The 54075-nt window shown below is 54.4% G+C and carries 67 protein-coding genes, 1 other RNA gene and 4 pseudogenes (1 of these 72 only partly in view); 17 read left to right on the top strand and 55 right to left on the bottom strand.

Annotation, left to right across the window (positions count from 1 at the left end; translation table 11 throughout):
* From BRO54_RS04640 to BRO54_RS04630, 3 genes are all read left to right on the top strand, one after another.
* On the top strand, positions 1 to 1013 hold the 3' portion of the coding sequence (locus BRO54_RS04640) for a Ger(x)C family spore germination protein (RefSeq protein WP_015374756.1). 139 nt of this gene lie to the left of the window's left edge; the window shows 1013 of its 1152 coding nt (coding positions 140–1152); the start codon falls outside the window, past its left edge; it ends in the stop codon at positions 1011 to 1013.
* Positions 1014 to 1074: 61 nt separating this feature from the next.
* Positions 1075 to 2271: an MFS transporter gene (locus BRO54_RS04635; RefSeq protein ID WP_015374754.1), complete on the top strand. Its 1197-nt coding sequence runs from the start codon at positions 1075 to 1077 to the stop codon at positions 2269 to 2271.
* 142 nt (positions 2272 to 2413) lie between these two features.
* Positions 2414 to 3706: a sensor histidine kinase gene (locus tag BRO54_RS04630; RefSeq protein ID WP_074043247.1), complete on the top strand. Its 1293-nt coding sequence runs from the start codon at positions 2414 to 2416 to the stop codon at positions 3704 to 3706.
* A gap of 56 nt (positions 3707 to 3762) precedes the next feature.
* Here the strand turns inward: BRO54_RS04630 and BRO54_RS04625 are convergent, their stop codons facing one another.
* Entirely contained in the window at positions 3763 to 3969 is a 207-nt protein-coding gene (locus BRO54_RS04625) for a DUF6501 family protein (RefSeq protein WP_074043246.1), read from the bottom strand.
* 171 nt (positions 3970 to 4140) lie between these two features.
* On the opposite strand from BRO54_RS04625, the gene BRO54_RS04620 reads away from it, so the two are divergent.
* Together BRO54_RS04620 and BRO54_RS20020 are read left to right on the top strand one after the other, a co-directional pair.
* On the top strand, positions 4141 to 4914 hold the full coding sequence (locus BRO54_RS04620) for an SDR family NAD(P)-dependent oxidoreductase (RefSeq protein WP_074043245.1): 774 nt from the start codon (positions 4141 to 4143) through the stop codon (positions 4912 to 4914).
* A gap of 66 nt (positions 4915 to 4980) precedes the next feature.
* Entirely contained in the window at positions 4981 to 5157 is a 177-nt protein-coding gene (locus tag BRO54_RS20020; RefSeq protein ID WP_013523694.1) for a hypothetical protein, read from the top strand.
* 182 nt (positions 5158 to 5339) lie between these two features.
* Here the strand turns inward: BRO54_RS20020 and BRO54_RS04615 are convergent.
* The 14 genes and pseudogenes from BRO54_RS04615 to BRO54_RS04550 all read right to left on the bottom strand — a co-directional run bounded on the left by BRO54_RS04615 (position 5340) and on the right by BRO54_RS04550 (position 18036).
* A pseudogene (locus BRO54_RS04615) lies at positions 5340 to 5534 on the bottom strand (NETI motif-containing protein).
* Between the two features lie 224 nt (positions 5535 to 5758).
* A complete protein-coding gene (locus tag BRO54_RS04610; RefSeq protein WP_074043244.1) occupies positions 5759 to 5908 on the bottom strand; it encodes a DUF2639 domain-containing protein in 150 nt (49 codons plus the stop codon).
* A gap of 159 nt (positions 5909 to 6067) precedes the next feature.
* Positions 6068 to 7780 (bottom strand): DHA2 family efflux MFS transporter permease subunit, encoded by a 1713-nt coding sequence (locus BRO54_RS04605; protein WP_074043243.1) that lies wholly within the window; start codon positions 7778 to 7780, stop codon positions 6068 to 6070.
* A 10-nt stretch (positions 7781 to 7790) separates the two neighbouring features.
* On the bottom strand, positions 7791 to 8429 hold the full coding sequence (locus BRO54_RS04600; protein ID WP_074043242.1) for an HlyD family secretion protein: 639 nt from the start codon (positions 8427 to 8429) through the stop codon (positions 7791 to 7793).
* A gap of 3 nt (positions 8430 to 8432) precedes the next feature.
* Complete coding sequence (locus tag BRO54_RS04595) at positions 8433 to 8873, bottom strand: MarR family winged helix-turn-helix transcriptional regulator (protein WP_033025304.1); 441 nt, start codon at positions 8871 to 8873, stop codon at positions 8433 to 8435.
* 214 nt (positions 8874 to 9087) lie between these two features.
* Positions 9088 to 9276, bottom strand: a non-coding RNA gene (gene ssrS / locus BRO54_RS04590) — 6S RNA.
* Positions 9277 to 9339: 63 nt separating this feature from the next.
* Positions 9340 to 10893, bottom strand: a complete 1554-nt coding sequence (locus BRO54_RS04585) for an acyl-CoA carboxylase subunit beta (protein ID WP_074043241.1) — start codon at positions 10891 to 10893, stop codon at positions 9340 to 9342.
* A 167-nt stretch (positions 10894 to 11060) separates the two neighbouring features.
* Entirely contained in the window at positions 11061 to 11843 is a 783-nt protein-coding gene (locus BRO54_RS04580; RefSeq protein ID WP_074043240.1) for an enoyl-CoA hydratase, read from the bottom strand.
* Positions 11844 to 11856: 13 nt separating this feature from the next.
* Entirely contained in the window at positions 11857 to 12756 is a 900-nt protein-coding gene (locus BRO54_RS04575) for a hydroxymethylglutaryl-CoA lyase (protein ID WP_074043239.1), read from the bottom strand.
* Positions 12757 to 12771: 15 nt separating this feature from the next.
* Positions 12772 to 12984 (bottom strand): acetyl-CoA carboxylase biotin carboxyl carrier protein subunit, encoded by a 213-nt coding sequence (locus tag BRO54_RS04570; RefSeq protein ID WP_011231095.1) that lies wholly within the window; start codon positions 12982 to 12984, stop codon positions 12772 to 12774.
* Between the two features lie 26 nt (positions 12985 to 13010).
* Entirely contained in the window at positions 13011 to 14363 is a 1353-nt protein-coding gene (gene accC, locus BRO54_RS04565) for an acetyl-CoA carboxylase biotin carboxylase subunit (RefSeq protein WP_074043238.1), read from the bottom strand.
* A 71-nt stretch (positions 14364 to 14434) separates the two neighbouring features.
* Positions 14435 to 16069, bottom strand: a complete 1635-nt coding sequence (locus BRO54_RS04560; protein WP_074043237.1) for an AMP-binding protein — start codon at positions 16067 to 16069, stop codon at positions 14435 to 14437.
* Between the two features lie 59 nt (positions 16070 to 16128).
* Complete coding sequence (locus tag BRO54_RS04555) at positions 16129 to 17271, bottom strand: acyl-CoA dehydrogenase (protein WP_074043236.1); 1143 nt, start codon at positions 17269 to 17271, stop codon at positions 16129 to 16131.
* 138 nt (positions 17272 to 17409) lie between these two features.
* Positions 17410 to 18036, bottom strand: a complete 627-nt coding sequence (locus BRO54_RS04550; RefSeq protein ID WP_074043235.1) for a TetR/AcrR family transcriptional regulator — start codon at positions 18034 to 18036, stop codon at positions 17410 to 17412.
* Between the two features lie 194 nt (positions 18037 to 18230).
* On the opposite strand from BRO54_RS04550, the gene BRO54_RS04545 reads away from it, so the two are divergent.
* On the top strand, positions 18231 to 18479 hold the full coding sequence (locus tag BRO54_RS04545) for a hypothetical protein (RefSeq protein ID WP_013145420.1): 249 nt from the start codon (positions 18231 to 18233) through the stop codon (positions 18477 to 18479).
* A 6-nt stretch (positions 18480 to 18485) separates the two neighbouring features.
* A complete protein-coding gene (locus BRO54_RS20790) occupies positions 18486 to 18620 on the top strand; it encodes a hypothetical protein (RefSeq protein ID WP_013523686.1) in 135 nt (44 codons plus the stop codon).
* 54 nt (positions 18621 to 18674) lie between these two features.
* Here BRO54_RS20790 and BRO54_RS04540 read toward each other — a convergent pair whose 3' ends face one another.
* Positions 18675 to 19466: a GNAT family N-acetyltransferase gene (locus BRO54_RS04540; protein ID WP_074043234.1), complete on the bottom strand. Its 792-nt coding sequence runs from the start codon at positions 19464 to 19466 to the stop codon at positions 18675 to 18677.
* 166 nt (positions 19467 to 19632) lie between these two features.
* On the opposite strand from BRO54_RS04540, the gene BRO54_RS04535 reads away from it, so the two are divergent.
* A complete protein-coding gene (locus BRO54_RS04535; protein WP_074043263.1) occupies positions 19633 to 19890 on the top strand; it encodes a DUF6154 family protein in 258 nt (85 codons plus the stop codon).
* A 161-nt stretch (positions 19891 to 20051) separates the two neighbouring features.
* On the opposite strand, the gene ilvA is transcribed toward BRO54_RS04535, so the two are convergent.
* The gene (ilvA, locus tag BRO54_RS04530; protein ID WP_074043262.1) at positions 20052 to 21260 is read right to left on the bottom strand and encodes a threonine ammonia-lyase; all 1209 of its coding nucleotides are present in this window, start codon (positions 21258 to 21260) and stop codon (positions 20052 to 20054) included.
* 522 nt (positions 21261 to 21782) lie between these two features.
* On the opposite strand from ilvA, the gene BRO54_RS20190 reads away from it, so the two are divergent.
* The 3 genes from BRO54_RS20190 (at position 21783) to BRO54_RS04520 (ending at position 24697) form a co-directional block, all read left to right on the top strand.
* On the top strand, positions 21783 to 21953 hold the full coding sequence (locus tag BRO54_RS20190) for a threonyl/alanyl tRNA synthetase SAD (RefSeq protein WP_204378353.1): 171 nt from the start codon (positions 21783 to 21785) through the stop codon (positions 21951 to 21953).
* A 13-nt stretch (positions 21954 to 21966) separates the two neighbouring features.
* Positions 21967 to 23229 carry a two-component system sensor histidine kinase NtrB gene (locus tag BRO54_RS04525; RefSeq protein WP_074043233.1) on the top strand — a complete coding sequence of 421 codons (1263 nt, stop codon included), beginning with the start codon at positions 21967 to 21969 and terminating at the stop codon, positions 23227 to 23229.
* A gap of 100 nt (positions 23230 to 23329) precedes the next feature.
* Positions 23330 to 24697 (top strand): MATE family efflux transporter, encoded by a 1368-nt coding sequence (locus BRO54_RS04520; RefSeq protein ID WP_074043232.1) that lies wholly within the window; start codon positions 23330 to 23332, stop codon positions 24695 to 24697.
* Positions 24698 to 24828: 131 nt separating this feature from the next.
* On the opposite strand, the pseudogene BRO54_RS20415 reads toward BRO54_RS04520, so the two are convergent.
* The 9 genes and pseudogenes from BRO54_RS20415 to BRO54_RS04480 form a co-directional block, all read right to left on the bottom strand.
* Positions 24829 to 25044: pseudogene (locus BRO54_RS20415) on the bottom strand (transposase); the annotation flags it as partial.
* Positions 25045 to 25116: 72 nt separating this feature from the next.
* Positions 25117 to 25173, bottom strand: a pseudogene (locus tag BRO54_RS21040) (hypothetical protein); the annotation flags it as partial.
* 293 nt (positions 25174 to 25466) lie between these two features.
* Positions 25467 to 26360: a DUF1028 domain-containing protein gene (locus BRO54_RS04510; protein WP_074043231.1), complete on the bottom strand. Its 894-nt coding sequence runs from the start codon at positions 26358 to 26360 to the stop codon at positions 25467 to 25469.
* A 140-nt stretch (positions 26361 to 26500) separates the two neighbouring features.
* On the bottom strand, positions 26501 to 26638 hold the full coding sequence (locus BRO54_RS04505) for a YjcZ family sporulation protein (protein WP_013145428.1): 138 nt from the start codon (positions 26636 to 26638) through the stop codon (positions 26501 to 26503).
* Between the two features lie 33 nt (positions 26639 to 26671).
* Positions 26672 to 26770 carry a YjcZ family sporulation protein gene (locus BRO54_RS04500; RefSeq protein ID WP_013145429.1) on the bottom strand — a complete coding sequence of 33 codons (99 nt, stop codon included), beginning with the start codon at positions 26768 to 26770 and terminating at the stop codon, positions 26672 to 26674.
* A gap of 127 nt (positions 26771 to 26897) precedes the next feature.
* Positions 26898 to 27827, bottom strand: a complete 930-nt coding sequence (gene rarD, locus BRO54_RS04495) for an EamA family transporter RarD (protein WP_074043230.1) — start codon at positions 27825 to 27827, stop codon at positions 26898 to 26900.
* Between the two features lie 186 nt (positions 27828 to 28013).
* On the bottom strand, positions 28014 to 28118 hold the full coding sequence (locus BRO54_RS04490) for a YjcZ family sporulation protein (protein ID WP_013145431.1): 105 nt from the start codon (positions 28116 to 28118) through the stop codon (positions 28014 to 28016).
* Positions 28119 to 28315: 197 nt separating this feature from the next.
* A complete protein-coding gene (gene corA / locus BRO54_RS04485) occupies positions 28316 to 29272 on the bottom strand; it encodes a magnesium/cobalt transporter CorA (protein ID WP_074043229.1) in 957 nt (318 codons plus the stop codon).
* A gap of 139 nt (positions 29273 to 29411) precedes the next feature.
* A complete protein-coding gene (locus BRO54_RS04480; RefSeq protein WP_049775744.1) occupies positions 29412 to 30299 on the bottom strand; it encodes a cation diffusion facilitator family transporter in 888 nt (295 codons plus the stop codon).
* Positions 30300 to 30466: 167 nt separating this feature from the next.
* Here BRO54_RS04480 and BRO54_RS04475 point away from each other — a divergent pair, with 167 nt between their 5' ends.
* Positions 30467 to 31165, top strand: coding sequence for a class I SAM-dependent methyltransferase (locus BRO54_RS04475; protein WP_074043228.1), 699 nt, complete (start codon positions 30467 to 30469; stop codon positions 31163 to 31165).
* 38 nt (positions 31166 to 31203) lie between these two features.
* Here the strand turns inward: BRO54_RS04475 and BRO54_RS04470 are convergent, their stop codons facing one another.
* From BRO54_RS04470 to BRO54_RS04460, 3 genes are all read right to left on the bottom strand, one after another.
* Complete coding sequence (locus BRO54_RS04470; protein WP_074043227.1) at positions 31204 to 32022, bottom strand: M15 family metallopeptidase; 819 nt, start codon at positions 32020 to 32022, stop codon at positions 31204 to 31206.
* 49 nt (positions 32023 to 32071) lie between these two features.
* Positions 32072 to 32782 (bottom strand): purine-nucleoside phosphorylase, encoded by a 711-nt coding sequence (gene deoD / locus BRO54_RS04465; protein WP_013145436.1) that lies wholly within the window; start codon positions 32780 to 32782, stop codon positions 32072 to 32074.
* A gap of 516 nt (positions 32783 to 33298) precedes the next feature.
* Complete coding sequence (locus BRO54_RS04460; protein ID WP_074043226.1) at positions 33299 to 33706, bottom strand: hypothetical protein; 408 nt, start codon at positions 33704 to 33706, stop codon at positions 33299 to 33301.
* 127 nt (positions 33707 to 33833) lie between these two features.
* Between BRO54_RS04460 and BRO54_RS20010 the strand changes: the two genes are divergently transcribed.
* Positions 33834 to 33992, top strand: coding sequence for a hypothetical protein (locus BRO54_RS20010; RefSeq protein WP_167367373.1), 159 nt, complete (start codon positions 33834 to 33836; stop codon positions 33990 to 33992).
* A gap of 35 nt (positions 33993 to 34027) precedes the next feature.
* Here BRO54_RS20010 and BRO54_RS20005 read toward each other — a convergent pair whose 3' ends face one another.
* The 3 genes and pseudogenes from BRO54_RS20005 to BRO54_RS04455 all read right to left on the bottom strand — a co-directional run bounded on the left by BRO54_RS20005 (position 34028) and on the right by BRO54_RS04455 (position 34838).
* Entirely contained in the window at positions 34028 to 34192 is a 165-nt protein-coding gene (locus tag BRO54_RS20005) for a hypothetical protein (protein WP_167367372.1), read from the bottom strand.
* A gap of 106 nt (positions 34193 to 34298) precedes the next feature.
* Positions 34299 to 34409 (bottom strand): annotated as a pseudogene (locus BRO54_RS20410) (hypothetical protein); the annotation flags it as partial.
* A gap of 108 nt (positions 34410 to 34517) precedes the next feature.
* A complete protein-coding gene (locus BRO54_RS04455) occupies positions 34518 to 34838 on the bottom strand; it encodes a zinc ribbon domain-containing protein (protein WP_275651042.1) in 321 nt (106 codons plus the stop codon).
* Positions 34839 to 35156: 318 nt separating this feature from the next.
* On the opposite strand from BRO54_RS04455, the gene BRO54_RS04450 reads away from it, so the two are divergent.
* On the top strand, positions 35157 to 36278 hold the full coding sequence (locus tag BRO54_RS04450; protein ID WP_074043225.1) for a DUF2515 domain-containing protein: 1122 nt from the start codon (positions 35157 to 35159) through the stop codon (positions 36276 to 36278).
* An 11-nt stretch (positions 36279 to 36289) separates the two neighbouring features.
* On the opposite strand, the gene BRO54_RS04445 is transcribed toward BRO54_RS04450, so the two are convergent.
* Positions 36290 to 36469, bottom strand: coding sequence for a YozD family protein (locus BRO54_RS04445; RefSeq protein ID WP_011231069.1), 180 nt, complete (start codon positions 36467 to 36469; stop codon positions 36290 to 36292).
* Between the two features lie 130 nt (positions 36470 to 36599).
* Between BRO54_RS04445 and BRO54_RS20785 the strand changes: the two genes are divergently transcribed.
* Positions 36600 to 36722: a hypothetical protein gene (locus tag BRO54_RS20785; protein WP_268892789.1), complete on the top strand. Its 123-nt coding sequence runs from the start codon at positions 36600 to 36602 to the stop codon at positions 36720 to 36722.
* Here the strand turns inward: BRO54_RS20785 and BRO54_RS04440 are convergent.
* The 4 genes from BRO54_RS04440 to BRO54_RS04425 form a co-directional block, all read right to left on the bottom strand.
* Positions 36704 to 37348, bottom strand: coding sequence for a hypothetical protein (locus BRO54_RS04440; protein WP_074043224.1), 645 nt, complete (start codon positions 37346 to 37348; stop codon positions 36704 to 36706). The genes BRO54_RS20785 and BRO54_RS04440 overlap by 19 nt on opposite strands.
* 130 nt (positions 37349 to 37478) lie before the next feature.
* The gene (locus BRO54_RS04435; protein ID WP_033025324.1) at positions 37479 to 37697 is read right to left on the bottom strand and encodes a YozE family protein; all 219 of its coding nucleotides are present in this window, start codon (positions 37695 to 37697) and stop codon (positions 37479 to 37481) included.
* Positions 37698 to 38044: 347 nt separating this feature from the next.
* Positions 38045 to 39046, bottom strand: coding sequence for a biotin synthase BioB (gene bioB / locus BRO54_RS04430; RefSeq protein WP_011231066.1), 1002 nt, complete (start codon positions 39044 to 39046; stop codon positions 38045 to 38047).
* Between the two features lie 157 nt (positions 39047 to 39203).
* Positions 39204 to 40643, bottom strand: coding sequence for an NAD(P)/FAD-dependent oxidoreductase (locus BRO54_RS04425; RefSeq protein ID WP_033025279.1), 1440 nt, complete (start codon positions 40641 to 40643; stop codon positions 39204 to 39206).
* 178 nt (positions 40644 to 40821) lie between these two features.
* Here BRO54_RS04425 and BRO54_RS04420 point away from each other — a divergent pair, with 178 nt between their 5' ends.
* Positions 40822 to 41415, top strand: coding sequence for a DUF502 domain-containing protein (locus BRO54_RS04420; RefSeq protein WP_074043223.1), 594 nt, complete (start codon positions 40822 to 40824; stop codon positions 41413 to 41415).
* A gap of 44 nt (positions 41416 to 41459) precedes the next feature.
* Here BRO54_RS04420 and BRO54_RS04415 read toward each other — a convergent pair whose 3' ends face one another.
* The 3 genes from BRO54_RS04415 to BRO54_RS20000 all read right to left on the bottom strand — a co-directional run bounded on the left by BRO54_RS04415 (position 41460) and on the right by BRO54_RS20000 (position 42855).
* On the bottom strand, positions 41460 to 42398 hold the full coding sequence (locus tag BRO54_RS04415; protein ID WP_033025277.1) for a magnesium transporter CorA family protein: 939 nt from the start codon (positions 42396 to 42398) through the stop codon (positions 41460 to 41462).
* Positions 42399 to 42417: 19 nt separating this feature from the next.
* Complete coding sequence (locus BRO54_RS20780) at positions 42418 to 42552, bottom strand: hypothetical protein (protein WP_275651041.1); 135 nt, start codon at positions 42550 to 42552, stop codon at positions 42418 to 42420.
* A gap of 156 nt (positions 42553 to 42708) precedes the next feature.
* Entirely contained in the window at positions 42709 to 42855 is a 147-nt protein-coding gene (locus BRO54_RS20000) for a hypothetical protein (protein WP_013145445.1), read from the bottom strand.
* Between the two features lie 183 nt (positions 42856 to 43038).
* Between BRO54_RS20000 and BRO54_RS04410 the strand changes: the two genes are divergently transcribed.
* Positions 43039 to 43329: a HesB/YadR/YfhF family protein gene (locus BRO54_RS04410; RefSeq protein WP_033025275.1), complete on the top strand. Its 291-nt coding sequence runs from the start codon at positions 43039 to 43041 to the stop codon at positions 43327 to 43329.
* A 22-nt stretch (positions 43330 to 43351) separates the two neighbouring features.
* Here the strand turns inward: BRO54_RS04410 and BRO54_RS04405 are convergent, their stop codons facing one another.
* The 15 genes from BRO54_RS04405 to BRO54_RS04340 form a co-directional block, all read right to left on the bottom strand.
* Positions 43352 to 43771 carry a hotdog fold thioesterase gene (locus BRO54_RS04405; RefSeq protein WP_033025322.1) on the bottom strand — a complete coding sequence of 140 codons (420 nt, stop codon included), beginning with the start codon at positions 43769 to 43771 and terminating at the stop codon, positions 43352 to 43354.
* On the bottom strand, positions 43771 to 44085 hold the full coding sequence (locus BRO54_RS04400; RefSeq protein ID WP_033025274.1) for a hypothetical protein: 315 nt from the start codon (positions 44083 to 44085) through the stop codon (positions 43771 to 43773). Before BRO54_RS04400 ends, BRO54_RS04405 begins: the two co-directional genes overlap by 1 nt.
* Positions 44086 to 44099: 14 nt before the next feature.
* The gene (locus BRO54_RS04395) at positions 44100 to 44516 is read right to left on the bottom strand and encodes an acyl-CoA thioesterase (RefSeq protein WP_013145448.1); all 417 of its coding nucleotides are present in this window, start codon (positions 44514 to 44516) and stop codon (positions 44100 to 44102) included.
* A gap of 116 nt (positions 44517 to 44632) precedes the next feature.
* Positions 44633 to 44860 carry a small acid-soluble spore protein Tlp gene (gene tlp, locus BRO54_RS04390; protein ID WP_013145449.1) on the bottom strand — a complete coding sequence of 76 codons (228 nt, stop codon included), beginning with the start codon at positions 44858 to 44860 and terminating at the stop codon, positions 44633 to 44635.
* Positions 44861 to 44890: 30 nt separating this feature from the next.
* Positions 44891 to 45034, bottom strand: a complete 144-nt coding sequence (locus BRO54_RS04385; protein ID WP_011231056.1) for an acid-soluble spore protein N — start codon at positions 45032 to 45034, stop codon at positions 44891 to 44893.
* Between the two features lie 55 nt (positions 45035 to 45089).
* Complete coding sequence (locus BRO54_RS04380; RefSeq protein ID WP_011231055.1) at positions 45090 to 45221, bottom strand: FbpB family small basic protein; 132 nt, start codon at positions 45219 to 45221, stop codon at positions 45090 to 45092.
* A gap of 121 nt (positions 45222 to 45342) precedes the next feature.
* Positions 45343 to 45864 (bottom strand): TlpA family protein disulfide reductase, encoded by a 522-nt coding sequence (locus BRO54_RS04375; protein WP_074043222.1) that lies wholly within the window; start codon positions 45862 to 45864, stop codon positions 45343 to 45345.
* A 115-nt stretch (positions 45865 to 45979) separates the two neighbouring features.
* Positions 45980 to 46129, bottom strand: a complete 150-nt coding sequence (locus tag BRO54_RS19995; RefSeq protein ID WP_167367371.1) for a hypothetical protein — start codon at positions 46127 to 46129, stop codon at positions 45980 to 45982.
* 383 nt (positions 46130 to 46512) lie between these two features.
* Positions 46513 to 47361, bottom strand: coding sequence for a sulfurtransferase (locus tag BRO54_RS04370; RefSeq protein WP_074043221.1), 849 nt, complete (start codon positions 47359 to 47361; stop codon positions 46513 to 46515).
* 120 nt (positions 47362 to 47481) lie between these two features.
* The gene (locus BRO54_RS04365; protein WP_013145452.1) at positions 47482 to 47757 is read right to left on the bottom strand and encodes a YpbS family protein; all 276 of its coding nucleotides are present in this window, start codon (positions 47755 to 47757) and stop codon (positions 47482 to 47484) included.
* The gene (locus BRO54_RS04360) at positions 47754 to 47942 is read right to left on the bottom strand and encodes a hypothetical protein (protein ID WP_013145453.1); all 189 of its coding nucleotides are present in this window, start codon (positions 47940 to 47942) and stop codon (positions 47754 to 47756) included. The genes BRO54_RS04365 and BRO54_RS04360 overlap by 4 nt, the downstream gene beginning before the upstream one ends.
* On the bottom strand, positions 47942 to 51691 hold the full coding sequence (locus tag BRO54_RS04355) for a dynamin family protein (RefSeq protein ID WP_074043220.1): 3750 nt from the start codon (positions 51689 to 51691) through the stop codon (positions 47942 to 47944). The genes BRO54_RS04360 and BRO54_RS04355 overlap by 1 nt, the downstream gene beginning before the upstream one ends.
* 209 nt (positions 51692 to 51900) lie before the next feature.
* The gene (locus tag BRO54_RS04350; protein ID WP_074043261.1) at positions 51901 to 52491 is read right to left on the bottom strand and encodes an isoprenylcysteine carboxyl methyltransferase family protein; all 591 of its coding nucleotides are present in this window, start codon (positions 52489 to 52491) and stop codon (positions 51901 to 51903) included.
* Entirely contained in the window at positions 52488 to 53555 is a 1068-nt protein-coding gene (locus BRO54_RS04345; protein WP_074043219.1) for a type III polyketide synthase, read from the bottom strand. Before BRO54_RS04345 ends, BRO54_RS04350 begins: the two co-directional genes overlap by 4 nt.
* A 233-nt stretch (positions 53556 to 53788) precedes the next feature.
* Positions 53789 to 54075 (bottom strand): hypothetical protein (locus tag BRO54_RS04340; RefSeq protein ID WP_074043218.1); only part of this gene is annotated, 287 nt, incomplete at its 5' end.

Here is a 54075-nt window from a genome sequence, read left to right as displayed (position 1 = left end):
AACTCATTAACTTCAGCGGGCTCGCCAAAGTGGAAGCTGGCGGAACAAGAGAACAAGCGACCGTTTCAGTCGGCAAGGCGACGGGTGAAACGTTCGATCTCGCCGCCCATAACTTATATCGATCGATTCAACAAATGGTTTCTTGGGGGCATGTCAAAAGCCTTGTCTTTACGAAACGGGCGCTGCGGCCTGACGTCATTCGCAATGTCATCGATTTATTGAACCGTTATAACGAGATTCGCCATACGATTTGGGTATACGCAACAGACACATCGCTAGAAAAGTTGTTCCAGTCAACTCCATTGTTGCTTGCCTCTTCCTATTATTCATTTTTATCCAACCCAGAAGAGCTGTTCCGGCAAAGCTCATTTATTCGGCCCATTCGGCTGAACCGTTTTATCGCCCATATCGATGAGCCGGCCATGACCACTCGCCTTCCTTATTTGTCATTGGCAAAAAAAGAGTGGACGGAAGATAAAAAGAATAAACCGATGTTAGTTCTTAAAGGAGCCTGTTTTTTGCACAATTACAAGTTGCAAGGCTGCGCCCGCATATCCGAAGTCAAAGGGATTCGCTGGGTGGAACAAGACATCCGCCGCACTCCCCTCGCGCTTAAGAAAAAGGGAAAAACGGCGGCGACTCTCATTATTCGGGAACCGCATGCCGAATGGGCTATGAAGCGGGAAGGAGGCGCTGATCGTATCCAGTTGCGCGTTCGTGCTGTGGGAACCATCATCGAACAAAACGAACCGCTATCGTGGCCGCAACTTGTCCGTTTGTCTAAAGAAGCAATCGAGCAGGAAATCCGCGGCACGTATCAGTGGGGAGCGGCGCGCGGCATTGACACATTGAACATTTCGGATGTGTTGTATCGAAACAACCTTTCTGAATGGCGGCGGTTATCGGTAAACGGAACCGTTCCGCTCGATGACGGTATTCTCCCCTCCATCTCCGTCGACCTTGCGATCAGCGCTGGAGGCAAGGAAAAAATCAATTACCGCGCCGGCGATTGAAAAGACAAAAAAATAAAGTATAATTAGGAATATTAAGATATATTTTGAACGGGGGAGAACGATGAACACCCATACAGAACGAACGAGCGCCGTAGGCATAACCGTCTACCCGATTTTGTTCGCCATCAGCTTCAGCCACTTTTTGAACGATGCGATGCAGGCGGTCATCCCGGCGCTCTTCCCGATTTTGCGCTCGACGATGGAGCTGTCGTATACGCAAATCGGCTGGATCGCTTTTGCGTTGAACATGACGTCATCGATCATGCAGCCGGTCGTTGGCTTATGGACGGACCGAACGCCATCGCCGTACTTTTTGCCGCTCGGCATGGCGGCAAGTTTGCTCGGCATGGCCGGGCTCGCCTTGGCGCCGAATTTTCTCTTTGTCCTTCTGTCCGCGTTGCTTGTTGGGATCGGCTCGGCCGTCTTTCATCCAGAAGGGTCGCGCGTCGTCTATTTGGCCGCTGGAGCGCGGCGGGCGTTTGCGCAGTCGATTTATCAAGTCGGCGGCAACACAGGCAACGCCTTAGCCCCTCTTTTTACCGCCCTTATTTTCGTGCCGTTCGGCCAAAAAGGGGCGGCTTGGTTTACGCTCGCTGCCGCTCTTGGCATCACCGTGCTTTGGCGCGTCTCGCAATGGTACGGACATGAACTCGGCAGCCGACCGACGCCAAGCAAAGCGAAAAAAGCCGGGCAGCGAATCGATCACGGGCATTCGATCGTCTTTGCACTTGCGCTGCTCATCTTTGTCGTGTTCGCCCGCTCATGGTATTCGGCCGGCATCTCAAACTATTACCAGTTTTATCTGATGGAAACGACGCATATTTCCGTGCGCGAGGCGCAAGTGTACTTGTTCGCCTTTATGATCGCCGGCGCTATTGGAACGCTCGCCGGCGGGCCGATCGCTGACCGGTTCGGCAAACGGAACTTAATGATCTGGTCGACTGTTGGGACGGCGCCGTTTGCGCTCGCCCTGCCGCACGCGCCGCTTCCGCTCGCCTTGCCGTTGCTGCTTGTCGCCGGGTTTGTGCTGTCATTAAGCTTTGCGACGTTTGTCGTCTACGCCCAAGAGCTGCTTCCGAACCATGTCGGCATGGCGTCCGGGCTGATCGTCGGCCTGGCGTTTGGCATGGGGGCGCTTGGTGCGGTCGTGCTCGGCAAAATCGCCGACTTGTCGTCGCTCGGCACGTTGATGCTGCTTTGCAGCGTGCTGCCGCTCTTTGGAATCTTAGCCGTTTGGCTGCCGAAAGACCAGGCATAACAAAACGCACCGTGTCTTTCAACCAGGCAATGCGTGCTGTTGGACGTATAGAGCGCTATAAGCAACAAATCTATTTTTCTTTCAACCTTTTCCGAGTTATAATGGAAAACGATGATGTTCATTTAATTAGGAGATTTTTTGTATGGCGGGTTTATACATTAACCAGCACGTCCTAAACAACTTATTTTATATTTTAGTCACTATCTTTGCCTTTTCCTTTATTTATGACCATAGTCGAGCGATCCGGCAGCGCCCGCTCTATGGCCAGGCGCTGCTTGGGGCTTGTTTGGCGTTGGCGGCCGTTTTGTGCATGAAATTTCCGATTTACATTGATCCGCTGTGCGTCCATGATTTCCGGCAAATTCCGTTTTTGCTTGGGACATTGTATGGCGGCGGCGCGGTCGGGGCGGTGCTGTTTGTTGTCTTGATGCTGGCACGCACCGTTTTGTACGGATTTCAGCCGCTCACGTTGATCGTTTACGCCATCATGTTTGCCATAGCGGCGGCCGCTTCGCCGCTGTTTCGCAAGCTGCCGCGGCCAAGCAAGCTCGTTATGTCGCTTTGGCTGACGTTTTTGCTCGCAGTGCTTACGACGTTTGCGGCCATCATCGTCGCTGATTTTCCAGTGACAAGACCGTATATCGTGTATTTTCTTCTCATGCCGCCGTTTGTCATGATGTTCGCTGTCTATTTGATGGAGACGCTTCATGAGGCGCAGCTCGCTCGGGCAGAGCTGATGAAGATGGAAAAAATGCAGATCGTCAGCCAAATGGCAGCCAGCATTTCCCATGAAATCCGCAACCCGCTCACCGTCGTCAAAGGATTCATCCAGCTGCTGCAAACTGGTCGGCTGCCGCGCGAAACCGAAGAGCGGTACATTCGCATCGCCTTAGAGGAACTCGAGCGGGCGGAAGCCATCATCCGCGACTATTTGACGTTTGCCAAACCGGCGCCAAAAGAGACCGAGCCGATTGATGTCGCCACCCAGCTTCAGAAAGTGCTGCAAATGATTACGCCAATGGCGCATATGCATTCGATCCATGTATCCTCTTCCCTCGAACATGGCGTTGTCATCGGAAACGCACAATATTTCCAACAGTGTTTTCTCAACTTGTTGAAAAACAGCATTGAGGCAATGCCAAACGGCGGCACGCTCCATGTTGCGGCCGAGAACCGGGGAACATCAGTCGTCATCACCATTTCCGACAACGGCGTTGGCATGACGAAAGAACAAGTGCGCCGCTTCGGCGAGCCATACTTCAGCACAAAAGAAAAAGGCACCGGGCTTGGTGCGATGGTCGCCGTCAAAATCATCGAACAAATGGGAGGAACGTGGACGATCGAAAGCACCGTACAAAAAGGGACGACGTTGACGATCACGCTGCCGGCAAGCCGGGTGCGGCCGCCGACGGCGGAACAAAGCGCCGCCGGCTGATCGAAAAAACGGATGCCCTGTTTCGGACATCCGTTTTTTCTTGGCTATTGGCGCGATCACTTGACTTCCTCAAAATAATCTTTGTAAAACCCGCCGACTTTTCCGCTGTTGTCGATGACAAAATAAAACTCGTCCGTTTCGCTTTTCACTTCATATACTTTGCCCGGCGTCAACACATTGCTGACCATGTACTTTTCCGCGTTCGTGTGAACGCACTTTACTTTTTTGATCGTCGGCCGGGTCGCCCATGTGTAATGAATCATGGCGTCATCCCCTTATCTAGATGGTGTTCTCTTTTTTATTGTAGCGGGACGGCGCGCCGGCTGCAACTTGGAATTCCCGCTCCCTGCCAAACAGCGATGCCAATGATTGGCTGCAACAGGGGATCATGCTATCATGAGGATGTACCGACGATTCTGAAAGGGGAGATTTCGATGTTTTTGCCTTCGTTTCGCTTGGACGGAAAAACGGCGTTAGTGACGGGAGCCGGACGCGGCATCGGCCGGGCGATCGCGATCGGGTTCGCTGAAGCCGGGGCCGATGTGGCGCTCATCGCCCGCACGGAAGCTGATTTGCAAGAAACGGCAAGCCATATCGAACAGTTCGGCCGGAAAGCGTACATATATCCGCTTGATGTCACCGACCGGAAAGCCGTGCATGACGCCGTCGCCGATGTCAAACAACAAGCCGGATCACTTGATATCGTTGTCAACAACGCTGGCATGAACATCCGCACCCCGGCTTTGGATGTGACGGATCATGAGTGGGAAACGATTATGAACACCAACTTAAAGTCGGCGTTTCTCGTCTCACAAGAAGCCGGTCGCGTCATGAAAGAACAAAAGCAAGGCGGAAACATCATCAACATCGCTTCCGTCGCCGGCCATGTCGCCTTGCGCACCGGGGTTGTGTATGCGGCGACAAAAGCGGCGCTCATCCAAATGACGAAAGTGCTGGCGTTTGAGTGGGGGCGCTACGGTATACGCGTCAACGCGATCGGCCCATGGTATTTCCGGACGCCGCTCACCAAAACGCTGCTTGAGGACGAAGCGTATGTGAACGACATTTTGGCCGTCACGCCGCTCAAGCGGATTGGCGAGTTGCCTGAGCTCGTCGGCCCGGCTGTGTTCCTCGCCTCCGATGCGTCAAGCTATATAACCGGCCAAACGCTATTCGTCGATGGCGGCATGACGATCCACGGCTTTTGAGTAAAACACGCCTTGATGACGCACCCTATAAACGCAGCAGTCCATATCCACAAGGGGGTACCAACGATGGATGAGCAAGAAAGCAAACGGCAATTTCAAGACGATCTGGACCAATACCGAATGGACAACGTCATACACGCCCCGAAGCACTATGTGTACCAAGTCGGCTACGAAGCATCAAGCGGCAACCCGACCGGCGGCCATCGGGAGGCGAAAAAAACGCGCGAATGGCCGCACAGCTAGACCGGGAAGGAACTCCCTTTCCGGTTTTTTTGGCTGGCCGATCTCCCCGCTTTGTATAGGCGGCGATCGTTGGGAAAAGAACTTCCTTCGCAATTTTTTGATGAATTCTCTTGCCCCTATAACCAGAGCCCGTCGAATCTGCGGCCGCGCCTTCAGCCTAAGGTGGAGCCAACAACCGCCCGTTATGGCTCATCGCGCACCGCCTCAAATTCAATGATGCGCCCGCATGGCTCCACCATCGTTTCACCGTTTGTCTCCACTTCTCAGAAAATCGGCTGCTCGACGCGGCGGATGGGGCGGTAGCCTTCTTGTTTCATTCGCTCTAAACAGGCGGCAATCGTTTCTCCTTCCGCTACGGTAAATCGTTTTTTCTTCATCGCTTTTCTGGCTAAAGAGGCGCGCCCTCCCTCCTCCCACTCGAAATGTTGACATATCAAGGCTTCGCGGCCTTTCCTTATAACTATTGTACCCCAAAAAAGAAGAGGGTGTCCCAAAAGGATCGAGACACCCTTTCTTATTACCGTATATTAGGTATAAAACAATCATTAAGAAACAATATGTTGTGTTTTGTTAAGGAAAATTACCCTTTTGGGTCAGCCCCTCAGCATGTTTTCTGCACATATTTTCGGTACAGCCCGTACAGCTCCGTCGCCTTGTACGTTTCAATTTTTTTTCGTCTAACCGGATGGCGGGCAATGCCTGCCTTTTTCAACTCAGCGACGAGCCATCCTTTCGAGCCGAAATGCGCCATCGGCGTCCCCCTCCTTTTTCGTGCGGCTTGTCTTTATGTATATGCGCGCGCAAGTGAAGGGAGAACGCCCTGGGCACAGCTATTCGTGTTTGCCGCCATGCCCCTTTTCCACGCCGCTTCTTATCCACAACTCACGACAACCGCTTTTCATGTCTCTGCTTATGCCGACGGCGATTTATGTTTTTTTCCTTTTAAGAAAAACGCCATGATTAACGCGAGCACTGTCAAGCCAGTGGCGACGAAAAAGGCGTCGTTGATCCCTTCGACCGTCGATCGTTGCTGCACAAGTCCATACAACAGCTGAGCGATCGCCTCATCGCTTGGGATCGCCTGTTTCAATTGGCCGACAAGGCTCATGAACAACGGATTGTTTTCCGTCATTTCATTGCGGTAAGCTTCCACATGGAATTTCGCCCGATTGGACATGATCGTCACCAAGAACGCCGTTCCGAGCGAAGCCGCCACTTGACGGATCGTATTCGACATCGCCGTGCCGTGGCTGTACAGATGACGCGGCAAGGCGTTTAACCCTTCCGTCATGATGGGCATCCCGAGCATCGACATGCCGAACATCCGGAAAATGTAAAGCCAAATTAAATGGCTATACGGGGTGTCGAGTGTCAGCTTGCTGAACTCCCATGTCGTCACAGCGGTGATGATCAAGCCGACAATAGCGAGCATCCGCGCGCCGATGCGGTCAAACACCCAACCGGAGATCGGCGACATGATCGCCATGACGATCGCCCCCGGCAGCAACAGCAAACCGGCATCGAGCGGCGTAAAGCCACGCAAGTTTTGCAAATACACCGGAAGCAGCACCATGGCGGCAAACATCGCCATGTTAATGACCGAACCGATGACGGTCGCCAACGTAAACACCGGGTAGCGGAACACGCGGAAATTGAGCACCGGATGCTCCGAGCGGAGCGAACGCCATGTGAACATGATGAGGAACAAGGCGCCGATGACAAGCGAAACAACGACTTCCGTCTCGCCCCATCCTTTGCTTCCGGCCTCGCTGAAGCCATACAGAACGCCGCCAAACCCGATCGTTGAGTAGACCGCCCCTTGCACGTCCAGCACTGGATTGCCTTTACGCGGCGTATGTTTCAGCCAGACGGAGGCAAGCACAATGTCCACAATGGCGATCGGCAAAACGACGTAAAACAACAGCCGCCATGTATAATGTTCAACGATCCATCCGGACAGCGTCGGCCCGACCGCCGGCGCAAACATCATGGCGATTCCGACCGTCCCCATCGCCACCCCGCGGCGTTCCGGAGGGAAAATCGACAACATAATGACCATCATAAGCTGCATAATAATGCCGGCCCCGACCGCTTGCGTCAGCCGCCCTGCGAGCATGACGGCAAACGATGGAGCGATCGAGCAGACAAACGCGCCGATGGCAAAAAACGACATGCCCAATAAAAACAGCCGTTTCGCTGGAAACTTCGCGATTAAAAACGGACTGATCGGGATGAGCACCCCGTTGACGAGCATATATCCCGTGACGAGCCATTGGATTGTTGACGTTTCGACATTGAAATCTTTCATCATATGCGGCAAAGCGACGTTGATCAACGTTTGATTCAAAATAGCGACAAACGCACCAAGCATGACCGTCGCCACAACCTTGCCGCGGCTGCCGATATCCCCGAGGCCGCCTTGCCCGGCTGGAGCGGCCGGACGCCCATCCGTTCCTGTCGACGGCTCTTCTTTCGTTTCCGCCACCGGTCGAGCGTTGGCTTCCGCCGCTTCATCTGCCGCCTTCACCGCGGCTGAAGCCGGTTTGCGGCGGCGCAGCGCGATGTTGACCGCCGCCAAGACCAAAACGGCAAACACAATATAACCAATGACAAATGCTGTCATCCTCAATCACCTACTTATGGATGCGGACGGTGACGTTCATGCCCGGCACAAGTCCAGCTCCGCTGTAATTGTCAATGGAAATCGTGACTGGAATCACTTGGGTCACTTTCGTGTAGTTGCCGGTCGCATTGGAACTTGGCAGCAGGCTGAACGTATTCGCTGTCGCATTGCCAATCTTTTCGACTTTGCCGCTGAACTTGCGATCCGGATACGCATCGACATAAATATCGACGTCTTGCCCGACTTTCACGTCTTCAATATCCGTCTCTTCAATATTCGCCGTCACCCACAAATCGTTCAAATCAAACCCGCGGGCAAGCGGCATCCCCGCGGCGACAAACGAGTCCTTGACCGCGTTTTGCTGCACGATTGTCATCCGATGCGGCACTGTCACCGGCACCGTCGTTTTGCCGTCAAACACCTCGCCGATTTCTTCCCCGGCTGAGAAGGTTTTTCCCGTGTCGCCCCGCCAGGACGTCAGTTTTCCGGACAGCGGCGCAGCGACGGAGATGACCTGGCCGTCGATGCGGGCGTTGTCCGTTTTAATGTAGTTCGTTGCTTCATTCACATAGTAGTAGGCGGCAAAGCCTCCACCGACAAGCAAAATGAGCACAATGATGTTCAGCGCAACCAATCGTTTCACGTTCACCGTCTATTCCTCCCCGAGTAAAATCGCTTTGATTTTTTCATGAAGATGCAAAAACTGTTCAATCTCCTCTGGAGAGACGAGTTCTTGAATGCGACGAAGCCGCCGGCGCAGCACCGACTGCTCGCCAAACGCTTCCGACACCGTCTCTTTTCCTTTTTCCGTCAAACTCAAAATGACCGCGCGCCGATCTTGCTTCGACGGCTCACGGACAACAAGGCCGGCGCCGACGAGCCGGTCGACCGTGCCGCTGACGTTGCTGTTGCTTAAGTTTAATTTTTCCGCCAAGTCATTGAGGCGAATATGCTCTTTTTTCAACAGCGTATATAAGACGATCAGCTGCACCTCTGTCACCCCGACGCGGGCGGCGTCTTCACGGATGAGGCGATAAAGCGCCTTTTGCGTCCGGAAGACGGCGTACATGATGTCCCGGCTGATCCCTTCCATTCATCCCCCCTCCTTGCCTCATCTTTCTTGTTGGAATAGTTTCAATACGAATTATTCCTGAACGAAATATGATTATAACATGGAAACAGGGAAAATCAACTATATTGTTTCGTGTTTTTGACAAAACGTGCGCGACCAACATCAAAACCAAAAAAGGCGTCCAACTGGATGTCTTTTATCCAGTTGGACGCCCTTTGCCGTCTCTCATTCATGAATCCGCGCCGCGGTTGCCGTTGGCTGAATGCAGTTTCTCAACCACGCTCCACCAGGTGGGTGTTCGCAGAAGCGTTCCTGCCGTCCTCCATCACGAATATTGAGGCATGACATTCCCGCTTCAATGTAGAACTCCCTTTCTATTGCCATCGGTTGAAACTTCATTCTACAACGCACAACGCAGCAACGGATTGGTGATTATTATGATACATGATGTTCTGCTCCTTGGCAAGAGGGACAGCCATCCATTTTTTCAAACTGGATACACCCCATGCTTCCGCTCAGAAAAGACCATATACTTGGACATATAGGCCTCAAATCGGCGGATGAGCTCGTTGCGCAAGTCGTTCGGCGCGACGATCCCATCGATGACAAGCTCGGACGCCAGCCGGTAAATATCGATGTCGCGCCGATATTCCTCGCGTTTTTGCTCGACAAACGCCGCCCGCTCCTCTGGCGGCAGCTCGGCGATTTTGTTGGCGTAGACGGCGTTGACGGCCGCTTCCGGCCCCATGACGGCGATTTGCGCGTTCGGAAGCGCCAAGCAGCAATCTGGTTCAAACGCCGGCCCGGCCATCGCATACAATCCGGCGCCGTACGCTTTGCGAACGATGACCGAGATTTTCGGCACGGTCGCTTCCGACATGGCAGCGATCATTTTCGCCCCATGGCGGATGATGCCGGCCCGCTCGACTTTCGTGCCGATCATAAAGCCAGGGACGTCGGCCAAAAACAAAAGCGGGATATGGAACGCATCGCAAAGGGTGATGAATTTCGCTGCTTTATCGGCCGAGTCGTGGAACAATACGCCACCTTTGACGCGCGGCTGGTTGGCGATAATGCCGATTGGCTGGCCGGCAAGGCGCGCCAGTCCAGTAATGATTTCTGGCGCAAACAGTTTTTTGATTTCACAAAACGATCCTTCGTCAATGATCCGCTCAATCAAATCATACATGTTGAACGGCGCATTTTGGTTTTCCGGCAAAATGTCCTCGATCGTTTTGTCAAACGATTTCGGCGGCTTCGCCTCGACCACCGGCGGCTTTTCGCTGTAATTAGACGGAAAATACGACAAATAACGGCGCGCATAGGCAATCGCTTCTTCTTCGGTTTTCACGAGCACGTCGCCGCAGCCGGAGACGGTGCAATGCATGCGGGCGCCGCCCATCTCTTCGAGCGTCACTTTTTCCCCAATCACCATTTCCGCCATGCGCGGCGAGCCTAAGTACATCGAGGCATTGCCTTCGACCATGATGACGATATCGCAAAACGCCGGAATATAGGCGCCGCCGGCTGCTGATGGGCCGAACAATAAGCACACTTGCGGCACTTTGCCGGACAGCTTCACTTCATTGTAAAAAATGCGTCCCGCCCCGCGCCGGCCGGGAAACATTTCGATTTGATCGGTGATGCGGGCGCCAGCCGAGTCCACCAAATAAATGATCGGGCAACGCAATTTTTCCGCTGTCTCTTGAATGCGAATGATTTTTTCGACGGTGCGCGCTCCCCACGAGCCGGCTTTGACGGTCGAATCGTTCGCCATCACGCAGACGGTGCGGCCATTGATTTTGCCGATGCCGGTCACAACTCCATCAGCCGGCAAATCGCCCGCCAAACAGTTGGCAAACAGTCCGTCTTCCACTTCCAAGCCGTTATCAAGCAATAAGTTCAACCGCTCGCGAACAAATAACTTCCCTTGGGCGGCGTTTTTTTCATGATATTTTGGCGCCCCGCCTTTTTTGATGTCGGCCGCTCGCTTCTTGAGCTCCGCCACTAGCGTGTCTTGTTGATTGGCCGTTTCCTTCATCTCTTTGTTTCCCCTCCTTGTTTTGATGGATCTTGCTGTTCAATCCCGCGTGTTCGGCCGGAGCAAGGTTGGATGCCGTGTTTTATCGCTGCGAAAAGGCCGATGCGGCGCAAGCGCTCCGTGCGGCTTCCTCCTTCCAAACCGGCCCCCTCCTTGTCCAAGCGGGCTTACTCGCCTTTGTACACCGGCTTCCGCTTTTCTTTAAACGCCTGCAATCCTTCCAACCGGTCTTTCGTCGGAATGGTCGCCTCATAGGCGAGCTGTTCAATCGCCAGGCCGGTCTCCAAGTCGACGTTGAATACGCTTTGCACCGCCCGTTTCGCCTGGCGGACGGCAATCGGCGCGTTTTCGGCGATTTGTTGCGCTAGGCGAAGCGCACGCTCCATCAGCTCGGAGCGCGGCACCGCGTATTCGACAAGGCCGATTCGCTCCGCCTCTTTGGCGGTGATGCGCTTCGCGGCAAAAATCAGCTCTTTCGCTTTTCCGATGCCGACAAGGCGCGGCAGCCGCTGCGTCCCCCCCGCTCCCGGAATGATGCCAAGCGACGTTTCCGTCAGCCCAAGCTGGATATCGTCGGCAGCAAACCGGATGTCGCAAGCCAAGGCAAGCTCCAACCCACCGCCAAACGCCGAGCCGTTTAAAACGGCGATGACCGGCTGCGGCACTTTCTCGACCTCGTTGATCGTTTTGCTGATTAAGGCGACGGCTTGCCGCACTTCCGTTTCATTCATCCCCGCCCGCTCTTTCAAATCAGCGCCGGCGCAAAACACTTTGTCTCCTGCCCCGGTCAACATGACAACGCGCACGTCTTTCCGAAATTTGATCTCTTGAAAGAGCGCTCCAAGCTCGAAAAGAAGCGCTCTTGAAAGCGCGTTGGCCGCTTCCGGACGGTTTAATGTCACAATGGCAATGCCATTTTCTTGTGTTTCAAACGATACAAGTGTTCCCATGTTTTCTTCCCCCTTATGATAAAACCGTTTGCAAATAGCGGCTCGGAAGCGGGCGGCCAATTTTGTCGCGGATAAACAAAGCCGCTTTCGTCAGCTGCTCGACATCGATGCCGGTTTCAATCCCCATGCCGTGAAGCATATACACTAAATCATCGGTGGCGACGTTTCCCGACGCTCCGGGAGCGTACGGGCAGCCGCCGAGGCCGCCGAGCGAGCTGTCGAACGTCGTAATCCCCATTTCCATCGACACTAAAATATTGGCCAGCGCCGTCCCTCTCGTGTCATGGAAATGCATGGCGATCCGATCAGCCGGAAAACGGCGGAGCACGATTGCGAGCACCTCTTCGACTTGTTTGGGCGTCGCCACGCCGATCGTATCGCCGAGCGACAGTTCGTCAACCCCCATCGCCAACAACCGGTCCGCCACCATCAGCACTTGATCGACGGCGACAGGCCCTTCATACGGGCAGCCAAAGACGGTTGAAACGTAGCCGCGCACCGTTTTTCCTGCTTGTTTCGCCGTTTTCACGACCGCTTCAAGCACCGGAAATGTGGCGGCGATGGTTTTGTTAATATTTTTTTGATTGTGCGTTTCGCTCGCTGACATGAAGACGCCGACTTCATCCACCCCGGCGCCAAGCGCCCGCTCAAGCCCCTTTTCGTTGGGGACGAGCGCCGCATACGTGACGCCGGCTTTTCGGCGAATACCCGCTGCCACTTCAACGGCGTCCGCAAGCTGCGGAATCCATTTCGGATGGACGAAGGAAGTCACCTCAATGTACGACAGCCCCGTTTCTGACAATAGGTTGATCCAAGCGATTTTATCGGCGGTCGCGATCGGCGTTGCTTCGTTTTGCAGGCCGTCGCGCGGGCCGACTTCTTTGATCGTCACCTTCGCCGGCCATCGGCTCATGCTCTGCTCCCCCTTTTACTCAATCTCGACAAGCACGTCGCCTTCGTTCACGAAATCTCCTTCCTGCACGTGGATGTGCTTCACGACGCCAGACGTTTCCGCGGCAATCGGAATCTCCATTTTCATCGATTCCAAAATGACGACATCTTGCCCTTCTTCCACACGGTCACCGACGGCGACGACAATTTTCCATACACTTCCTGCCATCGTTGCGGTTATTTGATTCATCGTTTCTTCCCCCATTCATTTCTGCTTCATTTCGTTTTTATTGGTTTCCAATGTTTCGAAAGGAAATCGGTCGTCGTATCCCCCGCTTGAAACGCCGGATGGGACAACACGGCCTCAAGCAGCGGAATGTTCGTTTTAATCCCTTCGACGCGATAGTCCCGAAGCGCTGCGAGCAAGCGTTCAATCGCCGTTTGCCGATCCGGCCCTTTCGCGATCAACTTCGCGATCATCGGATCATAAAACGGCGTGACCGTGATGCCGCTTTGAACCGCCGTTTCATGACGAATCCATTCGCCTTGTGGGGCGGAAAACGCCGTAATGCGGCCGGGCGATGGATAAAACGTGTTCGGATCTTCGGCATAAATGCGCACTTCAATGGCGTGACCGTCGCGGCGGATGTCCTTTTGCTTATAACGAAGCGGCTCGCCGGCGGCGATGCGCAGCTGCTCTTCGACGATGTCAATGCCGGTGATTTCTTCCGTCACCGGGTGCTCGACTTGCAGCCGAGTGTTCATCTCAAGAAAATAAAAGTTTTTCTGTTCATCGACGAGAAATTCAATGGTACCGGCATTTGCATAACCGATGTAACGCGCAGCCCGCACCGCCGCCTCCCCCATCTTCCGCCGCGCCTCTTCATCCAAAAACGGCGACGGCGCCTCTTCGACAACTTTTTGATGGCGGCGCTGAATCGAGCATTCGCGCTCCCATAAGTAGACGCAGTTGCCGCGCCCATCGGCGAGCAGCTGAATTTCGATATGACGCGGACGTTCAATATACTTTTCGATATACATCGTCCCGTCGCCGAAAAACGAAGCGGCCCGTTTTTGGCTCCCTTCAAATGCTTGGCGCAGCTCAGCTTCATCGCGAGCGATATGCATGCCGATACCGCCGCCGCCGGCTGACGCCTTCAGCATGACTGGATACCCAATTGAAGCCGCCGCTTTGGCCGCCTCATCGGCGCCATCAAGCGCAAAGGAGACGCCCGGGACGATCGGCACGCCGGCTTTTTCCATCGTCCGCCGCGCTTCGATTTTGCTGCCCATCGCCGCAATGACGTCAGCCTTCGGACCGATAAAGACGATTCCTTCTTCCTCGCAGCGGCGGGCAAACGCCGGATTTTCCGACAACAGCCCGTAGCCGGGATGGATCGCCTCCGCTTTCGCCGCTTTGGCAACCTCAATGATTTTTTCGATATTTAAATAGCTTTCCGCGACGCGCGGCTTGCCGATCAAATACGCTTCATTCGCGAGCGCGACATGGAGCGAATCGGCGTCTGCTTCGGAATAAATGGCAACCGTTTGAATACCGAGACGTCGGCACGTGCGGATGACGCGGACGGCGATTTCGCCGCGGTTGGCAATCAACACTTTCGAAAACATCGTCTCACCCTTTCTTAAAAGTGCAGGTGCCGGCGCCGGACGGTTCGTCCGCCCGGCGCGGCGGTTTAAGCTTAGGTTGTTAAGCCGAGGCGCTGTTTCGCCATTTCCCGCAATTTGAATTTCTGAATTTTCCCAGATGCCGTCATCGGGTACGAGTCGGTAAATTCGATATAACGCGGGATTTTATGCCGGGAAATGTTGCCGCGGCAAAACTCGCGAATCTCCTCAGCGGTCGCCGTTTCGCCGTCTTTTAAGATGATCCACGCCATCACTTCTTCGCCGTATACCTCATCCGGCACGCCGACGACTTGAACGTCCAAAATTTTCGGATGTTTGTACAAAAACTCTTCGATTTCGCGCGGATAAATGTTCTCCCCGCCGCGGATGATCATATCTTTCAGCCGGCCGGTGATGCGGCAGTAACCGTTTTCATCCATCGTCGCCAAATCGCCGGTATGCAGCCAGCCGTCTTGATCGATCGCTTCGTTTGTCGCTTCCGGGTTGTTGTAATACCCTTTCATCACATGATAGCCGCGCGTGCATAGCTCCCCTTGCACTCCCCGCGGCACTTCCTTGTTCGTGCCCGGCTCAACGATTTTCACTTCCACGCCCGGCAAAGCGCGGCCAACCGTTTCGACACGCAGCTCGAGCGGATCGTCGGTGCGCGTTTGCGTGATGACTGGCGACGCTTCCGTCTGCCCGTAGGCGATCGTAATGTCTTTCATCCCCATTTTCTCGATGACCGCCTTCATCACTTCGACCGGGCAAGGAGAACCGGCCATAATGCCCGTGCGCAGCGACGACAAATCGTATTTGGCAAAATCCGGGTCGTTGAGCTCGGCGATGAACATCGTCGGCACGCCGTGAAGCGCCGTGCACCGCTCCGCTTCCACCGTCTCGAGAACCCGCTTCGGATGGAACTCCACAACCGGCACCATCGTCGCCCCGACCGTCACGCATGCGAGCGTGCTCATGACGCAGCCGAAGCAATGGAAAAACGGCACCGGAATGCACAATCGATCGCCTTCGCCAAGTCCCATGCATTGCGCCACTTGGTGGGCGTTGTTGACGATGTTGTAATGCGTCAACATCACCCCTTTCGGGAATCCAGTCGTCCCGGACGTGTATTGCATGTTGATCACATCGTGTGGGTCGAGGCTTTCCATCCGTTCATCGAGTTCTTCTTCCGATACATCGTGCGCCATCGCCAAGATGTCGTTCCATGTGAACATGCCCGGGTATCGTTTGTCGCCAAGAAAGATCACGTTTTTCAACTTCGGCAGCCGTTTCGATTGCAGCTGTCCGGGCGCCGATATGCGCAGCTCGGGAACGATTTCATATAAAATATCGATATACGACGAGTCGCGATATTGCTCGATCAAAAAGAGCGTCGTCGAGTCCGATTGCTTGAGCAAATACTCAAGTTCGGCCGCGCGGTAGTTCGTATTGACCGTAACTAACACCGCCCCCATTTTGCCGGTCGCAAACTGACAGGCGATCCATTCCGGGACGTTCGTCGCCCAAATGGCGACATGCTCCCCTTTTTCGATGCCAAGCCGCATCAACCCGCGCGCAACGAGGCGGCAATAGTCGTTAAACTGCCGATATGTCAGACGCAAGCCGCGGTCGGCATACACGACCGCCTCATGATTCGCATATTGCCTGGCCCGTTCTTCCAACAATTTCCCCACAGTCACCGTCAACATCGGCCGTTTCCTCCCCTTTGTCCGAATTCATTGTTATGGATATGCAGGCATTTCCGCTTTTAGCATCCCAGTTGGCGAGCGATGACGAGCCGTTGGATTTCTGATGTGCCTTCGCCGATTTCCATGAGCTTGATATCCCGCAAATGGCGCTCAACGCCGTACTCTTTCATATAGCCGTAGCCGCCGTGAATTTGAATCGCCTGGTTGCAGACGCGGAACCCCATTTCCGACGCGAACAGCTTGGCGAACGACGCTTCTTTTGTAAACGGTTTCCCTTGGTCTTTCAACCAAGCCGCCTTGTACACCATATTGCGGGCAAGCTCAATTTCCATCGCCATGTCAGCGAGCTTAAACTGGATCGCTTGAAACTTGGAAATCGGCTGGCCAAACTGAACGCGTTCTTTCGCGTATTGAAGCGCTTTCTCAAACGCCGCTTGCGCGATGCCGACTGCTAAAGCAGCGATGGAAATGCGGCCGCCATCAAGTGTGTACAAAAACTGTTTAAACCCTTTTTGCGGGTCGCCCAAGACGTTTTCTTTCGGCACGCGGACGTTCTCGAAAACAAGCTCGCACGTATTGGACGCGCGCACGCCCATCTTGTCGTAATTCGAACGGATCGTAAATCCTGGGGAGTCAGTTGGCACGATGAGAGCGGTGATGATGTTTTTGCCGCGCGCATCTTTGCCCGTAACAGCGGTGACAATGACTTGCCGCGCGTATTGGGCGTTCGTGATCCAGCATTTTTCGCCGTTGATGACATATTCATCGCCATCGAGCACCGCTGTTGTGCGCGTGCCCCCAGCGTCGGACCCGGCGTTCGGCTCCGTGAGTCCAAAAGCGCCAAGCGTCTCTCCTTTGGCCATCGGCACGAGCCATTTTTGTTTCTGCTCCTCTGTTCCAAAGTAATAAATGGGACTCGCCCCAAGTGACACAGCGGCCGCATAGCTTAGCCCGGTGCCGCCGCAGGCACGGCCGATTTCCTCAACGGCGATGGCATACGAAATCGTATCGCCTCCAGCGCCGCCGTACTCTTCCGGAAACGGCAGGCCCAACAGCCCCAACTCGCCCATTTTGCGGAAGACATCCAGCGGAAAATGCGCCTCTTCATCCCATTTCGCCGCGTATGGGGCAATTTCCTTCTCAGCAAAGTTGCGAACCATTTCTTTAATCATTTGTTGCTCTTTTGTTAATGAAAAATCCATCCTGTCCCTCTCCCCCATAGAAAATGTTCTATCATTTGAACCGACTAGTCGGTTTTAGTAAGAAAACGAGTGTAAACGGTTTTGATTTTTTTGAAGCGTTTTCAAAACCGACTAGTTGGTCTGTATACGATCAACAACTTATTCGGCGGCCGGCCGCAACAAAAACCGCGCCGCCGTTGGGTTTTCTGGTGTGCGGAGCACCGCGTGCAAAATGAAATCGGCAAAATACGCCGCGATCTCCTCAATTGACAGCGGACCATCCGGATTGTACCATTTGTATGTCCAGTTGACCATGCCGATAATGGACATGCCGGTAATCTCCACCGACAGCTCCGGACGAAACTCCCCCGCCTCGATCCCTTCACGAATGACGCGGAAGATGATTTGTTTGAATTCCTCCCGCTTTTCATTGATCGGCTCCGCGTATTCCGGCTTTAAATAGGTGCTTTCTTGATAAAAAACCGTGATGTGCGGCTTATATAAATGGAATACTTTTACAAATGACTGAATAATGGCGTGCAAGCGCTCAGTCGGCGTTGAAAAACTTTCATACGCCTCTTTCGCTTTTGTCAACGCATAGGTGATAAAGACGTCGTGGATATGGTAAAGCAGTTCATCTTTTGATTTAAAATTATGATAAAAACCGCCTTTTGACGTGTCGCTTTCCACGACAATGCGGTCGACAGTGACACCATGGTAGCCGTATTTTTCAAATAAATGGAGTGCAGTCTCGATAATTCGGTCTCGAAGCGGTTTGTCAGCCATAGAAAATCCCCTTTGCCATTTATATTACACTATTTTCTGAAAAAGTGAAATATTTTTTTTGTTTTGCCTTTACCATACCCGAACTGTACCATGATTGTCAACCATTGCTTCTCATGCCCAACACGGTCGTATAGGACCTGCCGATACATAATGGCCGCCATGTTTTCAAATGATAAAGATGGAGGTGGCTTCGATTGGAACCGATGCTATGCCCAAACTGCAAAACGAATCGGACGCGGTTTCATCTCATTGAGCAGCACCCGCGTGCGGTCAAGCTCGATCCGCACACCGGCGACATTGAGCACGAATACACAAACGAAGCGCTCGAACCGTTCCATCTCCCATACCGCGGCCCGAGCTACCGCGTCCAATGCGGCGTCTGCGGGCTGATCGAAGATGCGGACATGTTCATTCAGCGCGCTAAATCGTCTCCATTGAGGTGATTCCATATGGCGAACAAAAAACAAACACCTTCTTCCATCGTTGACCAAAAACAGCTCGTCAACGACAAGGCAAAAGCGATGCGGGAGCACGGCGGCGAGCACATTCGCCGCGTCACGCCAAACGGGGCGGACGGGCAATAAACGCCGGCTTGCTTCTGCGCAGAAGCAAGCCGGCGGAGCTTCCGCTTTTCGTTGCTAGCGGTACATCGCCCACAGCCCGATATCGCGAAAACCAAGGCGGCGGTAGATGCGGCCAGCGGCCGGGTTGTCGTAAAACAAGCACGGCATCTTCCCTTCAGCGAGCAAATCGCAAACGAGCTTCGCCACGATGGCGCTCGCATACCCTTTCCCTCGATGCTCCTGATCCGTGCAGACGCCGACGATCATCGCCGACAATGAGTTTTCCGCTGATGTCGATGCCGCGGCCACCATTCGGCCGTCTTGTTCAATGTAGTACGTTCTAGCTGAATTGGTTTCCATCCCTTTCACTAGCATATCGCGGGACGACGGCCTCGTCTCAAATTCGGCAATGCGGCGCCGCAAGTCGAGAATCCGGTCGACATCGGCCAATTCGGCTTTTTTGACGGCGAACGCCCCCATTTCTTGGCGGGCGTATTCATCCGTCCGACACTCGCAAAAGTAAAGCGTTCGCTTCGTCCCAAGCGGCAGTCGCTCTTCGAACTGTTCGGCAACTTCCGACTTGCCGGACAGCTGAATGGGCGACGACGGGCCGGCCGTCTGGCGGATGAGACGAACAAAGCCATCGGCATCAAAATCGCCAGGCGCGTACGGAATGTAGGAATCGTAATAACGGAGCAGCACCGCCTTCAGCGAGCCGGCATCGTCAAACTGCCCCCAAACGTCTTGGAAATCGGCGTCATAGCCAAACGACTCAATATCGCCGATGATAAATAAATTGAACGACGGATCTTGCCGCAAAAACGAAAATACTTGTTGATGGTCTTCGGCCGTTAACCGGCGAATCATGGCGCTCCCCCGCTTTTCGGATAATATTTTTCCTATTATACTATGAATCATCCCTGATGCCAATGGCATTTGTGGCGTCAAACCGAGGGGACTGCCGATGCCCCTAGTCCGCATCGGCCAACTGCAAAGAAAGGAGGAAGCCCGCTCTCAAAAAAGCGAGGCGACGATGCCGATGAAGTTTATTGACGATCTGTACGAATACTATAAAGATCGACTGACCGGAGATGAAGAAGACGCCGAAGCGGTGGCGATGTCGATTTTGGATGAACTCGACCGCCGCGATGTGCTCAAGCTGATCGGTGAGATGACTGATGAAGAGCTGCTTGGCATGTTTGGCTTGTACGTATTCGAAAGCTTGAAAGCGAAAATGGCCCGCGAAGGCCTCGGCGCGACGCGGCCGCAAGACGCGCCGCCCGTGCATTGACAAAACGGCTGTCCCCCATGTCATAAGGAACAGCCGCTATGTTGGGCAAATGATGCTTTCGTATTCATTTGGCAGCCATGTGAAAATGATTCCGAAGGCGGCTTTTCTGCTTCCTGCCTAACAGACAGGGGCGAAACACAAACCGTTTTCCCATCGCGTGCTCACCGGTAAAACTGTACATCATAGCCTTCTTTCAACAACACTTGGTAGATTTGTTGAATATGGTCTTCATTTTTCGTTTCGAGTGAAAAATGAATTTCCGCTTGGCCCGGCAACACTTTGGCTCCGATGCGCTGATGATGGATCGACATGACATTCGCCTCGAGCTCGGCGATAATACGAAGCAGTTTGTTCAACTGGCCCGGCTTGTCGGAAATGACGGTCGTAAACGTGACAAACCGGCCGGCTTCGACAAGCCCCCTCTCAATGATGCGCGAAATCAACGTCACATCGACGTTGCCGCCGCTTAGCACAGCAGCAACTTTTTTGCCGCGAAACGGCAACTTTTGATACAACAGCGCCGCCAGCGGACAAGCTGCCGCCCCTTCGACCAACAGCTTGTTCCGTTCCAGCAAATACAACATCGTCCGCGAAATTTCCGCTTCTTCCACACACACGACGCCATCGACGTATTGCTCAATGTATTGGTACGTAATGTTGCCTGGCTTTTTCACCGCGATGCCATCTGCGATCGTCTCTGACGCAGCGATGGCGACCGGTTGCTTATGGCGCAAGGCCGCCGTCATGCCCGGGCAAGCCGATGACTCGACGCCGTACACTTCAACCGATGGCTTCAGCTGTTTTAACGTAAACGCCAGGCCGGCCAACAAGCCTCCGCCGCCGACCGGACAAAGAACGACGTCGACGTCGGGAAGCTGATCGATCAGCTCCAAGCCGATCGTCCCTTGGCCAGCCATCACCGCCAAGTCGTCAAACGGATGAACGAACGTCATTCCACGCTCGCGCTGCAACTCTAACGCATATTCCAAAGACTCATCAAACACATCGCCGTACAGCACGACTTCCGCCCCGTAGCTTTTCGTCGCTTCAATTTTGCTGAGCGGCGCGCCTTTTGGCATGACGATCGTGCACGGAATATGAAGCATGCCACTCGCATAGGCGACCCCTTGGGCGTGGTTGCCGGCCGAAGCGGCGATGACGCCGCGCGCCCGCTCTTCTTCCGTGAGCGACATAATTTTATTGAATGAACCTCTTACTTTAAACGAACCCGTTTTTTGCAAATTTTCGAGTTTCATATATACATCATTGCCGGACAGCCGGCTGAACGTTTGCGAATGCTCAAGCGGCGTTTGATGGACGATGCCTTTCATTTTCGCTCGCGCTTGTTCAATGTCTGTTAACGTCAACATCATCAAACCACCCTTTCTGATCGGCGATCGGTTCGTTTTCGCTCCGTTTTATTATATACAAAACGTTTCGCCGCCGACAAATGTTGCTTTTTCCTCAGCCAATAGCTTGGGCGCATCATCGGGCCGATTGTCCGCGGCGGCCTGTTTCGTTATATGGCAGAGCCCTCTACTTGCTCGACATCGTCCTTTCTGTTGCCGGCGCAGGATTGTATTGGCTGTTTGCCTCCCGCAATCAAGCAGGCCGCTTGCTTCCTTAATTCGCTTTGATGGCGGATTTCCATTGATTATTTAGAACATAGTTTTGTAATAAAACATATATGACGAACATCCGGTTGTAACCAGAACACTTTTACACCTTTTGTTCTTTTGATGCAAGAGGAAGATCGATGGCGAATACCGATTCATCCCCCACTTACGCTCACGCGTGGAAGTGGAGGTTCTTCTCGGTTCGAGATGATAAAGTGAAGTTGAGAATGGGCAAACACGAACGAATTTGCTAATATGTAAAGAAAAGAGTTCGGAATGCGAAAGGATGAAGCGGATTTGACGGAAAAGTTGTACGATACAGCACCCGATGTTGCCAAATGGACAACGACGGCAACAAGCATCCCATCCGCCGTCTTAGCGCCGGACAGCAGCGCGTTGGCCGCAACCGACGGCGGTGGTCGGTTTTCTCAAAAAATGTATGGCTAAGGGGTTTGGAAGGATGAACAACCGATTGATGCAACAACATACCGAAGAGCTCGAACGAAAGCTGCGCGCTTATGAGCGGCTCATCGAAAAGATTCCGTTTCCGTTCACCTTTGCCGATTACGAAAGTGGAATCGCCATCGAAAAAAAGCGCGGCGACGTCCGGCCGCACCTTCGCACCATTCCGCCGGCCCTTGAAAAGGAAGCGGAATGGCAGTGGGATATTGACTTGCACCGCGATGTGCCGTTTGAAAAGGTTGAAGCGTTTTTAACGCCGTTGCTCGATCTCGTTCCGCACCATATCGTCTTTGTCGACGCCCAGGGCATCATCACGCTTTGCAATTTGCAGGCGGCTGTTGACACCGGCGTGGATCGCGACGCCATCATCGGCAAACATATTCGTGAGCTGCTGAAGCTTCCCGATGAACTGATCGCGACGCTCCAGTCGCTCGAAAAAGGCGAGCCGCTTTACAATCACGAGGTGCTTGACCGGTTTTACGGCATCGTCAACACCCGTTTTATTTACAACGATGACGGATCGGTCAAACGAGTCATCAGTATGTTTCAGTCGCTCAATATGATGAAAGAAACAGAAAAGCTGGCGGTCGCCGGCCGCATCGCCGCCGGCATCGCCCATGAAATCCGCAATCCGCTGACGACGGTGCGCGGGTATTTGCAACTGTTGAAAAGCGACTTGCCGGATCGCATCGCCTCGCTCGTTGAGCGGCTTTTAATTCCTGAGCTCGACCGGGCGAACGACATTATCACTGATTTTTTAAATATCGCCAAGCCGGCGGACGTCAAAATGGAGACGTTCAACTTGCACCGCTTTTTGCGCGACGATGTCGGCGTCCTATTGCAAAGCGAGGCGCTATTGCATAACGTCGACGTCCATTTTGACCTTGATGACCAGCTTGACGATTACGAAATGAGCGGCGACCGCAGCCAGCTTTTGCAAGTGTTTTTAAACTTATTTCGCAACGCCGTGGAAGCGAAAGTGGCGAAAACGATGACGGTGTCGATCTGCAGCCGAAAAATCAACCATCTCGTTCAGCTTCGCTTCTGCGACGATGGGCCCGGCATTCCGCCGTCGGTCATCGACCATGTTTTCGATCCGTTTTTTTCAACGAAGGAAACGGGAACCGGGCTCGGCCTGTCATTATCGAAAAAAATCGTCGAACTGCATCGCGGGACGATGAAAGTGCAAAGCGACACGTGCGGCACGTGTTTTTTGATCGAATTTCCGCTTTGCATCCAGCCGCCGTTTCTTTCGTCATAAACCGCTTCCGAAGAGGGAGGAGGCCATCCCGGCTTCGGAAGCGGAGAAATTGATGATTTAGAACAATGTGTCACTTTATCACAGAAAAGGAGGAGCCATTATGGCAACGACCGCTCCGCCCAACGGCAAATGGCGGCGCCTGTTCGCCTTGTTTCTTCCCATTTTTGTTTCGCAAACCGGTCAATATGCCATGAACTTTGTCGATGTCTCCATGTCCGGTCATGCGAGCGCCGAAGATCTTGCCGGCGTCGCGATCGGCTCAAGCCTATGGGTGCCGGTGTTTACCGGCGTCGGCGGCATTTTGCTGGCCCTGTCCCCGATCATCTCACACCATTTCGGCGCCGGACGGCATGACTCGATCGCTCGCACCGTCGCCCAGGCGCTCTACTTGGCTGTCGCGCTTGCTGTCGCCATTGTCCTGATCGGCGCCGCCACCGTGCCGTTTATCTTGAAACAGATGTCTTTGGATGAAAACGTTCGGCATATCGCCTTTCATTATTTGCGCGCCTTGTCGTTTGGGATCATCCCTCTGTTTCTTTATTCTGTGCTCCGCTATTTCATCGATGCGCTTGGGCAAACGAAAGTGACGATGTGGATTACGCTCACCGCCTTGCCGGTCAATATGCTGTTCAACTGGCTGTTGATTTACGGGCATGGCGGATTTCCACGCCTTGGCGGCATCGGCACTGGTTACGCGACAGCAATCACGTATGCGTACTGCTTCGCGGCCGCTGCCTTTGCCGCTTTGAAATTTCGCCGCTTGGCTCCCTATCACGTGCTCGTCCGTTTTTACCGTCCGTCATGGGCCGCATGGAAAGAGTTGCTGAAAACCGGGGTGCCGATCGGGTCGGCCATCTTTTTTGAAACGAGCATTTTCGCTGCTGTGACGCTGCTTGTCGGCCGGTTTGGCGCGGAAACGGTCGCCGCGCATCAAAGCGCCCTCAACTTCGCTTCACTGTTGTATATGATTCCACTCAGCTTATCGATGGCGCTGACGATCGCCGTGGGCGTTGAAGCTGGGGCCAACCGTTATGAAGCCGCCAAACAATATTGCTTGATCGGCATCACCCTCGCCTTGGCCGTCGCCGCCGCCGCAGCGCTGTTCCTTTTCGCCTTCCGCAGCCATGTCGCCCGGCTGTATACAAACGATCCGACAGTGGCGGCGTTGACGGGGAAGTTTTTGCTCTATGCGATCTTCTTTCAAGTTTCCGATGCCATCGCCGCTCCCATCCAAGGGGCGCTGCGGGGCTATAAAGAGGTAAACGCCGTCTTTTGGTCCGCTCTTCTCGCCTATTGGGGCGTTGGGCTTCCGCTTGGCTGCGCGCTCGCTCTACTGACTGCCGCCGGGGCGTTCGGCTATTGGATCGGCCTGATCGCCGGATTGGCAGCGGGCGCACTGTTTCTCAGCTTTCGCCTGCGGGCCGTTTGGCGCAGGCATGACAGCGGGCGCGCGCCATGCGCCTTTTAAGAGGGAGCGGTCGATAAACAAGGGGCTGACCCAAAAGTCCGCCAAAAAGCGGACTTTTGGAGTCAGCCCTCTTTGGTTTTTGTATATTTTACCAAACGGAAGAAAATTCCGACTCTGTTCACCCCCCTGATTTACGCCACCAAGGACAATTGCTTGTCCCTAGCGGCTTTTTTGAGAAGATTGTGGGCAGCACAAATCAGCCCCCATTCGATGGAAACTTTTTGGAGGCCTCGCAGGACAAAGCGACGAAACCCGCGATTTTGTTTGATTTGCCCAAACACACTCTCAATGTCGGTTTTGCGTTGGCGGTATCGGGCTTGCCCTTCTTCACTCTCCAGCCGTTCGCGGGCTTTCTGTTTTTGTTCATGGGTGTAAGCGTAAAGGAGAATTTTGGTCATCATTTTCGGATGATAGGCGGAGGTGCCCCCTCCTTTGTAGTAAGGGAGAAACGTCTCCATGGGGATGCGTTCAACCATCTCATGAACCACGTGGGCCATGTTATCCCGCGGAATGAGATCGGCGATGTTGCTTGGCAAAGAGAGGTTGTCCATGGTATACTCTTTAAAGGAAATATGATCATGTTTCATAAAAGAATCGCCCTTCTTTCGGTGGTAGTGGTTTCGGTGACTCTATTCTACCAGAAAAAAGGGCGATTCTTCTATATTTGGGGCAAAAAAGTGGGGGCTGATCCCAAAACGCATTCGCGTTTTGGGTCAGCCCCTTTTTGTTGCAGCATGATGGATCATGCAGTCGACAAGGCCGGTTTCCCTTAGCCGACCTCGTTAGGCGACGGCTGCTGCTTCATATACTGTAATACATCGAGGTCGATTTTTCCTTTCTCCACTTGGCGCTCCTCAAAATTTTCTGTATGTATATACACGGTCAGCGCCTCATGAAGCGCCTCGCGATCCGCCGAGCGCTCTTTCGACAAATAGCCGAGACGGACCAACTGCGCGGCCACCTCTTCTTGGACGGCGCCTTCCACCGCCGTCACCTTTTCAGGACGAGGCTTCTCAAAATACAACTGGCGCAACTGATACAAGCGAATGAGCTCATCGATCGGCCGCGGGTGATCATCGACACGCAAGTCGATATAACGGTCGTTGTAGCCGCCATATCCCCCTCCTTCTTTCACGACAAGCAAAGCGGCCGACTGTTGCCCGCGGCGGTCGCCCCCCGCTGCCTGACCAGCTTGAAGCGCCTTTAGCAATCGCTCGGCGAGCGGACCTTTTGTCTGCTCAAACGTCCTTCCCATTGCCAGCACCGTTTCCTCGCCGGCTAAAATATTGCCTTGAGCCGCATAGTTCGGCCCGGTGATGCCCCCGGCCCACGGGTAACATTTTTTCCCGGTGAACGTCGCCGCCCGTCCTTTCGCATCCACGATGCCGACTTGGCGCAAATCGCGCTCGCTGTCATCGGCAACGAGCAACTCAAGCGTTTCTTGCGCCGATTTCCCTTTTGCCATCCATTCGAGGCCGCGCGGTCCGTACGACGTGTTGGCGTACGATTGCGTCGCCACCGCTCCGACACCCGCTTTCGCCCACGGAACAACCGCACCAACGCCTAAAAATTTCGATTGAACAGCGATTCCAAGCTCCTCGGTCGCCGGATCGAACGCGACGATCGAAAACGTCGCGACAACATCTTTCGGAATGCGTTTCATTTTCTTACCCTCCACGCTACTTCCATTTTTTTATTCTCCTTATATTTCTCCTCTTCCCTCCCATCTTCCTCCCTCTTTCAAAAAATAGCGGGGGAAACAGCCGTTGCCCGGCCGTCTCCCCCCGCATGCCCATCATCCGCCTAGCACCATGTTGCCCCGACGATAATGAGCAAAATAAACAAAACGACGATCAGCACGAAGCCGTAGCCGTGGCCGTAGCCGCCCCAGCCCGGATAACCGAAGCCATAGCCACCCCAGCCATACAAGCCATATGGCATATTCGTCACCTCCTTGTTAGCAAGTAAGAGGCATCAGTACACCCAACCACCGACACATGCGCATCCGACAATAATCAACAAGATGAACAGAACGACGATCAACGCGAATCCGCCGCCGTAAGCTGCACCCATTTGCCAGCACCTCCTTCGTTTTTGTACTAGTAGACTATTCAGAAGCCGAGGAAATGGTTAGATGTTTCAGCAAAAATGGGTATTTGCCGCAGAAATGGAAAAAAAGCGGCCCGTCCTCGGACCGCTGCTACGCCTCGAGCGAGTTTCGCTTCCATTTTTTCCGCCCTGGCGCTTGCTTGATTTGAACAGCGGAAAACAAAATAAGCGCCGCCCAGATGCAGCTAAACGCATAGAAATGTGCTTTCGTAAACGGCTCGCCGAACAAAAAGACGCCAAGGAGAAGGCTGATCGTCGGCGAAATGTATTGCAAAAAACCAAGTGTTGTCATCGACACACGCTTCGCCCCTTTGGCGAAATACAAAAGCGGCACGGCCGTCGCTGGCCCGGCTCCAGCCAACAGCGCCCATTGCCACCATTCGGCCGTCTTGACGAGGGCTGGCGTTTCGTTGTACACCCATAATAAGTAAACGGCTGAAAGCGGCATGACGGCCATCGTTTCAAGCGTCAAGCCAATGGATGAGTCAACGCTGGCCAGTTTTTTCACTAAGCCATAAAACCCGAACGTCAACGCGAGCGATATGGCGACCCACGGAAACGATCCGTATTCCGCCGTCATCGCTGCCACGCCGGCGGCAGCAAGAAAAACAGCGGCCCACTGCCCAACGCTCAGCCGCTCGCGCAATACGATCGTCCCAAGCGCCACGCTGACAAGCGGGTTGATATAATAGCCAAGGCTCGTTTCAACGACATGATGATGATTCACCGCCCATATGTAGACAAACCAGTTGGCGCTGATGAGCACGGCAGCAGCGGCGATCCCCCTTGCCTTAGCCGGCCGGCGGCGCATCGCCCGAAGCTCCCGGCGGAAGGCGCCAAGCTGCCCAGTCGCCGCCAAAAGGATGGCCATAAACACGAACGACCAAACGATGCGGTGCGCCAAAATCTCAAGCGCCGGGCGCGCCTCTAGCAGTTTCCAGTAAAGCGGCAATACTCCCCACAGCAAGTACGAAGCAGCAGTATACAAGATGCCTTGCTTTTCTTCGCTCCAATGCCCCACGTCGTCTTCTCCTTTTCCATGATCATTTCTGTTCCATTATACCGCCGCCGCTTCACTTTATCCATCAAAACACTCACCCGCATCGCTCGACGCGGTTGCCCAATGGAGAAGGGGCGCAGCTGAATATGAGCGCCCGCCCCCCTTCGCGGCCCGTTTGACCGCCGCCCTTTCTTATTTTTTCGCTCATCAAGCGACACAGGCACAGCCAACAATAATCAGTAAAATGAACAGGACGATGACGACCGTATAACCGCTGTTGACAAAACCGCTCACGGCGGGCACCTCCTTCATCGGTTCACGGGGCCATCATATGCGCCCGCCCGCCCAAACGGCCGGGCGAATGCCCAAATTTCTAGAAGATTGGTGAAAAACCGCGTTTTCTTCAAAAAGATTGGTCCACGAACGCACGGAAGAGCCGTTGATCCATTGGCGAAAGCTCCTTGCTGGAGCGTTTTCTCCGTTAAATCACCGACCTTCTAGAAAAACGCCTATTTTTCTTTCGTCCCCGTCTCTCCCCACCAACCTTTTCGCTTAAAATAGAGGGCGATGAGCATAGCAACGGTTGCCATGAGCAACAAGGCAAACGGGTAGCCGTATCTCCATTTCAGCTCTGGCATAAACGCAAAATTCATGCCATATACACCGGCGATAAACGTCATCGGCAAAAATATGACGCTCACCAATGTCAATGTCTTCATAATGACGTTCATATGATCTGATTTGAGCGACAGTTGCAAATCGAAAATGGCGGACAATGATTCCTTAAACGCGTCGAGCGCGGCGGGCACGCGAGAGAATCGCGACGCCACTTCCTCGATATACGGATTCGTCTCTTGGTTGATATACGGCAAATCAGCATGGCGGATCATTTTGATCGCTTCTTCCTGCGCCTCGGCGATTTGGCGCAGCTCATGAAGATGTGTTTTCATCCGATAAATCTCGCGCCCGATTTCGTTGGCAAACGGAGTCGCAAACACTTGCCGTTCAAGCGCCTGAATGCGGTCGGCGATCTGGTCGATGACTTGCAAAAAACGGATGGCGGCCAAGTCTAAAAAGTGATACAGCACATACCCAGGATAGAGCGCCTGATCGCGATGGTCCAACAAACGTTCTTTGACGTGATCAACAAGCGGGTCGTCTCCATCCATATAGCTGATCATATACCGATCGTCAGCGAGCAGGCGGACGTTCGCCGTCCGTCCGGCCGGGCGGACGATAAACAACGATAAAAAGAAACATCCTTCGTATTCGTCAAACGTCGGAATGTCTGTCCCATTCATCAGCCGCTGTTGGGCGAGAGGGTGAATGGACAGCGAAGAAAGAAGCTGCTCCAAATCCGGCTTGGCGGCGGCGGTGAAATGAAGCCAACACGACTGGCTGCCTGCCGGCGCATGGCGTTTGTACGTTCCGTCAACCGTCAAACGAAAGTTATGCTCGATAGCCATAGACTGACGTCCTTTCCGTGCAAACGATTTTAATTGTATTGTTTGCTGTTTGCCGCAAAACTACTCCCCTCCCGCCGCCAAAAACAAACCAGCGGCAACGGTTTGGCCGCGTCCACCCCGCCGATGCGCCCGAAGCCAGTCAGCGCACCGCTTCCGGTTCCACATGGACGTGCGTCGCCCGAATGTTATGCCGGTTTCGCATCAAACGCTCGACTTCATCGGCGATTTCATGACTTTTTGCCACCGTCAAATGCGAGTCAACGCGGATCGTCACTTCCAGCACGATGTCGTTGCCTAACATGCGCGCTTTAATGTCAGCGACATCACGCACGCCGCTCACCGCCGCGATTTCGTCTTTATAAACGGCGAGCTGCTGTTCATCAAAACCGTCGGTGAGCGTATGCGCCGTCTCCATAAACACCTCCCACGCCGTCTTGCAAATCATCGCCCCGATAACAAGCGCCGCCAGCGGATCAAGCCATGGCCACCCAAGCCGCGCGCCGGCGATGCCAATGGCGGCGCCAATGCTCACCAGCGCATCCGATAAATTGTCTTTCGCCACGGCCGCCAACGCCATGCTGTTCGTCCGCCGCGCCAGCCGGCGATTGATTGCATAAACGCCAATCATAACGGCCGCCGAGGCGAGCGCAACCACAGCCGCTAAAACGTCAGGAGCCGCTGCCTTTTCCTTGCCGAACAACGAGCGGACGCCGCTTGTGATCACGTCAATGCCAATGGACATCATCAAAAAAGCGGCCAACAGCGAGGAGATGTTCTCCGCCCGCGAATGTCCGTACGGGTGGTTGCAATCACGCGGTTTTTTAGCGATTTTCATGCCGATATAGACTGCCGAGGAAGCGATAATATCACTCAAATTATTCCAACCGTCCGCTTCCACCGCATCCGAGCCGAACACCGCCCCAGCCAACAGCTTGCCGGTCGAAAGGAGAAGATAGACGAAAATGCTCAGCAGTGCGCCCGCCTCGGCTCCTTGTTTTCGATCCACTTTCTTCACCAACCTAGCCATCTCATTCTTGCACGTATCAGTGTACCAGCTTGAAGCCGGTTGGGTCTACAGCAAGAAAATTTCCTTTTTTCATAAGAATAGGGACAAGCAAATTTTTTGTCTAAAGGCAAAATCGAGCGCATTTGCGTATGATAAACCAAGTCGAAACAAAAAAAGGAGAGGAACAGATGTCTGCATATTTAGACTGGTTGGCGGACATGGGGATCGATGGCGCTCACCCAGGCGGTTTTGAGTTAACAAAACAAATCTTACGTAAACTCCATATCGACCGTTCGACATCCGTGCTTGACGTCGGCTGCGGCACCGGACAGACGGCGGCTTATATCGCCGAACAGTACGGGGCCAACGTCACCGCCATCGACATCCACCCGACGATGATCGCCAAGGCGAAACAGCGTTTTGCCGCCAAGGCGGTCTCGATCCGTTTGCATCGCGCCTCGGTCGAAGCGCTCCCGTTTCCCGCCGGGACGTTTGACCTCGCGCTTTCTGAATCGGTGCTTGCTTTCGTTTCATTGCCAAACGCGCTCGCCGAAATCCGCCGCGTGCTCAAAAACGATGGCCTATTCGTCGGCATTGAAGCGTGTCATGAGCGGCTGACTGCCGCCGAGCAAAAGCAAATCGCCGCCTTTTACGGCTTCCGTCGGCTAATGACACCAGCGGAGTGGAAAGAAGTGCTCGAACAAAGCGGCTTCCGCTGCCGCCAGTTTTCCTACACGGCTGCGGCCGAAGCGCCAAGCCTTGGGGCACCCGTCGTCATCGCCCTTCCGCCGACACCGGAGATGGCGAGCATGTGGCAGATGCACCAACAGTTGACAACTCAATTCGGCGACCGTCTTGGCTATTGCGTCTTTTGCTGCGAACCATAGCTGGCAAGAAAAACGGCGTCCTCGACGAGGCGCCGTTTTCACACTTTTTTCGCTACTTTGAAATATTCTTCAAGCGTCAAGCCGCGCTTTTTTATCACCGCGGCCGCCTTCCGCCCGACGTAGCGGAGATGCCACGGCTCATACTTGTAGCCGGTCACCGCTTCCTTTCCTTTCGGGTAGCGGATGATGAATCCGTACTCGTGCGCATGGGCGGCTACCCATTGCCCTTCTTTTGTCGCCCCGAACGATTCGGTCAGCTGACAGCCGGCCGAGCGGCTGCTGATATCGACCGCCAGCCCTGTCTGATGCTCGCTCTGCCCTGGGTGAGCGACCGCTTGAACCGCTTTTTCCTTCCCTTTTTGCCGCACTTCTTCAGCAAAAATCACCTGCTGCCGCTCGTATGAACGATAAGCGGACACGGCCACCAGCTCAATGCCATCGCGGCGGGCGGCGGCAAACATCTCCTCAAGCGCCGCGGCCGCTTCGGCCCGCATATGCCGTTTTTCCGCGTTCGGGTCAGCAAACGAAAACGGCACGCGCGGCACGACCAAGTCCGCCGGCTTATAGCCAGGCGGGAGCGACTGCTCTTTATTGACGAGCGCCAAAATGTTGTCAGGATTTTTAATCACTTTTTGTCCGTTTCGCACCTCGACGATGTTCCAATATTTGGCCTCAAGCTGCAAATCGGGATCGACAGGGCTCTCGCTCGTTTTCCCCTGTTGATGATCGCTTGGGTGCACCGCGCTTTCCGGCGGCTGGCCAGACGGGCCGGCCGCACCGCTGCTGCCGCTCTCCCCTGTTTGGCAGCCGGCGAGCAGCAGGCACACCAACATCGCCGCTTGCCATCGCTGGTTCATGTTCCTTCTCCTTTTCTGTTTTCCCAGGCCCAAGCGCCCGGCAGACCAATCACGCGCCATTGCGGATCGCCGCTTCAAGCGCCACTTCAATCATTTCATTAAACGTCATTTGCCGCTCCTCAGCCGTCGTTTCTTCTCCGGTGAGAATATGGTCGCTGACCGTCAGCACCGACAGCGCCCGGCAGCCGAATTTCGCCGCCAGCGTATAGAGCGCCGCCGTTTCCATCTCGACAGCCAATACGCCGTAGCGCGCCCACGTTTCCCAATTCGGTTCATCATTGTAAAACATGTCGGCGGTGAACACATTGCCGACTTTTAGCGCCAGCCCTTTTTCCACACCTACTTCATACGCCGTCCGCAACAGATGGAAATCGGCGGTTGGCGCGTAATCGCGGCCGCGGAAAATGAGCCGGTTCATGTTGGAATCGGTCGACGCGCTCATCGCCAAAATGACGTCGCGGACGCGCACATCCGGCTGAATCGCTCCGCACGTTCCGACGCGGATGAGCGTCTTTACGCCGTAGCTTTGGATCAGTTCGTTCACATAAATCGAAATGGACGGCACGCCCATGCCGGTCCCTTGCACGGAAATGCGCTCCCCTTTATACGTCCCGGTAAACCCGAGCATGCCGCGCACTTCGTTGTAGCATACCGCTCCTTCCAGAAACGTTTCGGCAATGTATTTGGCGCGCAGCGGATCACCCGGCAGCAAAATGCGCTCCGCGATCTCCCCTGCCTTCGCTCCGATATGTACGCTCAACGGGATTCCTCCTTTGGTTTGAACGATCGTTGTCGGGCCATGCCCTCGTCTATCATATCATATGTTTGCGGAAAATGGCAGTCTTCCTTCGAGTAGCCGAGGCGACGAACGGGCATACTATGTGTGCCCGCCCGAGGAGAAAGGAGGAAAAGACCGATGAAAAAGAAACTCGAACAAGCGGTGGAATACGCCAACAAAACCAATCCATCATCCAAATCAAACAATCAGCCGTCCACATCGAAAAAGGAAAAGACCAAATTCTAACATCATTCCGAAAGAAGTCTCCCACTTCGAAACGTGAAGGTGCACGAGCACCCGTCAATGTGGGAGATGAATTTCGGTCGGCAATCGCCAACGGATAGAATCACGTGTTGTTCAAACGGGCACCTTCGGAACGAAGGGAAGCGGAAAGGGTCCTTGTGTGACTTGTCGTTTGGCACACATACAAATCGCTGAAAGCTCCCCCTATGCACTCGCGTAGGTGGTGAGTCGTTTGCGGGGGAGCCGCTCTCTTTTTTATGATGTTTTGGATCGGCGGTAATCGCCGCGATGGCGGCGCGCCAAATACCGCTCATTGATATACAGCACTTTTTTGTCTTTGCTGCGCGTATATTTTTTCTCACGCTCGCGCCGCCTGGCGATGAGCCAGCAGGAAAACAAATAGAGCGGCAAGACGAGCTGCATCGTTCCGGCAAAGACGTACCAAAACCCGTTGATATCGGCCAAATCGCGCAAGTACACGTCGATGCCGCTGAGCCGATAGTACATACCAGCGACGATGGCGGCGATGATGACGACGTTGACCGCATGGAGAAGGGGCACGCTTCTCCAACGGAACAAGAGTCGCTCAACTTGCCCTTTGACCCAAAGCAATGCCGCAATCGAGACGACGCACAAGAGCAGCGACAGCGCCAGTGCGGCCATCGTTTCGCCCCCTTCCCTCTTTTCTCCTACGCCCGCCCGCGTTATGCCGCCTGCAAACATTTTCCGCCGATGAACCGCCGCCAGACCGCATACACTAACGACGACAACGGTTCAAGGAGGGAAAACGATGGGCAAAAAACACCGCAACCGCATTAACGGGCAGAAAAAGAACAACCATATTCCAAAAGAAGCATTGATCGCTGAAGATAAGGCGCATGCCAAAGAATATTCCGCCGCCGGCGGCCGGAAAAACGGTCCGGGCCACCACGACAATCCAGAATCGTGACAAATCGCAGAAACCCTTGTGCTATACAAGGGTTTCTATCGCGGTTCCGACGGCTCGGATTCGTCCCAAGCGAGCGTGACGACTCTCGTATACTCCCCACGCTCAATTTCCTCTTTCGTCGCCTTTTCGTTCAGTTCCTCATCATCGTCAATGCCCGGCGCCACCGTCGGCATGTCGCGCCATCGGTCGCCATGTTCCATCGATTCCGCCCCCTTTCCTTTCTTATCCGTTCCCTAAACGGCCGGGCTTTATTCATATTATACCATCTCTTCCCGCCAGCCGGCGACTATATTTTTGAATATTTCGTCAACAGACGAGCTGACGTTCCGCTTGTTTCCATCCGTCCGGACAAAGGCGATAGTACGTCTGTCCTTTTCGCCCCTCATCGATCAGCACAATGTCCCCTGTCCCCTTGAACGCTCTCCCACCTACGCAAAGGCGTAGAGGTGGGAGATTCTTGGGAACACCCGCCCCACGGCAGGCTATTGACTAAGCCATCCCCGTGCGTCCCAAGGTTCAGCTGCCCTACGAAGACAGAAAACGAAGTCCTTCGTTCAAGATATTTTGGGCGGCATTCTCGTTTCGGTCGTGTGCAGCTCCGCATTGCGGACACACCCATTCCCGAATAGGCAGCGGTTTCACGTCCGCCTGTCGGTGCCCGCAGCGCGAGCACAATTGGCTCGAAGGGAAGGTGCTTCCGACACACACCAACGTCCGCCCGTACCCTTTCGCTTTATATTCCAGCATCGTGAGGAATCGCCGCCAGGCGGAATCGGAAATGGGCTTGTGGGATCCAACCAAAACCGATAGGCTTTCATGATCTTCCCTACCATAAAAAGAACACACGTTCTTGTTATAGTTATTTTACACCTTCTGTTCTTTTCGGGCAAGGGGAAGATCCATAATGGAAGATACCGATTCATCCCCCTCTTACGCTGATCACGTGAAAGTGGGGGGCTTCTCGGTTGGAGATGATAAATCGATCCTGTATATCCCATACTATAGTTGGGACCGCGAATCGTCTTCGGAGCCAAGAAAAACGTGTATTGTACTTATTTGGTGATTTGGCGTGCCGATTCCTTCAGCAAACGAGCACTCCTTTTGTCGAAACGATCGCGGTCTTCTGACAAAAGTCCACAAACGATGCAAAGGAGAGACAGCCTGATGCCGACTCGCCCGTTCGCTTGGCTGCGCCATCCGCTTCAGTATGCCTACCGTTCCTTTTTGTATCGTCATCCGGTCCGCCTCGCCGATGACGGCCTGCTTCGCCGGATGGCCGCCCGCGCAACCGTCCCGACTAACGGACCACTCAGCGCGGAAGAAAAGGGCATTGTTGCCGCCATTCGGCGGAAAACGGCGGAACATAACCGCAACAACGTGACGCGCACGGCCGCCTACTTGGCGTTTTTTGAGCGCCATCGGGAAATCCATTGGGCGTTTTTAGCCCATCTCGTCTCGCGCAACGGCGGTTGGAACATGACTGATTTGCGCGGCGGCCTTCTTCCGCTTTTGCTGCCGGAACAAATCGTTGCGCCGCTTTTTTTGTTTTTAGAGCGCGCCAATGCCCTCATTTTTCATGACGCCTATCCGCAGCTTTTGCTGTACGAAGAAAGCAAACGGAGGGAGACGCCGCTGTTTCATTTGTTGCCGGCGTTAGCGGTGTCTTCGTTTATGAAGCCGATGTGGGAACATTTTTGGGAAACAGAGAATGCCGCGCTTCTTACGGTTGCTCTTATCATCAACGAGCAGCAGTACATCCAGCTTCGCGTCATCGAACATCCGTTTTTCCGCACCCGCGTGCTGTCGAGCTGGCCGTTTATTGCCGAGCAATGGCTCGGGTTCAACGATGTGCTCATCCCATATGCCAAAGGCCGCCGCGTGGCGCTTGCCGGAACGACGGTGCGCGATTTCGCCGACGTCCACCACCGCATCCATATCGGCAAAATGCTGTACAGTCTGCTGCTGTTTGACGCCCGGCTGTTTCGCGGTGCCTGCCGCTTTGCCCGCTGCGTCCCCCACAGCGGCTCACGCGCCGACTTCTGGCCGCAGTCGTTCACTGAAACGCCTGATGGGCGCCGCCTTTACAGCCCCCGCCTTGAGGCAGCTTGGCCGGATCTTGCGCACCCGTTCCGCGACGATCGCGATTGGTTCACCGATGAGGCAATCATGCAGGCGCTTGAAACGCTCCCGCTTCCGGCCTCGGGCGACATGACCAACCGCTACGAGCGGCATTTGGCCATGATGAAAACGGCCGCCATCGCGGCGGCCAAATCAACTTTATCATAAAACGACGAGGACTACTCCCCGTCGATGTCAATCTCTTCATCGATGATGCATTTTTCAAGCAAATAGTCAAACGTAATATCCGCGAGCTCCTCAAGCTCCTCTTGCGTTGGCACAAAGCCGCGGCGGATGAGCTCTTGGTAAAAAAACTCAGCGATTTCTTCCGTATCGATAATCACTTCAATTTCCTTCACCGCATCTCGCCCCCTTTGTAATGTTGTATGTCGCCGCCTTCCGTTTTATGTCAAAAATCATGTTGTACTATTTTTTCTGTCTCCCCCATACATATGTACCAACAAAACAAAAAACACGGAGGCGGACAAAATGGACAAACTCACTGCGATCGATAAAATGATGGAAACAGTTGTCAATGGGTTGGGCGCGATCGTCATCTTCGCCGGCATTCCTTATTTTCTTTTTATTCTTTATCAATTTCTATCTTGGTGATCGGCGATTGCCCGCAAACGTTTAACAACCGTTTCCATCATCCGTTGATACTGTTCATCGCCGAACCATTCATATAACGCTTTATAATCGTTGTACATGTCAAGGAGCTCGTCGACCGACGGTCCTTTCTCTCCGCTGTCGGCCGACGGCAATAGAAGCGACGATTTCACCGGTGCGGCGATGACAATATCTTGCACGAGCGTAACGGACGTCTCCTCCCCCTCGGCAAGCGGAATGATGTCTTCCAGATGGACTTCGATCTCCCAACCATCCGTCAGCCGTTTCAATTCGTAAATCGTCTCTTCCCATCCTTCCCCGTAGTAGCGGTAAATTTCTGTCCGCACCCCGACAATTTTGAACAAATGGCCGCCATAATCGCGGACGCGGACAATTTCGCCGAGAAAAAACGGCAGCTCAATTTCAATTTCTTCCGCGATCCATAAATCGCCCGTAAACTCAGACAATAAAACGAGCGCTTGCTCAGCAAACAAGCTATGGCCATGGTTGATTTCGTATAAAAACGTGCCGTCGATCTGCTGAATATCGGTGACGGTTCCGACCGTTCCGTACAATGTATTGACGACGATGTCACCGACGGAAAATTTCGGGCGTTTCGGCGCGCTCATTGGCATCTCCACCCTTTGGAACAAATGGTTAGTATAGTATATGCATGCAGAGAAGGGTGGACACCTTCAGCCGCGCGGAAAAAGCTATTTGAAATCGCTCCCAATTCATGAAATGGGAACGCTTCCCTAGTTACGCTTCATGCAAAAATTGCTCCCATAGTTCATCAAACACAACCATGCTTTCCAAATAGTCACCGTTAAGCTCCAAATAGCCGCTCAGTTCTTCATAGTCCGCCGACCCTTTCGGAAAGCTGTGATCTTCATACGCTCCGTTCGCAAACCGGGCGACCGGATCTTCCTGGTGCCCATGGCGGAAGCGCAGCAAGTAACGGTAGAATGACTTTGCCATGTCCCCCATCCTCTTCCTTTCCTTTTGTTGCTATTATAATGAGCTTTTGGCTGTTTGTGAAGCCTTTTTTCGCCGCTTGTATTGCCATCGTACGCGTCGGGTTGGCTTTTCATGCCAAAAAAGCGCGTTGAACGGCGCAATAGGGGTTCAATCCGCTTTCTCGTCAGAGCGCAACGGAAGGCCAAGTCCACCGTCCTGGCATGCGCTCCGCTTCTCGCCAAGGCTTGCTATGCGCCATCGTGACGCCCCATCTGAAACGGCATGGGGCCTCCCATGCCTCCCGCTTCGCTAGGTCTTGCCCTCGGTGAGCGCACATACAAAAAGCCGCCATCTTCCGGCGGCATCGTTCATGATACGACTCCGGCTTGCGGAGCCGGGGCAAATTCGATCTCAAATCCAAGGTCCTCAAGCATTTGATAATCGGCTGACTTTTCTTGCCCGGCGGTCGTCAAATAGTCGCCGACAAAAATCGAGTTGGCAGCATACAGCCCAAGCGGCTGAAGCGAGCGCAAATTCACTTCCCGTCCGCCGGCGATGCGGATTTCTTTTGTCGGATTCATATAGCGGAAAAGGGCCAGCACTTTCAAACAGTAACGCGGGTTTAATTCGTTCGTGCCGGCCAGCGGCGTGCCGTCGATCGCATGCAAAAAGTTGACCGGAATGGAGTCAGCGTCAAGCGCCCGCAAGCTGCGCGCCATATCGACGACATCCCGCTTCGTTTCTTTCATGCCGATGATGACGCCGGAACAAGGCGAAAGGCCAGCTTCTTTCACCGTTTCCACCGTCCGCACCCGATCGTCGTATGTATGGGACGTCGTAATGTTCGGATGGTGCTGCTTCGACGTGTTGATGTTATGATTGTAGCGGTCCACCCCCGCCTCTTTCAGCCGCGCCGCCTGCTCCGGCTTTAATATTCCGAGGCAGGCGCACACTTTCAGACCGAACCGCTCTTTAATTTCCTTGACCGCGGACACAACGGTGTCGATCTCTTTATCGCTCGGCCCGCGGCCGCTGGCGACGATGCAGTACGTCCCAATGCGCAAACGGTGCGCTTCTTCCGCGCCGCGCAACAACGTCTCTTTGTCGACCATTTTATACGTTTTCACCGGCGCCGTCGATACGGCGGACTGCGAACAGTAGCCGCAGTTTTCCGGACAGAGGCCGGATTTGGCGTTGATGATCATGTTCAGCTTCACTTTGTTTCCATAATAGGCGGAGCGAATCCGGTACGCCCCTTGCAGCAAAAGGAGCAGCTCCTCGTCCGGACAATCCAATATCGCCAATGCTTCCTCATCGGTCAGCTCGTGGCCTCCCAACACTTGCTCGGCCAACACCAGCCAGTTTGCCATCTCTCCTCTCCCCTTTCCATATCATTACATTTATCGTAACGGACCGACTGTATATTTGTCAACTATATTTTCATTTCGGTTTACTCTTAATCCGTCCGCCAGCAGAGGGCAAAAAAGACAGGCTCCCGTTTGAAGGTGCCTGCCCTCGGTTCCTCACCTAATGCGTCAATTTCTCGACGATGTCGCGGGCGATCCAAACGCCGCAGGCGCTCGCCTGAGCGAGGCCGCGCGTAATGCCGGCGCCGTCGCCGCCGACATACAGCCCGGCGATTTCTGTTTCAAAGCGGTCGTTGAGTTTTGGACGCGCCGAGTAAAACTTCGCCTCAACGCCGTAAAAGAGCGTATGCTCGGACGCCAGCCCTGGAGTAACATGGTTGAGCGCTTCCGTCATTTCGATCAAGCTTTTCATCGTGTTGTACGGCAGGACGAGGCCTAAATCACCCGGAACCGCTTCTTTTAACGTCGGTTCGATGAACCCTTCTTTGATCCGCTTTTCCGTCGATCGCCGTCCTTTTAAAATGTCGCCGTATTTTTGGACGATGATGCCGCCGTTGGACAAAGCGTTCGCCAGCCGGGAAATTTCATGGGCGTATTCGTTCGGCTTGTCAAACGGATCGGAAAACTTATGTGAAACAAGAAGGGCAAAGTTCGTGTTGTTGCTGCCGAGCTTTGGATCTTTGTACGCATGGCCGTTAGCAAGCATAATGCCGGAATGGTTTTCGACGACGACATGTCCGGACGGGTTGCTGCAAAACGTGCGCACTTGCGTCCCAACCGACGTGTTGAAAATGAATTTCCCTTCATACAGATGTTCGTTAATTTCTTGCATGACGATGTTCGATGTTTCCACACGCACTCCGATGTCAACCTGATTGTTGATCATCCGCAAACGGCGCTTGCGCAAGATTTTGCTCAGCCAAACCGAGCCATCGCGCCCCGGAGCGATGACGACTTTTTCCGCTGTCAACGTTTCGCCGTTTTTCAGCACAACGCCTTTCACTCGATGGCCGCTCTCCGTCCGCTCGGTCACGATATCATCCACTTCCGTTGTAAAGCGCATCGCAATCCGCGCGCGCAAATATTCAAAAATGCTTTTCAAAATTTCCAAGTTTTGCTCTGTGCCCAAATGGCGGACGTACGCGCGCAATAGCTTCAGCCCGGCCGCATAGGCGCGCCGTTCGATCTCTTTCACCTTGTCCGTCATCGGGTCGGTGATCGATGTCGTCGCTCCGTGCTTCAAGTTGATCTCATCGACATAGCGGATGAGCTCAAGCACGGTCGAAGCCGGCAAATAGTCGGTCATCCAGCCGCCGAATTCGCTCGTGATGTTGAATTTGCCGTCCGAATACGCCCCCGCTCCGCCGAATCCATTCGTGATCGAACAGGCCGGCACGCAGCCGGCATAGTCTTTTTTGCCAGCCGGCGGCGGACACTTTTCAATTTTTTTTTGCAAAATCGGACAATTGCGTTTATATATATCGTGCCCTTTATCGATCAAGAGCACGTTCGCTCCAGGGAGTTTGAGCGTCAGTTCGTAGCAAGTGAAAATGCCGGCCGGCCCGGCGCCGACCACGATCACATCGTAATGATTGTTCATGATCCATCCCTCATTTCTCATGTTCCATTCGAAAGTATACGGAACATTTGGCGGTTCGTCAAGGAAAAAACGAACTTTCTTACCGAATATAACGAAAAACGTTCGATATAATAGAGAGTTGTATAAAGCCAAAAAAATTGGTATGGTGGTAGAGAATGAATAGCGGGGAGGGAAAGGGATGCGCTTTTTCGTGAAACATTTTCTGAACGGCATGCTGACGATCGTGCCGATTTTACTCGCCGTCTATGTGTGCTACAAAGTGTTCGCCGTTTTGGATGGGCTGCTTGGCCAATACGTCCGTCCGTATTTGGATGGCCGCTACATTCCCGGCCTAGGCCTATTGGCGACCGTCGCGCTGATTACCGTCTGCGGCTGGCTGTCGACGCAATACGTGAGCGGCCGCCTCATTCGGCTCATCGACCGGTTGCTTGAAAGCATTCCCTTGATGAAAACTGTTTATTCCGTCGCCAAAGATACGATCGCTTCCTTCGTCGGGGAAAAACGATCGTTTTCGCAAGTCGTGCTCGTCACGATACCGGAGAGTGGCTGGAAATGCCTCGGCTTCATGACGATGGATGATGTCGGCGCTTGGCACGATCCTCTCGCCAACTACGTCGCCGTCTATATCCCGCAGACGTTTCAAGTCGCCGGGCTCACCCTGCTCGTCCCGAAAGAGCGAGTGGAAGTCGTCGACATCTCGCCGGAAGAGGCGATGAAGTTCATCCTCTCCGGCGGCGTGGCCGTCCGAAAGCTAAAACGGCTGCCCGAGTGACAACGGGCAGCCGTTCGCATGGCCATCCAAAACACGCCTGGCCGTCAAAAGTATCGCTTTTTCCAAAAGATGTACGCCGTCGCCGCTGACAGTGAACCGGCGAGCGCCATCGCGATCAAAAAGGCGTACGGAGAGTGTTGGTACGGAATCGGTACGTTCATGCCGTAGAAACTCGCCACCATCGTCGGCAGCGAAATGACGATCGTAATGGCCGTCAAAAACTTCATCACAATGTTTAAGTTGTTTGAGATGACCGAAGCGAACGCGTCCATCATGCCGCTTAAAATGCTGCTGTATACTTCGGCCATTTCAATCGCCTGCTTGTTTTCAATAATGACGTCCTGCAGCAAATCTTGGTCATCTTCGTACATGCGCAAATAGTTGAGACGCATGAGCCGCTCCATGACGATGTTGTTCGCCTTCAGCGACGTCATGAAATACACTAAGCTTTTTTCCATGCTGAGAAGCGAAAACAGCTCCTTGTTTTTCATCGATTGGTGCAATTCTTTTTCGATTTCGCTCGTCCGCCGATTGATTTGCTTCAAGTAGCGCAAATAATACGTTGAAATCATGTACAGCATTTGCAAGGCGAACCTTGTTTTCATAAACGTGTAAAAGTTTTTGATTTTGTTTTTAGAGAATTCTTCGAAAATCGGATTCTCCTGCAAACAAACCGTAATAAAACACGTGTTCGTAATGATCATGCCGATCGGAATCGTCTCGTAAATCGGGCCGTCCACTTCATCATGGGCGACAATCGGAATGTCGACGATAATGAGCACATGGTTGTCTTCCTTTTCGACGCGCGACCGCTCCTCGTCATCCAACGCGTCTTTGATCGAATCGATCGGAATGTCCAAATGGTGGGCGATGTAGCGAATTTCTTCCTCTGTCGGAGCGACGAGGTTGATCCAGCAGCCGTTTTCGATCCGATCAATTTCGCGCATTTTGCCGCTGGCATCCGACAAATACATTTTCATCATTTGGCATCCTTCCTCCTTTTTACGCGAGGAAGGCGGCGCCTCTTCCTTTCCGTCCGGAGCTCGTTTTCGTATGATGAGCAGCGGGCGGGAGAAGGAACAGGCCGCGTTCCCCGCTGTATTCCGGCTCCGGTTCGTTCGGGCTTGAACTACTCATATACGAAAACGCCACTCCTTTCAAAAAAGATGTCCCTCAAGTAATGATAGCGCGGACCGGCCCGTTTGTATAGTAGTTGCCATAAAAAAAGCAGCCTACTGGCTACTTTATTCAGTAAAACGGTGCAATGTTCAAACGTCGCCCGTCTCGGCTGCTTTATTCACTCGATGGTGTCGTGTTGAAAAAGTCAGGCGCCTGTTTGCCCGTTTGCCGGCTGTCCGAGCGGCGCGGATGCTTTTCATTGCTTTTCCCCATCAGTCCGTCGGATTCGTAGCTGAGCGGAAACGTCCGCTTTTTGCCCACCGCCCTCACCCCCTTCGCTTTTACTGTTTGCCGCCAGCCAGCGTTTTACTCCAACCGATGAAAACAAGGACGCCGCCACTTTATGGAAAGCGCTTCATCCTAAAATTGTCAGCTAATGTTCACACAATCGTTTTACCGGCTCTTCTCGATTCGCTTATAATAAACAAGTGAGGAGGGGAAGCCATGAATATCACCATCACAAAAAAAGCGTTTGATTGGTACAAGCGGGAGCTCGGGCTGAAACCGGGCGATGCGATCCGCTTTTTTGCCCGCTACGGCGGGTGCAGCGCCGTGCAAAAAGGGTTTTCGCTTGGCATGGCCAAAGACGAACCGGCGGACAAGCCGGCGGCACAGACGACGGTTGATGGCGTCACCTTTTTTATTGAAGAGGGCGACCAATGGTATTTCGATGGACGCGATTTGACTGTGGATTTGGACGAAAAAAGCGATGAGCCGGTTTTTCTCGTCCATTGATGTCCTGCGGCGATTGAAAAAGCTAGCCTTGGCGCTCACTTTTTCGAATGATGGCGATCGTGCAACGGGAGATGCAGACGAGCTCCCCTTGTTCGTCCGTAATGCGCACATCCCACACCATCGTCGTCCGGCCGCGGTGCAACACCGTCCCTGTCGCCGTCACCGTCCCGCTCCGGACAGCGCGGACGTGATTGGCGTTTATTTCCAATCCAACAACGTTTTCCGTGTTGGGGTCCACAAGCGCGTACGCGCCGATGCTGGCGACCGTCTCCGCCAAGGCGACCGAGGCGCCGCCATGCAGCAGCCCAGCCGGCTGGTGCGTGCGATGGTCAACCGGCATCGTCGCGACGACGCGGCCTTCGCCAATCTCGACAATTTCGATGCCGAGCGTATCGATCAACGTATGTTTCGCCATTTCCTTCACAACGGCCAAATCGATCATCATTCCTTCTTCCCCCGTTTCGTGAATCGTTCCAGTTCAAAAAGCCGTCCTTCCTGCTGCAAAACGCGCGTTTGCGTCTCGCCGAGCAAATCGAAATGCGGAAACTCACCGCGCCGGTCGATCCACTCTTCCTTCAGCCCGTACTGCCGCCCCCAAGCGGCGAGTTTTTCGACATCGGCGCAGCCGACTTTCGTCACCGTCGTGCAATGCGGAAACCGTTCGTCGTACCAATAGTGGGTCAAAAAGGCGATTTCACCGCGCTTCACTTTCTCTTTCCACGCCGCGAGCTCATGTCGGCGGATGCCAAACGCCATCGCACCGCTCCCCTTTACCGCTTCGCCCGCTCATATGCTTCATGCCAGTCAGGAAAATATTTGCGGATCACGATCGGCCGAAACGTATCGCGCTTGACGCAAACGTGCTGCGACTTTCCGGTCACCGCCACCTCGCCGTCCGGGGCGAGAATCTCGTAGCCGTATGTCACGCGAATGCCGTCATAGGCGTCAATCCACGTGCGGACAGTCGCGGTTTCCCCATAACGAAGCGGCTTTTTGTACGACACTTGCAAATCGACAACAGGCGAAATGATGCCTTCTTTCTCCATGTCAGCATAATGAAAGCCAAGCTGTTTGATCAATTCCGTGCGCCCGACTTCCATCCAAACTAAATAGTTCGCGTGGTAGACGACGCCCATTTGGTCTGTTTCCGCATAACGCACTTCAATTTGTTTTTCTGCCACTTTCACGTTCGTTCTCCCTCCATTTTTTGCCGGGCCTCCTCTTCTATGTTACCATTCGCCCGTCGGCTCGCTCAAGCGGTAGACAAAAAAACGAAGCCGCCCCCGCATGAGGGCTGCTTCGTCTACTGGTAGCCGTGTTCCCGTGCAGCTGCTTCGTCTTTAATTTCCGCGCGCATTGCAGCGATCGCTTCTTCGCGGCGGCGGTTTTTCGCACGAATCTTCTCCTGTTCCTCCGGTGACGCAAACTGCATCGTTTCTTCGGCTTTTTCTATGTTCTCAATGGTGTTTTGTACCATTTCTTGCAGCTTTTCCACATTGTCGCTGCGGTCATCCGGTTTCGGACGCGGCATGAATGCTTCCTCCTTTGCGCGAGTTTCCGGCTATTCGCCCTTCGTTTGGATCACTTGGGCGTGCTGGCCGGACTGGTCTTGCATTTGTTTGCCCTTGTTTCCTCCTGCGGCTCGAGGCTGTGTGCCGATATGGTTCGGCACGAAATGTTTGCGGCTTCCTTTCGGATTGCTCATTGTCTTCGCCTCCTCGCCATCTAGTCTGTCCGCCCGGAGGACCGCTATGCATGGGTTATTCTGCTTTCTTGAGCATCCGCTCTTCCAGCTTTTTCTCAATTTTTTCGAGCGCTTCCCGATCGTTCAACAATTGCCGTTTGTTCTCGCTGATCAGTTCTTGGAGAGTCATTTTGCGGGATCGTCTCATCGCTTCAACCTCCCCTCACTTTTATTGTAATCTTATTCATGCCCAAAAAAGATAAAAATTATGACAACTTTTTGAAAAATAACGAACCACGAAGAAAGCGCCTTTCGCTGCAGCCATCTGCTCAACGAAAAAGCGCTGTTTCCTGCTCGAGCCGTTTCGCCGTCACCGGGCCGACAATTTTTCGCCGAATGACGCCGTTTGGATCGATAATATACGTCGTTGGAATCGTTTGGATTCGATATTGACGAAGCGCTTCGCCGCGCACATCGAGGCCGACTGGAAACACGAGCCCGTTCGCTTTCGCAAACCGCTCAGCGTTGTCCAACGTATCTTGCGTCGTCAAATGGACGGCAAGGAGCGCAACTTCGCGGCCATGCCGCTCGTAAAACTTGGCAAGCTCCGGCATTTCCTTTTTGCACGGCGGGCACCATGACGTCCAAAAGTTGAGGACGACCGCTTTGCCGCGCCAATCGGACAGCTTGATCGATCGGCCGCCAAGCGCCGGCAAGGTCAGGTCAGGGGCCGTCTGGCCCACTTCCGGACCGACTCCGTTTGCTTCATTCGGTTTGTCAGCCGCCATCGCATTCCAAAGGCCATAACCGGCTACAGCCAAGAACAAAAGAACGACTAGCCATTTCCGCACGTTATCCCCTCCCTGCCGGCGTCTCCCGCCGCTCTGTCCATAATTATAGCACATACGTTTGCCATTTACCAACCATCGTGCTTAAAACGAAAAAACGAGGGGCACGCCCTCATCATTATCGGATGTTTTTATGATCGTTTTTCATTTTCTCCGCTTCGACTTCTGCGTACGAAGCGAATTCGCTCCTCCATTCGTTAAAGCCGTTTTTCTTCTTCGCGTTGTTGTTTCGTTGGGCATTGGCATTGCCAAGTTTTGTCCGGCCCATGCGTCTCCTCCTCTGCTTCCGTCGGTTCACCTATAGTATCCGCCGGCGGCCAAAAAACTATGCATACAGCGCTTCAACCGGCGACCGAAACAATGGAAGAAAAGCGAAACAAACACTAGGAGGCTGGTGAAAAACGCCCATTTCCCCTAAATCGATGATTCTTGAGTGGAGGGAAGAGCAACATTTATATATAAGGCTCCTCCGTTTGAGAAGCGACATGATTGAACCGCATTTCCTGTCAAATCACCAGCATTCTAGGTGAAAATCGCTGAAAATCAACAACGCTTCGACCTCATGCGGACCGAAGAAAAATGAAAAGGAAACAACGTTCCATCCGACAACACCGAGGCGTCGAATGTTGTTTCAGCCCGAATCGAAGAAAACTAAGCATCGGATGACGGATCACCCGTTTCAATCGGGTGGTCCGGATAGGAAATCCAGTCGCTGAAGCTGCCGACGTACAGCCGAACGTTGTAATAACCAGCTTCGCGGAGCGCCAACACGTTCGGACAGGCGGTGACGCCGGAACCACAGTAAACGATCAACGACTGCCCACGGTCAAAATCGGCAAACCGAGCCGCCTGCTCGACAGCGCTTTTCCAGTAGCCGCCTTCCGTCATTCCGTCTTTCCAAAACCGGTGCACTGCTCCCGGAATGCGGCCGGCTCGGCGGTCGATCGGTTCTTCCAGGCCGGCATATCGCTTCCATTCACGCGAATCAATGAGCACAGCCGAGCGATCGCGGACGGCGGCGCGCACATCCTCAACCGTCGCCAGCCATGACCGATCCGGACGCGGCCGAAACGGGCGGGACGCCACAGCAGGGACGACGTTCGTCACCGGATGCCCTTTCTTCTTCCATTCACGATAATTGCCGTCCAATACGTATGCGTGGGCATGGCCGAAATAGCGAAGCAGCCACCAGCAACGCGCCGCCATCGCCCCGTCTTGGTCGTCGTAAGCGACAACGGTCACCGTTTCATCGATGCCGACCCGGCCAAACACGTCCGCCGCTTGCTCGGCCGACGGAAGCGGGTGGCGGCCGCCGTGCTCTCCGACTGGGCCCGACAAGTCGCGTTCCAAGTCCATATACACGGCACCGGGAATATGATCTTCCTGGTAAACGGCCGCTCCTTTCGCAGGATCGCCAAGCCAAAACCGACAATCAAGAATGCGCGTGTTTTCGTCGTGCAAATGGCGAAGGAGCCATTCATGGGAAACAAGCGACGCCATATGTCCTCCCCCTTTTTGTTTTTGCTGACGCCAAACGTTGTTTCTTGATCGGAACGGAAAGCAGCCAATCATCAACAGGACGCCGGCGGCGCCGACACGCTCAGCCAGCGCTCGCCATCGTCACGATCGCTCTTTCCCTTCAAGCCGGTTCACGTACTCGCGCACCATCTCCGGCGTCACGCACCGGCGCGCCGGCACGAGGCCGCTTTTGGCCAGTTCGTTCATCCGCTTCGTCACTTCATTGATCCCATCAACCGTAAACGGCTCGCCGCGGCGGCACCGCTCGACCGCTTCGTCGATGAGCCGCTCGCGCTCGGCGTCGAGCATAGCAAATTGCTTCAAGATGGTATGCTGTTTTTGCACATGGGCAGTGATCGCGTGATGCACTTCGCTCAATGGTCCTCGTCCTTTCCTGCTTCTTTTTCCATCAAACGCCGGACGTTCGGTTTCGGCGTCCAACAGTTGAACCGATAGTTCGGTTTCGTCGCATAGCCGAGCCGGCGGCAATACGTGTACAGCCCGTCGGCTCGCTTTTCTATACGGTAGTGGATGCATGTAGCGCAAGCGTGAAACCGGTTCATCAACGCGCCTCCCCGCCGCGGCCCGAAAGAAGGCCGCGAAGCGCCGCTTCGATGCGGGCGAGCGCCTCATGATCCGCCGTTGCGGAGAGCACGGCAAGCAAGCCCTCCATATAGCTGTCGACTTGTTCCGCGAGAGCGGCCGAAAGTGCGGCGACGGCAGCCTTGTATTGTTCTGCGTACGTCGCCACAAGCCGCTCTTTTTGCTCAGCCAAATAGGCGTCGATCGGCTCGACAAGCGCCGCCTCAATTTCCTCTTTCATCCGCCGCTTTTCGTCGCGCTCAAAAAATGATTTGGCGTTTTTGTACAGCGAAAGCGCCTTGGCAAACCGCGCCCGGTCCACATCCCCAAGGGCGTTGGCAAACTCCGGCGCCGAAAAGGCAAACGGCTCAGGCGGCGTGAGCGCGAGCGCATCATCGAAACGACGAAGCTCATGGAATAGGCGCGAGAACTGCTCGGCCAGCTGCTTGTGCAAAAACGACTCAACACGCAAGCTCGTCGCCCGCAACTCTTGGGCCAAATCAAAGCCAACCGATGCGAGCAACTCGTCGAGGCAACGCTCAAGCGCCCGACGCGCCGGGCCTTGGTCGTCGCGGAGCACCGCCGGGTTGAACGCCTCCTTAAACATATCATTGAGGCGGAAAAAGACGCGCTGCTTGACGTAATAGAGCAATTCGTCGACTTCCTGGCGAAGCGCCTGCCGGCCGTAGGCATCATCAATGCCAGCAAGCACGGCGTGCATCTTCGTTTTCACCGCCTCAAGCGCCTGCCGTTTCTCCGCTTTTTCCGCTTCGCTTTGCCCGGCGGCGCGCGCGAATTCCTCTGCCGTCCGCCGCGCCCGCTCAAGCTCGGCATATGCGCTCTCGACGGCGACTTCCGCCAGTTCTTCCGTTAAGAAGCGGAAGAAGTCGGTTTCAAAGGCAGACAAGCCGGAGTCCGCCAAGACGCCGCGCGGACCGGGCTCGGCCCCCGTTTTTTCCGCCAGCGCCAAGCGGCTTGAGAGCGCATAAAGGCGCGGGAAGCGGATGCCGAAGCGGGCGAGCTCTCCGTTCATATAGGAAATGACGGCCTCAAGCTCCTCTTTCGACTGGGCCAAATCAGCCGCATTGATGACGAAAAACATTTTATCAAGCGCAAACGTGTCTTTCACGCGCCCAAGCTGAAGCAAAAACTCGCGGTCTGCTTTCGAGAACGCATGGTTATAATACGTCACAAACAACAACGCATCAGCATGCTTCATGTAATGAAACGCCACTCCCGTATGGCGGGCGTTAAGTGAATCCACCCCCGGGGTATCCACAAGCGTCACCCCTTGGCGGGTGAGCGGACAGTCGGCGTACAACACGACCTCATCTAAGAAGCATGACACCGCTTCGTCAGCGACATACGTCTCGAGTTCTTCCCAACCGATGGAGACGATCTCCCCGAATCGACCGTTCATCCGCTCATAGCCGGCCGCGGCAGCTGCCAAAAAAGCCACATGCGGCTTTTGCGCCGGATGTTCGGCTCCCGATTCGGCCAGGCGGGCGCAAAGGCGGAGCGCTTCATCCCATGTATCCGCCTCATGGCCGCACTGCCGAAGCGACGATTGCACATCCGTCCAAATTTTCGGTTCGCTTTTCACCTTGACCACCGCCGTGCCGTGCGGATGCTTGTGATCAGGCGGGGCGATTTTGCTGATGGCGGCGGTGGTCGGGTTGGGCGACGATGGCAGAAGCGGGGCGCCGAGCAAGGCGTTCGCCAGCGACGATTTGCCGGCGCTGAAGGCGCCAAACAAGGCGACGGTAAACGATCGCTCGCGAAGCCGACGCGCCTTGTCGCGCAATGGTCCAGCGAAGCGGCCAAGCATTTCGGACCGTTCAAGCCAAGCCACCGCCTCCTCAAGCCGCTCGGCCGCCTCTTCGCTCCGCTGTTTTCCGCCGCTTGAAAGCGTCCGAGCTTCGTCCGCTCTTTCGCTCACTCCGAGGCCGGCCGCTTCCTGACCGAGCGCTTGCTCTTTGACGGAAAGACGGCTTGTTTCCGCTGGCTTGGATGCTGCTTGCGGTTTTGCCGCCTCGGCATGACGCGCTTTCCGGAAGACCGGCGGCGCCGTCAACGCGGCGAGACGGTTTTCATCAAGCGATGCAGACTCGCATGGAGCAGCGATCAGCTGCTCGAACGCACGCCGGCGCTCGTCCCGCTCGGCTCTGAGGCGGGCGAGGCGGGCGGCGAGCTCCACTTTTTCGCGCGCCGCCGAAAGCTGTCCGTTCAATGTTTCTGTTTGGGCGGCCGCCCGTTTGGCGATTTGTTCCTTCAGTTCGGCAAACAAGGCGAGCGCCGAGTCGCGGTAGCGTTTTTTCAGCGCCGCCGCCACCTCATCCGTATAATTTAATAGCGCGGCGCCGCTTGATTCCGCCCCTTGTTTGACGAGGCCGGCAAGCATCGTCTCATCCCACTCCGCCGTCCATTGCTGGCACTCGCTGAGCCAAGCGTCATCAGCATGCCATTCCTTTCCAAACTGAACAAGGAGCTGGCGGACGTGCCATTCGATTTGCGCCGCTGCTTGCGCTTTGACGCTTTCATAAAACGCCTCAAGCCGCCGCTTGCGCTCTTGCTCCGTTTTTGTCTTCGCGAACAACAGGCCCACTTTGAAATTCGGCTGCATCGCCTGCAAGTACGCCTCAGCCCGCTCCCTCGTCTCAAACGGCATCAAGTACGCGTTTTGCAGCACGCGCTCAAGCTCCGAACGGAACGCCCCCTCTGCCCGCGCCGGCGCTGTTTGCCAATCGGCAAGCTCCGCCTCAAGGCGATCGAGCTCCGCGATGGCTGCCGCCTCGTCATCGGCGCCGCCAAGCGCCTCAAGGCGCGCCTCAATCTCTTGCTCAAGCGGCTCGTGCCGTGCGCGGAGATGCTCAAGATGGCCGGCGGCGATCCGTTTTAACGCCGACTCGGCGCCGCGGACGAGCCATTCCTCCTTGTCGGCAAACAACCGGCGCAAACAAGTGACAAGCTCATGCCATTCGTTGTGTGGATGTGACGGGGCTTTCAGCGACAAGAAAAACAAACGGGCCGCCTCAACCCCCCAACGCCGGAACGCCTCGGCGGCCGAGGCGCGAAATTCAGCGAACGGCAACTCATCGTCGCGATGTTTATCGATTTGGTTGATGATCAAATAAACGGTTTTTCCTTCATCTGTTAATTGCTTCGTAAATTGGAAGTTTAATTCCGCTTGCACATGGTTATAATCCATGACGTAAAAGACGACATCCGCCAAATGAAGCGCTGACTCCGTCGCCAGCCGGTGGGCGTCATCGGTCGAATCGATGCCCGGCGTATCTAGGATAGCGACCCCCGGCGGGATGGCGTCCGTCGTTCGGCTGATTTCAATCCATTCGATCGTCTCCCCGTCCCGGCATTGGGCGCGAATCAAGTCCGGGTCGTACGGCGGTTCATACTCGACCGGCTCATCGCGGTGGAAAAAGACGCGCACATAGTCCGGGCCGGCTTTCACTTTGACGAGATTGGCGCTCGTCGGAATCGGGCTGGACGGCAAAAGCGGCTCGCCGAGCAACGCGTTGATCAAACTCGATTTGCCGGCGGAAAAATGGCCGCAAAACGCGACAATCAGCTCGCCGGATGCCGCTTTTTCGATGAGCTGCTTCACTTTGTCCGCATGCTCCTGGTCATCTGCGGACTGAAGCTGATCGTGCATGTCGATCATTTTCGAAAGCCACAACCGCAATGACGGCCGCTCAATCGCAATATTCCCCATGACCAAAACCCCTTTGTTTCCGTCAATGTCATTTACATTCATTTTACTGCATTTCGCCCCGTTTCCCAATAGAAAAAATGAAAAATCCCGCCGTAACCCGACAGGATGACATAGAGAAAGAGGCAACGCCCCGGCGCCGCCCGCAGGCGAACTGCGAACAGATGTCATCATAGACGGCTCAAGGGCTGTTTTTCATTTGTCCGCTGCTTTCAGCTTGCCGCATCTTGCGGATGGCAGCCCCCACTTAACCGGGGCAAAAACCGCGGCCGCGCCCGAAACACCTCCCGATAGTCGGTGAGCGCGGCCAGCGCCCTTTCCTCAACCGCGATGCGAATCGACAGCAAAAATGCGTTCAAAAGCGAAAAGACAAGCGCGGTGATCGGTGCTTGAAACAAAAGCGGCAACAGCGCGATCTCTAAGGCGACGACCACATAGTTCGGGTGGCGAAGCCATCGGTACGGCCCTTTTTTCACTACTTGGCCGTTTGGCACGATCAAAATTTTCGTATTCCAAAAACGGCCGAGCGACAAAATCGTCCATACGCGCAACCCCTCGACGGCAAGAAAGAACGGAAACAAAAGCGGCCAGCGGCGCGACGGACGCGCGCCTTTTCGAAGCGCCTCAACAGCCAATGACAAAAAGAAACCGACATGCATCAATACGATCAACGGGTAATGGCAGGCGCCGAACTCCCGCGCCCCGAGCGCTTTCACATACTGTTCATTCCGTTTTGCAAGCCGAAGCTCAATGACGCGCATGCCGGAAACCGCCAAAAACACGAACAGAAACCGCACGATCATCCCTCCCATTGAAGCAGCACCATTTCCGCACTAAAGCCCGGGCCGAGAGCGATAAGCAGGCCGTGCCCGGGCGAAAGCGGCTGCCGCATCATCTGCTCGAGCACAAAATACACGGTGGCCGACGACATGTTGCCGTAGCGGGCGAGCACGTCTCTAGCGGCTTTTGTCTGTTCCGGACCGAATCCGAACGCCTCCTCGTACGCTTCAATGACTTTCCTCCCGCCCGGGTGGGCGATGAAATAATGAAGATCCCCAAGCCCTAACCCATGTTCCTGCAAAAACGACTCGACTTGCGGGCGCAGCCATGTGCGGACAATCATTGGAATATCTTTTGAAAAGACGACAAACAGCCCTTCGTCACAGACATCCCAGCCCATCACGTCTTCCGAGCCGGGCATGAGCACCGAGCGGGCGGCGATGACACGCGGCGCGCCGTTTGCCGACGCCGCTCCGTCGCCGGCCACAAGCACGCACGCCACGCCGTCGGAAAAAAGCGACGTACCGATCACATTGCTTTTGGACCAATCATTGAGTTGAAACGTCAAACTGCAAAACTCAACGGCGATCACAAGCGCCTTGGCATTCGGAAACGCGCGGCAATAGTCGGCTGCCCGGGCGAGCCCTGCCGCCCCTCCCGCACAACCGAGCCCCCAAATCGGCACACGCACAGCATGAGGGGAGAACGGCAATACGTTCATCAGCCGCGCCTCGATGCTCGGTGTCGACAGTCCCGTCGTTGAGATGTAAAACAGCGCATCGATCTCCTCATGCAAAACATGGCTGGACGAAGCCTTGCACAAACAGTCGTTGACCGCCTCACCGCTGTAGCGAACGGCGCGGTCGATATACACCCCGTTTTTTTCTCCAAAGCCGTGCGGCACGCTGTACCAAGCAAGCGGCTGGACAAACGTGCGCGTATGGATGCCGCTGTTGTCAAACGCCTGCAGCAGCCGCTCAGCGCGCGCCATTCGCCCGGCGAACAGCCCGGCGACATGCTGCTTCACCTCGTCTTGGGCGGCCGTATACGGCATCCTTGCTGTGCCGACAGATAAAAGAACCGGCATACAAACACCTCGGTCTGTTCCTCTTTTTCTATTAGGGTGCGCAACAAGCCAATCGGTATGCAGAGGAAAGTGTGTTTGTGCACCAATTTTTTTCGGGAACAGCTGATCGGTCCCTTGTTTTTTTTGCGCCCAAAAAACAGCATGCGGCAATCAAAAAACAGGCGCGGACAAAGCCGGCCTGTTTTTGAAGGAAAATGGTCATGAGCGAGGATGTACATAGAGATGTTTGTCGTTTACCTAGCTTTTAGCGCGCGGATTTCGCTTTCATGCTCGAGCAAGTGCAAAGCGAGGGATTGAAGCACGAGCTCTTGCCGGGCTTGTCCGGCAATGGCTTCATTGACTTTTTGTTGCATTTCTGTGAGGGTTTGTTTCATCGCCGAAATTTCATTGAGCGTTTCTAACGTTTCCACGACAGCTTGCCGAATAAACGGCAATTCGGCAACGTCCTCTTTCGTCGCCATCGTCCGTTCAATGTGCCCGATTCGGCCGTCCAACGCCGCGACGCCCTCTCTCGTCGCCA

It is taken from the genome of Geobacillus proteiniphilus (assembly GCF_001908025.1).
GTDB lineage: Bacteria > Bacillota > Bacilli > Bacillales > Anoxybacillaceae > Geobacillus > Geobacillus proteiniphilus.
The sequence above is the reverse complement of the archived record's forward strand: the minus strand, read 5'-3'. Positions and strand labels throughout refer to the sequence as shown.

Bases quoted from the DNA above. Each gene is read 5' to 3' on its own strand.
- BRO54_RS04635 (WP_015374754.1), top strand. From the start codon at position 1,075: ATGAACACCCATACAGAACGAACGAGCGCCGTAGGCATAACCGTCTAC.
- BRO54_RS04630 (WP_074043247.1), top strand. From the start codon at position 2,414: ATGGCGGGTTTATACATTAACCAGCACGTCCTAAACAACTTATTTTAT.
- BRO54_RS04625 (WP_074043246.1), bottom strand. From the start codon at position 3,969: ATGATTCATTACACATGGGCGACCCGGCCGACGATCAAAAAAGTAAAG.
- BRO54_RS04620 (WP_074043245.1), top strand. From the start codon at position 4,141: ATGTTTTTGCCTTCGTTTCGCTTGGACGGAAAAACGGCGTTAGTGACG.
- BRO54_RS20020 (WP_013523694.1), top strand. From the start codon at position 4,981: ATGGATGAGCAAGAAAGCAAACGGCAATTTCAAGACGATCTGGACCAA.
- BRO54_RS04610 (WP_074043244.1), bottom strand. From the start codon at position 5,908: ATGGCGCATTTCGGCTCGAAAGGATGGCTCGTCGCTGAGTTGAAAAAG.
- BRO54_RS04605 (WP_074043243.1), bottom strand. From the start codon at position 7,780: ATGACAGCATTTGTCATTGGTTATATTGTGTTTGCCGTTTTGGTCTTG.
- BRO54_RS04595 (WP_033025304.1), bottom strand. From the start codon at position 8,873: ATGGAAGGGATCAGCCGGGACATCATGTACGCCGTCTTCCGGACGCAA.
- BRO54_RS04585 (WP_074043241.1), bottom strand. From the start codon at position 10,893: ATGAAGGAAACGGCCAATCAACAAGACACGCTAGTGGCGGAGCTCAAG.
- BRO54_RS04580 (WP_074043240.1), bottom strand. From the start codon at position 11,843: ATGGGAACACTTGTATCGTTTGAAACACAAGAAAATGGCATTGCCATT.
- BRO54_RS04575 (WP_074043239.1), bottom strand. From the start codon at position 12,756: ATGAGCCGATGGCCGGCGAAGGTGACGATCAAAGAAGTCGGCCCGCGC.
- BRO54_RS04570 (WP_011231095.1), bottom strand. From the start codon at position 12,984: ATGAATCAAATAACCGCAACGATGGCAGGAAGTGTATGGAAAATTGTC.
- accC (WP_074043238.1), bottom strand. From the start codon at position 14,363: ATGTTTTCGAAAGTGTTGATTGCCAACCGCGGCGAAATCGCCGTCCGC.
- BRO54_RS04560 (WP_074043237.1), bottom strand. From the start codon at position 16,069: ATGTTGACGGTGACTGTGGGGAAATTGTTGGAAGAACGGGCCAGGCAA.
- BRO54_RS04555 (WP_074043236.1), bottom strand. From the start codon at position 17,271: ATGGATTTTTCATTAACAAAAGAGCAACAAATGATTAAAGAAATGGTT.
- BRO54_RS04550 (WP_074043235.1), bottom strand. From the start codon at position 18,036: ATGGCTGACAAACCGCTTCGAGACCGAATTATCGAGACTGCACTCCAT.
- BRO54_RS20790 (WP_013523686.1), top strand. From the start codon at position 18,486: ATGGCGAACAAAAAACAAACACCTTCTTCCATCGTTGACCAAAAACAG.
- BRO54_RS04540 (WP_074043234.1), bottom strand. From the start codon at position 19,466: ATGATTCGCCGGTTAACGGCCGAAGACCATCAACAAGTATTTTCGTTT.
- BRO54_RS04535 (WP_074043263.1), top strand. From the start codon at position 19,633: ATGCCGATGAAGTTTATTGACGATCTGTACGAATACTATAAAGATCGA.
- ilvA (WP_074043262.1), bottom strand. From the start codon at position 21,260: ATGTTGACGTTAACAGACATTGAACAAGCGCGAGCGAAAATGAAAGGC.
- BRO54_RS20190 (WP_204378353.1), top strand. From the start codon at position 21,783: ATGCGAAAGGATGAAGCGGATTTGACGGAAAAGTTGTACGATACAGCA.
- BRO54_RS04525 (WP_074043233.1), top strand. From the start codon at position 21,967: ATGAACAACCGATTGATGCAACAACATACCGAAGAGCTCGAACGAAAG.
- BRO54_RS04520 (WP_074043232.1), top strand. From the start codon at position 23,330: ATGGCAACGACCGCTCCGCCCAACGGCAAATGGCGGCGCCTGTTCGCC.
- BRO54_RS04510 (WP_074043231.1), bottom strand. From the start codon at position 26,360: ATGAAACGCATTCCGAAAGATGTTGTCGCGACGTTTTCGATCGTCGCG.
- BRO54_RS04505 (WP_013145428.1), bottom strand. From the start codon at position 26,638: ATGCCATATGGCTTGTATGGCTGGGGTGGCTATGGCTTCGGTTATCCG.
- BRO54_RS04500 (WP_013145429.1), bottom strand. From the start codon at position 26,770: ATGGGTGCAGCTTACGGCGGCGGATTCGCGTTGATCGTCGTTCTGTTC.
- BRO54_RS04490 (WP_013145431.1), bottom strand. From the start codon at position 28,118: ATGAAGGAGGTGCCCGCCGTGAGCGGTTTTGTCAACAGCGGTTATACG.
- corA (WP_074043229.1), bottom strand. From the start codon at position 29,272: ATGGCTATCGAGCATAACTTTCGTTTGACGGTTGACGGAACGTACAAA.
- BRO54_RS04480 (WP_049775744.1), bottom strand. From the start codon at position 30,299: ATGGCTAGGTTGGTGAAGAAAGTGGATCGAAAACAAGGAGCCGAGGCG.
- BRO54_RS04475 (WP_074043228.1), top strand. From the start codon at position 30,467: ATGTCTGCATATTTAGACTGGTTGGCGGACATGGGGATCGATGGCGCT.
- BRO54_RS04470 (WP_074043227.1), bottom strand. From the start codon at position 32,022: ATGAACCAGCGATGGCAAGCGGCGATGTTGGTGTGCCTGCTGCTCGCC.
- BRO54_RS04460 (WP_074043226.1), bottom strand. From the start codon at position 33,706: ATGGCCGCACTGGCGCTGTCGCTGCTCTTGTGCGTCGTCTCGATTGCG.
- BRO54_RS20010 (WP_167367373.1), top strand. From the start codon at position 33,834: ATGGGCAAAAAACACCGCAACCGCATTAACGGGCAGAAAAAGAACAAC.
- BRO54_RS20005 (WP_167367372.1), bottom strand. From the start codon at position 34,192: ATGGAACATGGCGACCGATGGCGCGACATGCCGACGGTGGCGCCGGGC.
- BRO54_RS04450 (WP_074043225.1), top strand. From the start codon at position 35,157: ATGCCGACTCGCCCGTTCGCTTGGCTGCGCCATCCGCTTCAGTATGCC.
- BRO54_RS20785 (WP_268892789.1), top strand. From the start codon at position 36,600: ATGGACAAACTCACTGCGATCGATAAAATGATGGAAACAGTTGTCAAT.
- BRO54_RS04440 (WP_074043224.1), bottom strand. From the start codon at position 37,348: ATGAGCGCGCCGAAACGCCCGAAATTTTCCGTCGGTGACATCGTCGTC.
- BRO54_RS04435 (WP_033025324.1), bottom strand. From the start codon at position 37,697: ATGGCAAAGTCATTCTACCGTTACTTGCTGCGCTTCCGCCATGGGCAC.
- bioB (WP_011231066.1), bottom strand. From the start codon at position 39,046: ATGGCAAACTGGCTGGTGTTGGCCGAGCAAGTGTTGGGAGGCCACGAG.
- BRO54_RS04425 (WP_033025279.1), bottom strand. From the start codon at position 40,643: ATGAACAATCATTACGATGTGATCGTGGTCGGCGCCGGGCCGGCCGGC.
- BRO54_RS04420 (WP_074043223.1), top strand. From the start codon at position 40,822: ATGCGCTTTTTCGTGAAACATTTTCTGAACGGCATGCTGACGATCGTG.
- BRO54_RS04415 (WP_033025277.1), bottom strand. From the start codon at position 42,398: ATGATGAAAATGTATTTGTCGGATGCCAGCGGCAAAATGCGCGAAATT.
- BRO54_RS20780 (WP_275651041.1), bottom strand. From the start codon at position 42,552: ATGAGTAGTTCAAGCCCGAACGAACCGGAGCCGGAATACAGCGGGGAA.
- BRO54_RS04410 (WP_033025275.1), top strand. From the start codon at position 43,039: ATGAATATCACCATCACAAAAAAAGCGTTTGATTGGTACAAGCGGGAG.
- BRO54_RS04405 (WP_033025322.1), bottom strand. From the start codon at position 43,771: ATGATCGATTTGGCCGTTGTGAAGGAAATGGCGAAACATACGTTGATC.
- BRO54_RS04400 (WP_033025274.1), bottom strand. From the start codon at position 44,085: ATGGCGTTTGGCATCCGCCGACATGAGCTCGCGGCGTGGAAAGAGAAA.
- tlp (WP_013145449.1), bottom strand. From the start codon at position 44,860: ATGCCGCGTCCGAAACCGGATGACCGCAGCGACAATGTGGAAAAGCTG.
- BRO54_RS04385 (WP_011231056.1), bottom strand. From the start codon at position 45,034: ATGAGCAATCCGAAAGGAAGCCGCAAACATTTCGTGCCGAACCATATC.
- BRO54_RS04380 (WP_011231055.1), bottom strand. From the start codon at position 45,221: ATGAGACGATCCCGCAAAATGACTCTCCAAGAACTGATCAGCGAGAAC.
- BRO54_RS19995 (WP_167367371.1), bottom strand. From the start codon at position 46,129: ATGGGCCGGACAAAACTTGGCAATGCCAATGCCCAACGAAACAACAAC.
- BRO54_RS04370 (WP_074043221.1), bottom strand. From the start codon at position 47,361: ATGGCGTCGCTTGTTTCCCATGAATGGCTCCTTCGCCATTTGCACGAC.
- BRO54_RS04360 (WP_013145453.1), bottom strand. From the start codon at position 47,942: ATGAACCGGTTTCACGCTTGCGCTACATGCATCCACTACCGTATAGAA.
- BRO54_RS04355 (WP_074043220.1), bottom strand. From the start codon at position 51,691: ATGGGGAATATTGCGATTGAGCGGCCGTCATTGCGGTTGTGGCTTTCG.
- BRO54_RS04350 (WP_074043261.1), bottom strand. From the start codon at position 52,491: ATGATCGTGCGGTTTCTGTTCGTGTTTTTGGCGGTTTCCGGCATGCGC.
- BRO54_RS04345 (WP_074043219.1), bottom strand. From the start codon at position 53,555: ATGCCGGTTCTTTTATCTGTCGGCACAGCAAGGATGCCGTATACGGCC.